Annotated in this window: 42 protein-coding genes and 1 CRISPR repeat array (1 of these 43 cut by a window edge); of the genes, 17 read left to right on the plus strand and 25 right to left on the minus strand. The window is 56.1% G+C overall.

The genetic code is table 11. The features are described 5' to 3' along the window. Nucleotides 1-2,068 carry the 3' portion of a patatin-like phospholipase family protein gene (locus JJL52_RS04860; RefSeq protein ID WP_202051269.1) on the plus strand. 134 nt of this gene lie to the left of the window's left edge, so 2,068 of the gene's 2,202 nt are visible here — the last part of the coding sequence; the start codon falls outside the window, past its left edge; it ends in the stop codon at nucleotides 2,066-2,068. Between the two features lie 64 nt (nucleotides 2,069-2,132). On the opposite strand, the gene JJL52_RS04865 is transcribed toward JJL52_RS04860, so the two are convergent. From JJL52_RS04865 to ndhC, 17 genes are all read right to left on the minus strand, one after another. Then, the gene (locus tag JJL52_RS04865) at nucleotides 2,133-3,422 is read right to left on the minus strand and encodes a PepSY-associated TM helix domain-containing protein (protein WP_202051270.1); all 1,290 of its coding nucleotides are present in this window, start codon (nucleotides 3,420-3,422) and stop codon (nucleotides 2,133-2,135) included. A 69-nt stretch (nucleotides 3,423-3,491) separates the two neighbouring features. Continuing rightward, a complete protein-coding gene (gene fae / locus JJL52_RS04870; RefSeq protein WP_272901705.1) occupies nucleotides 3,492-4,025 on the minus strand; it encodes a formaldehyde-activating enzyme in 534 nt (177 codons plus the stop codon). Nucleotides 4,026-4,039: 14 nt separating this feature from the next. After that, nucleotides 4,040-4,387 carry a rhodanese-like domain-containing protein gene (locus tag JJL52_RS04875; protein ID WP_202051271.1) on the minus strand — a complete coding sequence of 116 codons (348 nt, stop codon included), beginning with the start codon at nucleotides 4,385-4,387 and terminating at the stop codon, nucleotides 4,040-4,042. 529 nt (nucleotides 4,388-4,916) lie between these two features. Next, complete coding sequence (locus JJL52_RS04880) at nucleotides 4,917-5,396, minus strand: nuclear transport factor 2 family protein (RefSeq protein WP_202051272.1); 480 nt, start codon at nucleotides 5,394-5,396, stop codon at nucleotides 4,917-4,919. 402 nt (nucleotides 5,397-5,798) lie between these two features. Continuing rightward, a complete protein-coding gene (locus JJL52_RS04885; RefSeq protein ID WP_202051273.1) occupies nucleotides 5,799-7,253 on the minus strand; it encodes an NADH-quinone oxidoreductase subunit N in 1,455 nt (484 codons plus the stop codon). Beyond that, the gene (locus JJL52_RS04890) at nucleotides 7,253-8,749 is read right to left on the minus strand and encodes a complex I subunit 4 family protein (RefSeq protein WP_202051274.1); all 1,497 of its coding nucleotides are present in this window, start codon (nucleotides 8,747-8,749) and stop codon (nucleotides 7,253-7,255) included. Before JJL52_RS04890 ends, JJL52_RS04885 begins: the two co-directional genes overlap by 1 nt. Then, complete coding sequence (gene nuoL / locus JJL52_RS04895; protein WP_202051275.1) at nucleotides 8,746-10,566, minus strand: NADH-quinone oxidoreductase subunit L; 1,821 nt, start codon at nucleotides 10,564-10,566, stop codon at nucleotides 8,746-8,748. Before nuoL ends, JJL52_RS04890 begins: the two co-directional genes overlap by 4 nt. A gap of 229 nt (nucleotides 10,567-10,795) precedes the next feature. Beyond that, nucleotides 10,796-11,104 carry an NADH-quinone oxidoreductase subunit NuoK gene (gene nuoK, locus JJL52_RS04900; RefSeq protein ID WP_202051276.1) on the minus strand — a complete coding sequence of 103 codons (309 nt, stop codon included), beginning with the start codon at nucleotides 11,102-11,104 and terminating at the stop codon, nucleotides 10,796-10,798. Next, nucleotides 11,101-11,619: an NADH-quinone oxidoreductase subunit J gene (nuoJ, locus tag JJL52_RS04905; RefSeq protein ID WP_202051277.1), complete on the minus strand. Its 519-nt coding sequence runs from the start codon at nucleotides 11,617-11,619 to the stop codon at nucleotides 11,101-11,103. The genes nuoK and nuoJ overlap by 4 nt, the downstream gene beginning before the upstream one ends. A gap of 10 nt (nucleotides 11,620-11,629) precedes the next feature. Continuing rightward, entirely contained in the window at nucleotides 11,630-12,145 is a 516-nt protein-coding gene (gene nuoI, locus JJL52_RS04910) for an NADH-quinone oxidoreductase subunit NuoI (protein WP_202051278.1), read from the minus strand. A 22-nt stretch (nucleotides 12,146-12,167) separates the two neighbouring features. Next, nucleotides 12,168-13,121: an NADH-quinone oxidoreductase subunit NuoH gene (gene nuoH, locus JJL52_RS04915; RefSeq protein WP_202051279.1), complete on the minus strand. Its 954-nt coding sequence runs from the start codon at nucleotides 13,119-13,121 to the stop codon at nucleotides 12,168-12,170. Beyond that, complete coding sequence (nuoG, locus tag JJL52_RS04920; protein ID WP_202051280.1) at nucleotides 13,118-15,814, minus strand: NADH-quinone oxidoreductase subunit NuoG; 2,697 nt, start codon at nucleotides 15,812-15,814, stop codon at nucleotides 13,118-13,120. Before nuoG ends, nuoH begins: the two co-directional genes overlap by 4 nt. Continuing rightward, nucleotides 15,814-17,094, minus strand: coding sequence for an NADH-quinone oxidoreductase subunit NuoF (gene nuoF / locus JJL52_RS04925; RefSeq protein WP_236994048.1), 1,281 nt, complete (start codon nucleotides 17,092-17,094; stop codon nucleotides 15,814-15,816). The genes nuoG and nuoF overlap by 1 nt, the downstream gene beginning before the upstream one ends. Before the next feature lie 15 nt (nucleotides 17,095-17,109). Beyond that, entirely contained in the window at nucleotides 17,110-17,592 is a 483-nt protein-coding gene (gene nuoE, locus JJL52_RS04930; RefSeq protein WP_202051282.1) for an NADH-quinone oxidoreductase subunit NuoE, read from the minus strand. Continuing rightward, the gene (gene nuoC / locus JJL52_RS04935; RefSeq protein WP_202051283.1) at nucleotides 17,592-19,370 is read right to left on the minus strand and encodes an NADH-quinone oxidoreductase subunit C/D; all 1,779 of its coding nucleotides are present in this window, start codon (nucleotides 19,368-19,370) and stop codon (nucleotides 17,592-17,594) included. Before nuoC ends, nuoE begins: the two co-directional genes overlap by 1 nt. Before the next feature lie 38 nt (nucleotides 19,371-19,408). After that, on the minus strand, nucleotides 19,409-20,050 hold the full coding sequence (locus JJL52_RS04940) for an NADH-quinone oxidoreductase subunit B (protein WP_202051284.1): 642 nt from the start codon (nucleotides 20,048-20,050) through the stop codon (nucleotides 19,409-19,411). Further along, nucleotides 20,035-20,472 carry an NADH-quinone oxidoreductase subunit A gene (ndhC, locus tag JJL52_RS04945; protein ID WP_202051285.1) on the minus strand — a complete coding sequence of 146 codons (438 nt, stop codon included), beginning with the start codon at nucleotides 20,470-20,472 and terminating at the stop codon, nucleotides 20,035-20,037. Before ndhC ends, JJL52_RS04940 begins: the two co-directional genes overlap by 16 nt. A 943-nt stretch (nucleotides 20,473-21,415) precedes the next feature. Here ndhC and cas1f point away from each other — a divergent pair. From cas1f to cas6f, 5 genes are read left to right on the plus strand one after another with little or no spacing between them, the layout of a single operon-like run. After that, entirely contained in the window at nucleotides 21,416-22,363 is a 948-nt protein-coding gene (gene cas1f / locus JJL52_RS04950) for a type I-F CRISPR-associated endonuclease Cas1f (RefSeq protein ID WP_202051286.1), read from the plus strand. Beyond that, the gene (locus tag JJL52_RS04955; protein WP_202051287.1) at nucleotides 22,360-25,287 is read left to right on the plus strand and encodes a CRISPR-associated endonuclease Cas3''; all 2,928 of its coding nucleotides are present in this window, start codon (nucleotides 22,360-22,362) and stop codon (nucleotides 25,285-25,287) included. The genes cas1f and JJL52_RS04955 overlap by 4 nt, the downstream gene beginning before the upstream one ends. Nucleotides 25,288-25,289: 2 nt before the next feature. Beyond that, on the plus strand, nucleotides 25,290-26,264 hold the full coding sequence (gene cas7fv / locus JJL52_RS04960; protein WP_202051288.1) for a type I-Fv CRISPR-associated protein Cas7fv: 975 nt from the start codon (nucleotides 25,290-25,292) through the stop codon (nucleotides 26,262-26,264). Nucleotides 26,265-26,273: 9 nt separating this feature from the next. Further along, nucleotides 26,274-27,302 (plus strand): type I-Fv CRISPR-associated protein Cas5fv, encoded by a 1,029-nt coding sequence (cas5fv, locus tag JJL52_RS04965; RefSeq protein WP_202051289.1) that lies wholly within the window; start codon nucleotides 26,274-26,276, stop codon nucleotides 27,300-27,302. A gap of 12 nt (nucleotides 27,303-27,314) precedes the next feature. Continuing rightward, nucleotides 27,315-27,953 (plus strand): type I-F CRISPR-associated endoribonuclease Cas6/Csy4, encoded by a 639-nt coding sequence (cas6f, locus tag JJL52_RS04970; RefSeq protein ID WP_202051290.1) that lies wholly within the window; start codon nucleotides 27,315-27,317, stop codon nucleotides 27,951-27,953. 131 nt (nucleotides 27,954-28,084) lie between these two features. Further along, nucleotides 28,085-32,073: direct repeats of the CRISPR family, unit length 28 nt; unit sequence GTCCGCTGCCGCACAGGCAGCTTAGAAA. 18 nt (nucleotides 32,074-32,091) lie between these two features. Here cas6f and JJL52_RS04975 read toward each other — a convergent pair. The 3 genes from JJL52_RS04975 to JJL52_RS04985 all read right to left on the minus strand — a co-directional run bounded on the left by JJL52_RS04975 (nucleotide 32,092) and on the right by JJL52_RS04985 (nucleotide 35,445). Further along, on the minus strand, nucleotides 32,092-32,841 hold the full coding sequence (locus JJL52_RS04975; RefSeq protein WP_202051321.1) for an IS5 family transposase: 750 nt from the start codon (nucleotides 32,839-32,841) through the stop codon (nucleotides 32,092-32,094). A 464-nt stretch (nucleotides 32,842-33,305) separates the two neighbouring features. After that, nucleotides 33,306-33,617, minus strand: a complete 312-nt coding sequence (locus JJL52_RS04980; protein ID WP_202051291.1) for a hypothetical protein — start codon at nucleotides 33,615-33,617, stop codon at nucleotides 33,306-33,308. Between the two features lie 772 nt (nucleotides 33,618-34,389). Continuing rightward, nucleotides 34,390-35,445: an ecdysteroid 22-kinase family protein gene (locus JJL52_RS04985; protein WP_236994063.1), complete on the minus strand. Its 1,056-nt coding sequence runs from the start codon at nucleotides 35,443-35,445 to the stop codon at nucleotides 34,390-34,392. Between the two features lie 496 nt (nucleotides 35,446-35,941). On the opposite strand from JJL52_RS04985, the gene lepA reads away from it, so the two are divergent. Genes lepA through JJL52_RS05025 form a run of 8 tightly spaced genes read left to right on the plus strand, consistent with a single transcriptional unit; the run spans nucleotide 35,942 to nucleotide 42,744 of the window. Then, the gene (gene lepA, locus JJL52_RS04990; protein ID WP_336885042.1) at nucleotides 35,942-37,741 is read left to right on the plus strand and encodes a translation elongation factor 4; all 1,800 of its coding nucleotides are present in this window, start codon (nucleotides 35,942-35,944) and stop codon (nucleotides 37,739-37,741) included. Between the two features lie 40 nt (nucleotides 37,742-37,781). Next, nucleotides 37,782-38,558, plus strand: coding sequence for a signal peptidase I (gene lepB, locus JJL52_RS04995; protein ID WP_202051293.1), 777 nt, complete (start codon nucleotides 37,782-37,784; stop codon nucleotides 38,556-38,558). A 42-nt stretch (nucleotides 38,559-38,600) separates the two neighbouring features. Next, nucleotides 38,601-38,987, plus strand: coding sequence for a DUF4845 domain-containing protein (locus JJL52_RS05000; RefSeq protein WP_202051294.1), 387 nt, complete (start codon nucleotides 38,601-38,603; stop codon nucleotides 38,985-38,987). Beyond that, a complete protein-coding gene (gene rnc / locus JJL52_RS05005; RefSeq protein ID WP_202051295.1) occupies nucleotides 38,984-39,667 on the plus strand; it encodes a ribonuclease III in 684 nt (227 codons plus the stop codon). The genes JJL52_RS05000 and rnc overlap by 4 nt, the downstream gene beginning before the upstream one ends. After that, on the plus strand, nucleotides 39,664-40,545 hold the full coding sequence (gene era, locus JJL52_RS05010; protein WP_202051296.1) for a GTPase Era: 882 nt from the start codon (nucleotides 39,664-39,666) through the stop codon (nucleotides 40,543-40,545). The genes rnc and era overlap by 4 nt, the downstream gene beginning before the upstream one ends. Next, nucleotides 40,538-41,245, plus strand: a complete 708-nt coding sequence (recO, locus tag JJL52_RS05015; RefSeq protein ID WP_202051297.1) for a DNA repair protein RecO — start codon at nucleotides 40,538-40,540, stop codon at nucleotides 41,243-41,245. Before era ends, recO begins: the two co-directional genes overlap by 8 nt. Before the next feature lie 3 nt (nucleotides 41,246-41,248). After that, nucleotides 41,249-41,995 carry a pyridoxine 5'-phosphate synthase gene (gene pdxJ / locus JJL52_RS05020; protein WP_202051298.1) on the plus strand — a complete coding sequence of 249 codons (747 nt, stop codon included), beginning with the start codon at nucleotides 41,249-41,251 and terminating at the stop codon, nucleotides 41,993-41,995. Nucleotides 41,996-42,003: 8 nt separating this feature from the next. Continuing rightward, nucleotides 42,004-42,744, plus strand: a complete 741-nt coding sequence (locus tag JJL52_RS05025) for a PP2C family protein-serine/threonine phosphatase (RefSeq protein ID WP_202051299.1) — start codon at nucleotides 42,004-42,006, stop codon at nucleotides 42,742-42,744. A gap of 327 nt (nucleotides 42,745-43,071) precedes the next feature. Here the strand turns inward: JJL52_RS05025 and JJL52_RS05030 are convergent, their stop codons facing one another. The 4 genes from JJL52_RS05030 to JJL52_RS21520 form a co-directional block, all read right to left on the minus strand. Next, nucleotides 43,072-44,034 carry a sigma-54 interaction domain-containing protein gene (locus JJL52_RS05030; protein ID WP_202051300.1) on the minus strand — a complete coding sequence of 321 codons (963 nt, stop codon included), beginning with the start codon at nucleotides 44,032-44,034 and terminating at the stop codon, nucleotides 43,072-43,074. A 14-nt stretch (nucleotides 44,035-44,048) separates the two neighbouring features. Beyond that, nucleotides 44,049-44,777, minus strand: a complete 729-nt coding sequence (locus JJL52_RS05035) for a sulfite exporter TauE/SafE family protein (RefSeq protein WP_202051323.1) — start codon at nucleotides 44,775-44,777, stop codon at nucleotides 44,049-44,051. Between the two features lie 59 nt (nucleotides 44,778-44,836). Beyond that, entirely contained in the window at nucleotides 44,837-45,562 is a 726-nt protein-coding gene (gene pyrF / locus JJL52_RS05040; RefSeq protein WP_202051301.1) for an orotidine-5'-phosphate decarboxylase, read from the minus strand. A gap of 412 nt (nucleotides 45,563-45,974) precedes the next feature. Continuing rightward, entirely contained in the window at nucleotides 45,975-46,553 is a 579-nt protein-coding gene (locus JJL52_RS21520) for a hypothetical protein (RefSeq protein WP_202051302.1), read from the minus strand. A gap of 492 nt (nucleotides 46,554-47,045) precedes the next feature. Here JJL52_RS21520 and trkA point away from each other — a divergent pair, with 492 nt between their 5' ends. Then, nucleotides 47,046-48,422: a Trk system potassium transporter TrkA gene (gene trkA / locus JJL52_RS05050; protein ID WP_202051303.1), complete on the plus strand. Its 1,377-nt coding sequence runs from the start codon at nucleotides 47,046-47,048 to the stop codon at nucleotides 48,420-48,422. A 135-nt stretch (nucleotides 48,423-48,557) separates the two neighbouring features. Beyond that, nucleotides 48,558-50,009 carry a TrkH family potassium uptake protein gene (locus tag JJL52_RS05055; RefSeq protein ID WP_202051304.1) on the plus strand — a complete coding sequence of 484 codons (1,452 nt, stop codon included), beginning with the start codon at nucleotides 48,558-48,560 and terminating at the stop codon, nucleotides 50,007-50,009. Between the two features lie 14 nt (nucleotides 50,010-50,023). Here JJL52_RS05055 and xseA read toward each other — a convergent pair whose 3' ends face one another. Beyond that, nucleotides 50,024-51,376, minus strand: coding sequence for an exodeoxyribonuclease VII large subunit (gene xseA / locus JJL52_RS05060; RefSeq protein ID WP_202051324.1), 1,353 nt, complete (start codon nucleotides 51,374-51,376; stop codon nucleotides 50,024-50,026). Between the two features lie 92 nt (nucleotides 51,377-51,468). Here xseA and JJL52_RS05065 point away from each other — a divergent pair, with 92 nt between their 5' ends. Further along, nucleotides 51,469-51,858, plus strand: a complete 390-nt coding sequence (locus JJL52_RS05065) for a hypothetical protein (RefSeq protein ID WP_202051305.1) — start codon at nucleotides 51,469-51,471, stop codon at nucleotides 51,856-51,858. The last annotated feature ends 154 nt before the right edge of the window (nucleotides 51,859-52,012 follow it).

Below are 52,012 nucleotides of genomic sequence, written 5' to 3' on the forward strand. Positions count from 1 at the left end.
CAGCGGCGGCGGTATCCGTTCCGCTTCGTTCGCGTTGGGTGTTTTGCAGGGTTTGAACAAATACAATATCTTGCGTCGGGTGGATTATTTATCGACCGTTTCGGGCGGCGGCTATATCGGCTCCTCGCTGACCTGGTTCAATTACCAGAATAAAAAGAAAGGCGCGTCCTGGACTTTTCCGTTTGCTTCCGATGCGCTCCATTCGCCGCTGAATTTCCTGAGGCAGAACGGCAATTATCTGCTGCCGAGCGGCCTCTCGGCCTTGTCGCTGCTGGGCGTCCTGCTGCGTAATATCACGCTGGCGTCTTCGGTTTATCTCGCGGTGATCGTCAGCCTCTTTTATCTTTTCGTCAACCTCCGTCTGTTCGTGCCGCAACCCTGGATGCTGCCGTTTACAAACGGCTGGCAGCCGGCCTCCTTTTTCACCCAAGCCGCGCTGGCCATGGTGCTGGTCTTCGGGATCACCAGTTTTTTGTATGCCTGGATGACTTGGCGGAAGTTAGGGACGGAGCAGCGCGGGTATCGCGGGCGTTTCTGGTTTCAGCGCGTGCAGGGCAAGATCATTTTGCTGGCGCTTGCATTCTGGGTATTGGCGTTGCTGCCGGAAATCAACCAATTCGTCAGCGATAAACTGCGCGGAATGGAATATATGACCACTTCCTTTCCGGCGCTGCTCGGCATGATCGGATCGGTTTACGAATTTTTCCAGCAGCAAAAGGGCAATCAGGCCGGCAAAGGCGCAATGACGGAGATTCGTATTCTGCTGACCTCGGCATTGTTGATCTTCGGCATTATGGCGGTCGGTTATAAATTCGCGCTGGATTGGGATCAATCGGACATGCAGTGGCTTTACGGATTGGTGATCGCCGGCGTCGTCCTGACCGGATGGTTTGTCAACCTGAATCTGTTCGGCATCGGACGGATGGATCGCGACCGCCTGATGGAAGCCTTTCTGCCGAATCCGCAAGCGGTGAACAATACGCGTTGGGAACTGGCGACCGAAGCCGATGTGGCTTTTTTTACCCAAGTTTCCGGACCCGATCAATGGGGGCCTTACCACATCATCAATACCAATGCCGTTCTGGTCGATTCTCCCAATGCCAAATACCGGGGCCGCGCCGGGGACAATTTCATCATGTCCCATCTGTATTGCGGCGGCGACGCGGTCGGTTTTTATCCGATGGAAGCGCTGTCCGACGGCGAAATGACCCTCGCGACGGCAGTGTCGATTTCGGGCGCCGCGTTGAATCCGAACGCCGCCAACTCCGGACAGGGCACCACCCGCAACCGCCTGGTTTCGTTTCTGCTGACGTTTTTCAATATCCGGCTGGGCTTCTGGATACAGAATCCGGCGGTGACCGGTTGGCGGAAAATCCTGTCGGATATGAACAGGCGCCCCAACTTTTTCTATCCGGGCTTTTTTCAGGGCTTATTGGGACAGGACCTCAGGGAAAACGTGGGCTATCTGGAGCTGACCGACGGCGGCCATTTCGACAATACCGGGCTGTATGAATTGATCAGAAGGCGCGTCGACACCCTCTATTTTTCTTCGGCCGGCGCGGACCCGAATTTCACTCTGGACGATATCGGCAGTTTGCTGGTGCGGATCCAGGTCGACTTCGACGTCACGGTTACTTTCAATGACGAGCTGGAAAGCCTGATGCCGGGGTCGGACGGGGAAAGCGTGTACGCGAAGCGCTTCGGCTTTTCGAGAATGGGCTTCGACCGGGGAACGATCCATTACCCGGCCAGCGCCACGGAGCCCGCCAAAAAGGGCACCCTGTATATCGTCAGGGCGACGCTGGCCAAGGATTTGCCGGCGGAAATCTACAGTTACCGCGCCCAGCATGAGGAGTTTCCGAATCAGTCCACGAACGACCAGTTCTTTGACGAGGTTCAGGTCGAGGCTTATCGGGAGTTGGGGCTCCGGCTGACCGCGCAGATGTGCAGCGCGCTGTCGCTTTCCAGCGAAGAAATTACGCAGGTTTCGGAGATCTTCGCGGAAACGGCGCAAGAAGAAACCGTCGAAGGGGTACAGGAAGACGTCGAAGGCGTGCCGGAAGTGTAACGCATCTGCGTTGCGCTTTCATGCCGTAATGTCTTCCGAGAGCCGATTTCCCGGCCGCCGACGGTTACCGGCTCAGTTTTTGCCACCACGCAACGGCTTGCGGCAGGGCTTTTCGCCCGGATTCAGCGGTCAGCCGCCCGAGCGCAAGGCCCAAGCGCCAAGCCAGGGCGAGGATCCGGTAACCGGCTTTTTTCAGAGGCGTAAAATCGACCGCGCGATCCCGAAGCACGCCGCGCCGGCACAGCCATCGGAACAGACCGCTCAGGTACAGAAAAAACAGTGCCTGTCCGGCCAAAAACCAGAGCAACCGTCCCGAGGCGCCCACGGCCTCGCCCGAATGCAGCGGCCATAGCCAAGCCGCCGCGATTTGTCCGGCCGTAAATCGGGCCGGATCGCGCACCTCCAGAATGTGGCCGCTCCAGCGGTCTACCCACACGGTGGTGAAAGGATGGCGCTGATTGATTTCGCCGTCCTGGCGAAAATGGATTTCAAACACCCCGCTGTCGCCGATCGGCGTGCTGATCTGCCGCAATTCGGCATTCGGGAACGGCGCACGGGCAATGAACTCGGCGCCTTCCAGGCCGAGTGGATGATCGTTCGGCACGGCGGTGCTGACGATCGCGCCGTTCGTTTCGCCGTGCCCCATTCCGGCCTCGCCGGTCAGCGTCTCCACCAGCTTTGGGTAAGAGAGCAAAAAGCCGGTGCCGGCCAGCATGATGATTGCTACGGCGCTCAGAAAACCGGTGATCCGGTGTAAATCGGTCGCGAAACGCAGCAGGCCAGCTTGCCTCCGTATCGTCAGCGCTTTGCGTAGCCCCTTTAGGCCGGGCCACCACAAATACAGCCCGCTGCATGCCGAAAGCATCAACAGCAGCCCCAAACTTCCCACCGTTTTCCGCCCGGTCAGGCCGAGCAGCAGATGACTGTGCAAATCCAGGAACCAAGTCGTAAAGGTCGAGCCCCAGAAGCGGCTCGCGACGACCTCAGCGGTGTAGGGATTGACCGACACCATCAAGGGAGCGTACCACTCGAAATACGTTTCGCGCGGTTTTTCGAACCAGGCGGTAATCATCCCGTGCGGGGATCTCGGCATTTCGAGCGTCCAAGCGCCGTGACGGTCCGGATGCACTGCGCGCACCGCCGCCAAGATCTTGTCCAGCGATTGGTAACCGCCTTCGGGACGGTCGACCACCAGGCGTGGATTCAGCAGTTCGTCGATATCTTCCCGGTAAATGTTGAAACTGCCGGTCAGGCCCAGCAGGGCAAACAAAAAACCGGCGCCGAGCGCCAGCAGCAGATGCAGTTTGAGCCAGGCGGCCCGCCCGCGCCGGGCCTTGATGATCGCATGGGTCATTCGAGAACGGAAGATTCGAAAAAACTCGAATTATCCCACGGATCGGCATTTCCTGTCAGGCACGCCGCATCAATTGTGTGCAGCCAGCGGGTGGGGCTGGGCATGCTCTTGGGAGATCACTTCTTCAGGCGACGGCCGACCTTCGAGGGCGCGCTTTATAGCCAGTTTGACGGCTTCGTAATTCCAGTCCTGAATTTTGGTGTTATCGGTAGCGTCCCAGTGAATGAAAACGCCTACGCAGATAAATACATGCGTCGCCTCGGCCAACGGAATGATCCCTTCTTTGACGCAGTCGGCGACCGCCATTGCGACCCCTCTTTGCGCCGGACCGAACATCTGCTCCGCCTGCCGCCCGTTGGTGATTTCCACCTTGTTGAACATGACTGTCGGGGGCTTGGTCATCAAGTTGGGCGCTATTAGCGCCAGCAGTGCGTTGTCGCCACGCTTCTGGTTGGTCAGTGCGTTGCAAAAAGCAAATTCCGCAGCGCTACCGCGTGGCCCCATGATCAGATCGATATGTGCCACTTCGTTGCCTTCTCCAACCAGCGCTTCACCGACCAGTACATGATCTATTTTGGGTTTGGGGATATTCATATTCGGCATGATATTTCTCCCGATTAGGTGTAACTATGGGATTCAATGGGATAGCCGGCATTCGCCCAGTCTTCCATGCCGCCTTCGAACGCGGAGACTTGCGAATAACCGGCCGCGGTCAGCCGATTGGCCGCCTCTTTCGAGGCATTGCAATGGAAGCCGGCGCAATAGGTGACGATCGGGCGATCCTTGCCTTGCGGTCCGGCCAGCGTGGCCACTTTTTGTAGAAACTCGCTTCCGGATACCGGCGCATTTTGCGAGTCCGGAATATGGGCTTTCCGGAAAGCATCTTCCGAGAGAACGTTCAGCAGCAGAAAATCTTCCCGATTATCCTGCATATTTTTCAATTCGTTTCGTGTCAGGATGTTCATGTTATTCACCTCCTAACGGATTAAACTCAATAGGTAATAATTTGCCGCCTGATACTGCGAGGCAAATCTGGCGGCGACTTTTGCCGGATTTTTTCCAGCTCTATTCGATTAGAGGCCATGTGCCGGAAATATATCCCGGCGGCGTGCTGGACCGGTCCACAGGCTGGTGAGGGAAATACGGGGGGCAATGCCTAAGTTAAGGTATTACGTAGGCCGGATAAGCGCAGTGCACTTGTGCCCTCTGGGAAATACGGCGATTGCGTGGTGGATGCGCTGCGCTTATCCACCCTACTGCCCATTCACTTAACGGCATTGAGGTGGCAGGGTGGACAACGCCAAGCTGTTCACCCTTTTGATTTACCGGAGGAGGCTAATGATGACGGAATCGGATGAGATGGTTTTTTCGGCAAGCGAATATCCCAAACCGAACCGCCTGCAAGTTTATCTATAGTCCGGTTTTTTAAGTTCTTAGGAGGGAATCTTTGAAAGCCGGCGGAGTTCAGAATGCCTTCTCTTTCAGGGCCTATCTTTAAAGCCCGAGTTCGCTGAGCCCCGGATGATCGTCCGGGCGGCGGCCCTGCGGCCAATGGAACTTGCGTTCCGATGCCTGTATCGGCAAGTCGTTGATGCTGGCATAACGGCGGCGCATCAGGCCGTTCTCGTCGAATTCCCAGTTCTCGTTGCCGTAGGAACGGAACCATTCGTTCTGCCGGTTATGCCACTCGTAGGCAAAACGGACCGCGATCCGGTTGCCTTCGAAAGCCCATAATTCCTTGATCAGCCGGTACTCCAGTTCGGTCTGCCATTTACGGGTCAGGAACTCGATGATCTGCTCGCGGCCGACCGGGAATTCGGCGCGGTTGCGCCAGCGGCTGTCGGCGGTGTAGGCCAACGCGACCCGTTCGGGATCGCGGTTGTTCCAGGCGTCTTCCGCCATCCGGACTTTCTGCGTGGCGGTTTCACGGGTAAACGGGGGAAAGGGCGGTCGCGGTTCGTGAATAATGGTCATGGAAAAAAACTCCTGAATGAGGGATTAAGGCTGAAGACCTGCCAGGTTTTAAAAATCCGGCAGGTCTATGATATTGGAAAAGTCCGTAGATGGGTACGACTACAAAGGCGCAGGCGTTACGACACCCATGGATGGGGGAGGTAGATCGCGTCGGGAACAAGCGATCGAGGGCAACGCAGGGAGCAGTTGCCGGGAGGCGCCAGCCGAAACCCATCGCAACAGAATTGTAGGATGCGCTTCAAGGTATCGTTCGCGATCGATGCGCCTCCTTACGTCGGCACATCCTACACGTTTCGACGAAAAACGTGAATGGCTGAAATGAGCTGATTTCCCTCCGGATAATTTCGAATCGATTCCAGAGATTCGGGTATTTTCAATATCTTCGTCAAACCGGTATTCAGGCTATTTGCCGAACGAACCCGCTAGGGCGTGAATGTATGGGATCAAGTCGCCGGGGAAAACCCCGAACCATACCAGCAGCAGGCTCAGCACGACAAGCGTTACGGCGGACTGCAGACCGACGAATTTTTCTTCGGATTCGGGTTCGATTTTCTCGACCTCCATCGCCATCGCCAGAATGATCCTCAGATAATAAAAAATCCCCAGTCCGCTGCCGACGATTATTGCAGTCAGCAGCCCCCAAAAACCGCCGTCCGCACCGCTGGTAAAAACATAGAATTTACCGATGAAACCGGCGGTCAGCGGAATGCCGGCCAGCGACAGCAGCATCAGTGTGAACGTACCGGCCAGATAAGGGCGGCGCCAGAACAAACCGCGAAACAGGGCCATATCGGCGGCCTCCAACTGCGCCGAAGAAAGCATCGACACGACGCCGAAAGCGCCGAGAGTCGTAATGAAATAGGCGGCCAGATAAAAAGTCACCGATTCCGCGACCAGCGGTTTCGCAATCGCGGCGCCGGCGATAAACGCGACCAGGAGATAGCCCATGTGGGCGATCGAAGAATAGGCCAGTAGCCGTTTGACATTCGTTTGCAGCAGCGCCAAAAGATTGCCTGCCAGGATCGAAAGAACCGCGATCAGGCTTAACACCGGCCGGAGCGGCGCGAAACCGTAACCGCCGGTTTCGACGAACAGGCGCAGCAGCAGCGCGAAGACGGCGCCCTTCGAAACGGTCGCGATAAAGGCGGTGACCGGCGCCGGCGCACCTTCGTAAACGTCGGGCGTCCATAAATGAAAAGGCGCCAGCGACAGTTTGAAGCCGAGCCCGGCCACGATCAGCACGACCCCGCTGACCATGACGGCATTCATCGCGGGTTCAGACGCGATAAATCGGCCTAGGCCACCGAAGCTCAGTTCCCCGCTCTCGGCATAGAGAAAGGCGATTCCCATCAGCATAAAGGCGGAGGATGTGCCGGACAATATCAGATATTTGACCGCCGCTTCGAGCGAGCGCCTTTGCTCGACCGGATAGCCGATCAGCGTGAACAGGGAAATGCTGAGCGTTTCCAGCCCCAGGAAAAGAGAGGCGAAATGGCTGCTGGCGGCCAGCACCGAGCCGCCGAGCAGTGCGGTGCCGAGCAGAATCGGAAGTTCTTCGTTCTGGCCTTCGCGTTCCTTGAAATAGTCATGGCACAAGCCCAGCACCGCGAGACCCGCCAACAGCAGCAGTGCAATAAAGAACAGCGCATAATCGTCCATGCGCAGTAATTCTGTCACTTGAACCGGCGCCCGATGACTGGCAGGAGCAAGCGACAGCAGCGATAGGACGATGCCGCCGCCGACGAGTCCGTTGACCAGTGCAAAATTCCGCCGAATCGCGATCGCGAGCATCGCGGCGACGGCCGTGGCGGTCATCATCAGGAAAGGCAGCAGGGCGATCAGCGCGTCGGAATGCATTAGGTTTCTCTTGCGTTGAGGGTGTGCCGGACCGACTGCAGCGCCGGTTTCGATACGTCCAGGACGGTTTGGGGGCGAAGGCCGAGCCAAACTAGAGCTGCCGCCAATAAGCCCAGCGCGGCCAGTTCGCGGAAACTGCCATCGCTCAACACCGGCCGGTTTTGCAAGGGCCCGTGGTAAGCTTTCTGGATGACGATCAGCGCATAGACCGGCGACAGAATCAGCACGAGCGCGGCGATGGCCGTGGCGATCGGACTCGCCTCAAACAGTCCCGCGAGCACCAGAAACTCGCCGACAAAATTTCCAAGTCCCGGAAGCCCCAGCGTCGCCATCACAAAAAACAGCGTCAACGCGGACAATTGCGGCATGGCCGTCCACAAACCGCCCATCTCTCCGAATTCCCGGCTATGCAGGCGGTTTTGCAGAAAGCCCGCGATCATGAACAGCGCGCCGGCGCTCAGGCCGTGCGCGATCATCGTGACGACGGCGCCCTGCATCGCGAGCAGGTTTCCGGAGAATGCCCCCGGCAGAATGAAGCCCATATGGCTGATACTGGTATAAGCGACCAGCCGTTTGAAATCGGACTGCGCGAAGGCCGTCGCCGCCGTATAGAGCATGCTCGCCGCGCCCAGCGCGATCGCGATCGGCGCAAACCGGTGCGCGGCTTCGGGAAATAAAGGGATCACGAACCGAAGCAATCCATAGGCGCCGGTTTTCAGCAGGATGCCGGCCAGGATCACACTGCCGCCAGTCGGCGCCTGCGTATGGGCGTCCGGCAGCCAGGTGTGGAAAGGCACGGCCGGCAGCTTGACCGCAAAGGCGATGAAAAAGCCCAGCATCAGCCAGTAGCCCAGATTGGAATCGAGCTTGGTATGCAGTAAAGCGACATAATCGAACGTCAAGGCGCCGCCCGAACGGTAATGGGCGAGCGCCAGCACGATGATCGCAACCAGCATCACAAGGCTGCTGACCTGGGTGAAAACCGCGAATTTGATGGCCGCATAGGTCCGGTTTTCATGCCCCCAGATCGCGATCAGAAAATACATCGGGACGATCATCGCTTCCCAGCACAGGAAGAACAGGAACAAGTCGGCTGACAGGAACACGCCGACCGTGCCGGCCAGGCAGGTGAGCAGATTGAAATAAAAGAATCCGGTTCGCTTGTCGATTTCGGTCCAGGAACTCGCGACCGCCATCAGGCCCAACAGGACAGTCAGCGCGATCAACAGCAGGCTGAGACCATCCGCCGCCAGATGGAAACCGATCCCGAAGCGCGAAATCCAAAGTAGATTCACTTCGGCGAGCCAACTGGAGGCCGTGGCCGGGACGGCCATTTCCGCGGCAGGGATTCCGGCAAACAGCCAGCCGGCCAGCAGCGCTTCCAGAGCGAGCGTTGCCAGGGCAAACCAGCGCGGAGCGTTCGGGTTCCGTTGCTCCGACATCCAGGCGGCGATGCCGCCGAAAAACAGTACGGCGATCAAGGCGGATAACATCATGACAGCAGCCCTATCGCAATCACGACGACTGCGCCCCAGGCCATCGACGCCGCGTACCAGCGGATCCGCCCGGTCTGGGCTGCACGGGTCAAATCGTGCAGTTTTCGGCTCAGCCAGGCCGTCCTGAGATACGGGCTGTCCAGCACGTCTTTTTTGTTCCATCGAGTCAGCGCGACAAAGGGATGGATGAACAGTGTCCGGTAAAGCGCATCGAAGCCCCAGCCTGATAATAACAGCCGTTTGATCGGCTCGTTCGTGAAAGCGGTCGAAGACAACGTGCCGGTCAGATAGAAAAGCGCCGCGATCAGCAAGCCGAGGATCGGCATCATCAGCGTAACGATCGAAACCCACGGGGACGGAGAAGGCAGAGTTGTCTCGATTGAGGCAGGAAAGACCGTGTCCAGCGGGATTTGCAGCAGGCCGCCGAACAGCGCCAGAACGCTGAGCAGAACGAGCGGGATGCGCATCCGGTTGCCGATCGCCGCTTCGACCTCTCGCGTTTGATGGCCGAAAAAGACCACGAACAGCAGGCGGAAACTGTAGATGCCGGTGATCAAAGCACCGAGACAGCCCATGCCCCAAAGTATCGGCGAGGTTTCGAAAGCCGCCAGCAGGATTTCGTGCTTGCTGTAATAGCCGGAGGTAAAGGGCAGCGCGGCCAAGGCCGCGCTGCCGATCAGAAAGCTCCAGAAAGCGAGCGGCATTGCCTTGCGCAGGCCGCCCATTTTGAAAATGTCGTGTTCGTGGTGGAAGCAGAAGATTACCGCGCCGGCGGCCAGGAACAGCAGGGCCTTGAAGAAGGCGTGCGTCAGCAGGTGGAAAATCGCCGCCGACCAGGCGCCGACGCCGAGCGCCAGAAACATGTAGCCGATCTGGCTGATCGTCGAATAGGCCAGGATCCGCTTGATGTCGGTCTGTACGAGCCCCGAAAAGCCCGCGATCAGCAAGGTGACGCCGCCGACGACGGCAACCGCGGTTTGTGCCGATGGCGCGAGCATGAACAGCACATGGGTGCGGGCGATCAGGTAAACCCCGGCGGTGACCATCGTGGCCGCATGGATCAGCGCGCTGACCGGCGTCGGGCCGGCCATCGCGTCCGGCAGCCAGGTTTGCAGCGGCAATTGCGCGGATTTGCCGGCCGCGCCGCCGAGCAGGAGTGCAGCCGCCGTGACAGGCAGAACCGCTCCGACTTTCCATTCGCTCTGGGCCCGCTCCATCACCGTTTGAATATCGAGCGAATGCAGTTCGGTAAACAGCAAAAACAGACTCAGCGCCAGCGCCATATCGCCGACGCGGGTCATCACGAACGCCTTGCGCGCCGCGTAGCCGTTATCCGGATTCACGTACCAGAAGCCGATCAACAGATAGCTGCCTAGCCCCACGCCTTCCCAGCCGAGATAAAGCAGCAGCAGATTATCCGCCAGCACCAGCGTCAGCATTGCCGCGACGAACAGATTCATATAGGCGAAAAATCGCGCGTAACCGGCATCGGCTTCCATGAATTCGGCCGCGTACAGATGGATCAGCAGCCCGACGCCGGTCACCACGAACAGCATCGTCATCGATAACGAATCGAGATAAAAACCGAACGGAATCGTAAGATCGCCGGTAGTGATCCAGGAGCCCAGCGCCAGCCGGTAGGGCGCCATCGAACCGCGCAGGAGTTCGAATCCGACCAGGAAGGCCAGCAAGGCCGAAATGCCCACGCTGCCGACGCCGATCAGGGCGACCATCGGCTTGGACAGACTCCGGCCGAAAAACACCAGGGCCAGGAAGCCGAGCAACGGAAAGAACGGTATCCAGCCTAACAATTCCACGGTCGAATCCTCCTGTACGGCTGAGTCCAAAGAACGATTCCTTCTCCCTTGGGGAGAGGGAGGATGAGGGCAAAATAAAGTTTTTATTTAACAACCATGAGGCTACTATCCACATCCCGGCAGATGAAAAATGCGTAGGATGTGCTGAACGAAGTGAAGCGCATCGAGTGCCCTTCAGGGTGTCGCTCGCGAACGATGCGCCTCCTTACATCGGCACATCCTACTTGTATTAACCTTGCATCTCGCTGACCGCATCGGCGTCCAGCGTTTTGAAACGGTGAAAAATCTGCAGCGCCAGTCCCAGTCCGACCCCAACTTCCGCGGCCGCCAGCGTCAGCACCAGCAGGAACATGATCTGTCCGTCGGCCTGTCCCCAGCGCGAGCCCGCCACGATAAACGCCAGCCCGGCGGCATTCAGCATCACCTCCAGGGACATCAGGATCATGATCAGATTGCGGCGCGCCACTACGCCGATCAAGCCGAGCACGAACAGCGCCGCCGACAGCATCAGCCCGAATTCCGAAGGAATCGTGTTCATGGCCTGCTCTCCGGCGGTAATGTTTTCGGTATCGGCCTGCCGAGGTGGTAAGCGCCGACCAGTCCGGCCAGCAGCAGGATCGAGGCCAGTTCGACCGCGATCAGATAGGGGCCGAATAAGGCGATGCCGACCTGTTTCGCGCTTACGACCTGGCCGGTTTCGATATGACCGCCGTGAGCGATAATCACGACCAGTTCGACGAGCAGGATCAGGGCCAGGAACGACGGGCCGAGCCAGATGCCGGGCTCAAGCCAAACGCGTTCCTGGGCGGTTGTCGTTTGACCCTGGTTGAGCATCATGATCACGAATACGAACAGCACCATGATCGCGCCCGCGTAGATGATCACTTCCAGCACCGCAGCGAAATAGGCGCCCATCAGGAAGAAGATCACGCCGACCGCCAGCAGCGACAAGATCAGGTACAGTAGCCCATGGACCGCATTCAGCCGGGTCAGCATCATCACCGTCGCGAACACCGCAACCGCAGAGGTCAGGTAAAACAGGATCAGCGCCATGGGTTCACCTTTAGGGCAACAAGGTTTTCAAATCGACCGGCGGAGCTTCGTTTTCGGCCTGTCCCTTCGCTTTTCCGCCGATCGCCATCCCGGCAACCCGGTAAAAGTTGTAATCGTGATATTTGCCGGTGCCGTCGATCAACAGATGCTCCTTTTCATAGACCATGTTCTGCCGGTCGTATTCGCACATCTCGAAGTCGGGCGTCAGCTGGATCGCGCAGGTCGGGCAGGCTTCCTCGCAAAATCCGCACATGATGCAGCGCGAAAAATTGATCCGGAAAAACTCGGGATACCAGCGGCCGTTTTCGTCCTCGGTTTTCTGCAACGCGATGCAATCGACCGGGCACACCACCGCGCAAAGATTGCAGGCCACGCAGCGCTCTTCGCCGTCCGGATCGCGGGTTAGCACAATGCGTCCCCGGTAGCGGGGCGAGAGCGCCGGTTTCTGTTCCGGGTATTCGACCGTGTCCGCTTTGACGAACGTGTGCTTCAACACTTCCCATAACGATCGCAGTTGGCTCAGCATCGCAAGCTCCTCGTCTCGATTGTCAGCCCGGCGGGAGCGCCAGCGCGCCGGTAATCACCAGATTCAACAGACCCGCAGGCAGCAGAATCTTCCAGCCGAAGGCCATCAACTGATCATAGCGCGGGCGCGGCAAGGCGCCGCGGATCAGGATGAAAAACAGCACCCCGATGCCCGTTTTCAGGCAAAACCAGGCCAGGGGCGGCAGCCAAGGGCCGAGCCAGCCGCCGAAAAACAGCGTCACGATGATCGCCGAGCTCAAGATAATCGCGACGTATTCCCCAACGAAAAACATCCCGAATTTCATCCCGGAATACTCGGTATGGAAACCGGCTACCAATTCCTGTTCGGCTTCGGGCAGGTCGAGAGGGCCGCGGCGGCTTTCCGCGACGATCGCGATCAGAAAGATCACGAAGCCTACAAACTGCGGCACGATGAACCAGCCGCCGCGCTGGGCCTCGACGATTTCCCTTAAATCGAACGTACCGGCCAGCATCACGACGCCCATGATCGAAATTCCCATGAAGACCTCGTAGCTGACCGTCTGCGCGGCTGCGCGTAGGCCGCCGAGCAGCGAATATTTGTTGTTGGACGCATAGCCGGCCAGCACGATGCTGTAGACCGACAGCGAGGACAGCGCCAGAAAATAAAGCAGCCCGAAATTGAAATCGATGATCCCGACGCCCGGGGCGAAAGGGATCACCGCGAAGGCGGCGAGCGCGGTGATGAAGACGATCGTCGGCGCGATCACAAAGATCGGTTTGTCGGCAAAAGGCGGTATCCAGTCCTCCTTGAAAAACATTTTGATCATGTCCGCGACCACCTGCATCAGCCCGAGAGGGCCGACACGATTCGGTCCGAGCCGGTCTTGCCAGAAAGCCAAAAGGCGCCGCTCGACCCAGATCAGCAGCGCGGCGACGGCGATCACCGCGATCAGGATGCCGGCAATGTCGGGGGCTTCGCCGAGTTCGTCGTTCATTGGTTTTCTCCCGTCTTTGCCGGCGCTTCGGGTCCGGCTTTTATCAGGGCGACCCGTGCGCCGTTCGGCAGATGGCGAAACGGCGGCAGGCCGGCCGTAATGCCGAGCAAACCGGCCGGCATTGTGCTGTCGATGCGGACCGGAATCCGGAGCGAAGAGAGCTCCAGTTCATAACGGATTTCGACCGAATCGCCGTTTGAAACGGCCAGCGTTTCGGCATCTTCGGGATTGACGAATACACAGGCGTCGGGGAACCGTTCGGCGACCGGCGCCGAATGCGCGCTGAGTTCCTCGCCGGCGAAAATATTCGGCAGCCTGACGATCCGCCAGAAACCCCGTTCCGGTACGAAAGCCGGCGGAATTCGATCGAACCAGGGCAGCATGCCCGAAGCTTGGATCAGGCGGATGCCGGGGTTGCCGCTGCGCAGGGGGCCGGCGACTTCGTCTTGGAATTTATTGATTGCTTGGTTGGAGTTCCATCCCGGCGCCCACACGACCGGCAATAAAGCCGGCGGTACATGCACGGTATCGCCTTCCATCGAGAATGCGAACGGGGTTTCGCAGTCCTGCGGCGGCGGAGGTTCGATTACCGAGACGTCGGCATGCATTGCGGTGCGGCCGCTGTAACGGTGCGGCTGGCGCGGGATTTTGGGAAGATGCTCTTCTGCCGGGAAGCGCTCGATTCCGGCAAGCGCCGGAATTGCCGCCGCGCAGGCCGATGTCAGATCCCTGAAATGGTGCCATCGTGGATTATCCATCACACGGATCAGCCACTCCCAACCGGCCAGGATGGGTTCCTGCGCCGGATAAACCGGAAAATAGCACTGGGCACGGCCTTCGTTATTGACCAGGGTCCCTTCGGATTCGGCGAACGTCGCGGCCGGCAGCAGCAGGCCGGCTTTCGCTGTGGTCGGGTTTTCCAGGTGGTCGATCACGGCGACATGCCGAGCGGCATCGAGAAAAGCGTCGATTTGCGGAGCCGGCGCGCGCCGGTAGAGGTCGTTTTCGAGAATCACCATGGTATCGGCCGAACCGTCCTGAACGCGGGCGAAAGCGTCCTTCAGGCGCCTGCCGCCGATCATCGTCAAGCCCAGGCTGTTCGCTTCGGGGAGAGCATACAGCAAGCCTTTGTTCTGAGCCGGCAGCGCTCTTGCGATATTGTAGGCTGCCTGAACGACTGCCAGGCTCGCGCAGCTCGTGCCCGAGACGATCAGCGGACGTTTCGCCTCCCGCAAGCGGCCGGCGATCAGGGCTGCCAGAGCCTCCTCCGCCTCATCCAGACCCGAGGGCAGGGGCGATTCCGGATTCAGCGAGTGCGCGATCGCGAAACCAAGGCGGGCGATCGCTTCCGGGCTGCCGTGAAACGTTTCGGCCGCGCTATCGTGGAGGCGCGTGGCATGAACAGAGGCAATGAACAGCGGGCTTTGCACCTGGCCTTCAAGCTGTCGGACTGCGGCATCCAGCCAGCGCGGGATTTTCAGTTGCCGGGCCAGATCGAATGTCGCGTTGCGTACTGACTGCCGCAGCGACAGGGCCAGGCGCGGCGCACTGTGGGTGACATCCTCGCCCAGAATCAAGACCGCGTCGGCCTGTTCGGTTTCGCGAAGCGTCGGTGTATGGATGCCGCCGTTCGCCAGGATGCCGAGGATGGATTCGAGCAAGTCGTGTTCGGTCTCATCGAGCCCGAGAAAGAAATTGGTCTCACCCACGAGTTCGCGCAACGTGAAATTCGCTTCCAGCGAGGCGCGCGGCGAGCCGATGCCAATGATGCCTTTCGCGCTCCGAATCTGCGTTCTGAAATGCTCGATCGCGGTTCCGGCCACGGCAACAGGTTGTCTTTCGATCCGCGGAAAGCGGCCCCGAAGATCGCTGTTTACGAAGCCGTAGCCGAAGCGGCCCCGGTCGCACAGGAAATAGCCGTTCACGTCGCCGTGGTACCGGTTCACGATCCGGCGCAATTCGCCGTAGCGTTCGCCCGGCGTGGTGTTGCAGCCGAGGCTGCAATGCACGCAGACCGATGGCGCGGTCTGCAAGTCCCATTTCCGGGTATAACGGTCGCTGAAAGGCTTGTCGGTAAAGACGCCGGTAGGGCAGACTTCGACCAGATTACCGCTGAATTCGCTCTCCAGCGTGCCGTCCTCATGGCGGCCGAAATACACGTTGTTGTGGATGCCTAGTACTTCGAGGTCAGCGCCCCCCGCGTAGTCGTTGTAGAAACGGACGCAGCGGTAGCAGGCGATGCAGCGGTTCATTTCATGATTCACGAAAGGGCCGAGATATTGATTCCGGTGGGTCCGCTTGCGGCCGCGGTAGCGGCGCGAGGTGTGGCCGGTCATCAGCGTCATGTCCTGCAGATGGCATTCTCCGCCTTCTTCGCAAACCGGACAGTCATGCGGATGATTGATCATCAACAGCTCGATGTTGTCTGCGCGGAATTGCCGGGCCACGTCGGCATTTAGCGAAATGCGCAGGTTATCCGCGACCGGCGTGATGCAGGCCATCACCAGGCGGCCGCGAGTGTCTTCCGCATCCTTGTACTGGATCACTGCGCATTGACGGCAGGCGCCGACCGATCCCATCGCCGGATGCCAGCAAAAATAGGGCAGGTCCAACCCCAACGACAAACACTCGGCGAGAAGGTTGCTGCCGTCCTGCACTTCGTAAGTACGGCCGTCGACTTCGATGGTCGCCATCAGACGGCCTCCTTGAGCGTGCGGTTTTGAAAAATGTAGCGCTCGAAGTCTTCGCGAAAATATTTCAGCGCGCTCTGCAGCGGTTCCATCGCGCCCGGTGCGAGTGCGCAGAACGTATTGCCGGGGCCGAGCATTCGGGTCAATCGGGATAAGGTATCGAGATCTTCGGGGCGGCCCCTGCCTTCGACGATGTCCTGCAACAGCGTCACTGTCCACGGCAGGCCGTCCCGGCACGGGGTGCACCAGCCGCACGATTCCTGGGCGAAAAATCGCTCCAGGTTCAGCACCATTTGCACCGGACAGGTCTTGTCGTCGAGCACGATGATGGTGCCGGTGCCCATCCGGCTGCCGGCCTTGGCGACCGTATCGAACTCCATCGGCACGTCCAGATGCTCGGGCAGCAGAAAATCGGTCGAGGCGCCGCCGGGCAGGAAGCCGCGCAGTCTGTAGCCGTCTTTCATCCCGTCGGCATGGTCTTCCAGGATTTCGCGAATCGGCGTGCCCATCGGCAGTTCCCACAGGCCTGGCTTTTTGACCCGGCCGCTGGCGCCGAACAGCTTCGTGCCCGCATCGGCGCCGCGCCCAAGCCCTTTGTACCAGTCTGCGCCGTGGCGCAGAATATGGGGCACGTTGCATAGCGTCTCGACATTGTTCACGACCGTCGGCCGGCCCCACAGGCCGCTGACTACCGCAAAAGGGGGTTTCGGGCGGGGCGTGGCCCGTTTGCCTTCCAAAGCATTCAATAAGGCCGACTCTTCGCCGCAGATATAGCGGCCGGCGCTGGTATGGAGATGAATCTCGAGCGAGAAATCCGAATCGAGGATATGTGCGCCAATATAATGCGCCGCGCGGGCTTCCTGCATGGCCCGCGTCAAGCGCTCTGCAGCCAGGCGGTACTCCGCGCGCAAAAAGATGTAAGCGGTTTGCGCCTGGATGGCGTAAGCTGCAATGACGATGCCTTCGAGTAACTGATGCGGATCTTTTTCGAGCAGCAGCCGGTCCTTGAAGGTACCGGGCTCCATCTCGTCCGCGTTAATCACCAGATAGCGGGGTTGGGCCGGAGCCTGGTCGATCGGCACCAGGCTCCATTTGAGCCCGGTACTGAAGCCTGCGCCGCCCCGGCCTCTAAGTCCCGCATCCTTGACCCATTGCTGGACGTCTTTCGGTTTGAGGTCGGCGAGCGTCTTCTTCAGCCCTTCATAACCGCCGGTTTTACGGTAATCCTCCAGGGTCGCGAAAGCGCGGCCCGTGCGGATGTTCTGGGTTAACGGTCTGTCCATCGTCGCCATCTCGCATTATTCTCCGAGGAGTTCCTTTACGATATTGTCGGTCAGGTCCGGCCTGAGCTCGCCGTTCACCATCGCGACCGGGGCACGGTCGCAGGCGCCCAGGCAAACGATCGGCAAAACGGTGTATTCGCCATCCTGTGACATTTCGCCGGGCTTCACGTTCAAATGCCGGCACAACTTCTCGCTCAACCGGTCGCTGCCGAGCATCCAGCAACTGACGCTGTCACAGACGTGAATCACGTTTTTGCCGACCGGCCGGCGGTAAATCAGATTGTAAAAGGTTGCGACCCCTTCCAGCTGAGCGGGCGATATTTTCAGGTATTCGGCAATCGCGACCAAGCTGTCGTCGGAAATCCAGCCGCGGTGTTTCTGGACGATCTTCAATGCTTCGATCGAGACGGCCGACTTGTCTTCATAGTGCGGCAGTTCGGCATTGATCTCGTCGATTTCGGCGGCGCTCAAAGAGCGTGTATTCGTTTCTGCCTTCATTAGCGGTCCACGTCAGCCATTACAAAATCGATGCTGGCAAGAATTGCGATCAGGTCGGCGACCATCATGCCCCGGCACATCATCGGTATCATTTGCAAATGCGGAAAAGAGGGGGTGCGGATGCGGGTGCGGTAGGACATGCCGCTGCCGTCGCTGGTCAGATAGTACGCGTTCAGACCTTTCGTGGCCTCGACGGTGAAGGAGGCTTCGCCGGCCGGAATCACCGGCCCCCAACTCACGTTCAGGAAATGCTGGATCAGCGTTTCGATATCGTGCAGCGTTCGGGCCCGCGGCGGCGGTGTGGTCAACGGGTGTTCGGCTTTATGGGGCCCCTCGGGCATGTTGTCCAGGCATTGCCCGATGATCCGGACGCTTTGGCGCATTTCCTCGACCCGCACCGCGCAGCGGTCGTAGCAGTCGCCGTTCTGCGCGATCGGGATCTCGAATTCGAAGTTCTGATAACCGGAGTAGGGCCGTGCCTTCCGGTAGTCCCAGCCGAAGCCGGTCGCCCGAAGCCCCGGCCCGGTCGCGCCCCAGTCGATCGCTTCCCGGGTGTTGTAAGCGCCTACCCCCTGGGTACGGCGTTTGATCGTGCCGTTCTGCATCACCAGTTTGTCGTAGTCGTCGAGCCGTCCCGGAAAATGGTCGAGAAATTCCCGAATCCGCTTGTCCCAGCCCTTCGGCAGGTCCATCGCCACGCCGCCGATCCTGAAATAGCTCGAATGCATCCGGGCGCCGCTGATCGACTCGACAATATCGAAGACCTGTTCGCGGTCGATGAACATGTAAAAAATCGGCGACAACTGGCCGATGTCCTGGGCATAGGTGCCGTAGAACAACAGATGGCTGGCGATCCGGTAGAGTTCGGCGACCATCACCCGGATCACTTCCGCGCGCGGCGGGACCTTGATCCCGGCCAGTTTCTCGACGGCCAGCACGTAGGGGAGGTTGTTCATCGAGCCGCCCAGGTAATCGACCCGATCCGTGTAGGGAATATAGGTATGCCAGGATTGCCGCTCGCCCATTTTTTCCGCGCCGCGGTGGTGGTAGCCGATGTCGGGCAGCGCGTTGACGATCTCTTCGCCGTCCAATTGCAGGGCGACCCGGAACACGCCGTGAACGCTCGGATGGTTCGGCCCCATGTTCAGAAACATGAAATCGCTCTCTTCGCTGCGCCGGCTCATGCCCCAGTCTTCCGGCACGAAACGCAGCGCATTTTGTTCGATGTCCTGCCGTTCGTCGGGGAGGGTAAAGGGCTCCTTTTCGGTGGCGCGGGCATAGTGATCCTTGCGCAGCGGATGGCCCTGCCAGGTCGGCGGCATCAGAATTCGGCGAAGATGCGGATGGCCCTCGAAGACGATCCCGAACATGTCCCAGGCCTCGCGTTCGTACCAGTTTGCCGACGGCCAAAGGTCCGAAACCGTCGGAAGCGTCAAGGCGTTCTCATGCAAGGCCACTTTCAGCCGGATATCGGCGTTTCGGCCAAAGGAAAGCAGATGATAGACGACCGTGAAATCACTTTCCGGCTGCCCCTGGCGGTGAATGCGCCGGCGCTCGTCGATCGCGGTCAAGTCGAACAGCATCACATGGGGGGGAAGGAGTTCGCGTTTTAAACAACCCAGGATCGCGTGCAGCTTTTCGCGGGGAACCCACAAGGTGGTGATCCCGTCGGCGGTGGGTTGGGAGATAAGGCCGGCAATCCCGAGCCGCTCGGCAAGCGCCTCGGCGATTTCGGAAGCGGCGGGGGAATAAACGGTGTTGCCTGCCTCAGCGTTCATCGATGTTTATCCTCCCAAGCTTTCATGTCGCCTCCGGGTTAGAGTTCGTCCGGGCTTCTCAACTCGCGAGTGCGCATCCTCGCATCGTTGAGCAGATCGCGGTAGCTGGGTTTTTCGGCCGGCTTGACGACCGTTTGCTCGCCGACGGTCCAGCTTAAAGGCCGCCTTTCCCGGCCGATCGCCTGCTGCAGCAGCATCAGCCCCTGCAGCAGCGCTTCGGGCCGGGGAGGGCAGCCCGGCACATACACGTCGACCGGCAAAAACTTGTCCACGCCCTGCACCACGCTGTAAATGTCGTACATGCCGCCGGAGTTGGCGCAGGAGCCCATCGAGATCACCCAGCGCGGCTCCAACATCTGGTCGTAGAGCCGCTTGATCACCGGCGCCATTTTGCGGAACACCGTGCCCGAAATCACGATCAGATCGGCCTGGCGGGGCGACGCCCGGATCACTTCGGAGCCGAAGCGGGCCATGTCGTGCCGGCTGGTGAAGGCGGTCGCCATTTCCACATAGCAGCAGGAAAGCCCGAAATTGAAAGGCCAGACCGAATTGGCCTGTCCCCAGGCGACCATGTCTTCGAGCCTGGCAAGCAAAAAGCTTCGGCGCAGGACGTCTTCGTTGGGATGGGCTCCCGGTTGCGGGGCGGGATCATCCTCGGCGCGGGTCAGGGTCCAGTGCATGCATCACTCCCATGTTGGCGACGGTCAGCTTCACGGCGCTGCCGCCGGGTCCGCCAGTCGAGCGCGCCGATCGCCTCGAGATAGATCAGCGTCGCAATCAGAATGCCGATAAAAATCAACGCTTCGATAAAGCCCGTCCAGCCGGCCTCCCTCACGGCGATCGCCCAGGCGAACAGAAACACGGTTTCCATATCGAAAATCACGAAAAAGATGGCGATCAGATAGAAATGCACGGAAAAGCGGAGATGCACGTCGCCGGTCGGAACGATGCCGGATTCGAAGGGCTCTTCGGCGCGCGGGGTGCGGTGCCGTTGCCCCAGAAAATAAGCACCGCCGAGCATCACGGCGGTAAGGGCGAAGATAGCGCCGAAAAAAACGAGCAGCGGCAAGATATGCGAAACAGGAGAGGCTTCGGCTATCATCGATAAATCCTCCGCTTACCGTGAATGACAAGTGGAATGGTCCGGCTGACGGTTCCGCAATCCATTGAATGGATTGGGAGAAGATTAAGGCGCTAATCTTTTTTCGTTAGCAAGGCGTTACGGCGATAAAGATCGATACAGCCGATTTCCACAATAATTTAGGTATATGCAAAAATTGGGACAATGCTGCCGAATCAGAGTTCGAAAATTCCAGGTATTTTTCGACAAAGGTACATTGCCTTAACCGAGCCCTATCGAGTCTTCAGATCCGCCCCTCGCTAATCGGTTCAGATTGCGGTGCGAATCTCCAAAGATTTGAAAGCGGCCCCCCACAGGGCAATCGCGCTATGAATAAAAAGCCGTCATTCCGGCAGGGATTGCCGGAATCCAGTTTACAGGGATGTAAAACCCGCGAAAAAAATATCATGCAGGTTTTTCCGAAACCTCCTAAATCCCTACGGTACGCCATCCATGGCCTCTCGGTAACTGCTCCTGCGGTACTCTCGATCGCGTGTTCCCGACGCGCTCTCCCTTCCCCCTCCCTGGGGGCGTCGATCGCGTGTTCCCGACGCGATCTATCTCGCCCCTCCGTGGGGTCGTCGATCGCGTGTTCCGACGCGATCTATCTCGCCCTTCCTTGGGCTTGTACCTCCTGCATCCTTGCAGTCGTGGATTCCGGCAATCCCTGCCGGAATGACGAGCATTAAGCACATAGCGCAATTGCCCTGAAAGCGGCCCGCCGCTCATTGCCGATAGGTAGTTGGTTTGTTAGACTGCCGGCGCCGGTTAAAAAGGCCGAGCGATTAAATATCCCGATGATTTATCTGTCATCGAAGGAGAGGCCGACTTCGGCGGAGACTCCGTAAGGTACCCGTTACAGCGGCGAAGGCTGTTTTGTGGACATCGGGGGGACAAACTCAAATTGTGAAACAAGTGCAAAGCCATGGATCAACTCACCGATTTAAAAGCCATCCTGCATTCCAAACGCGCCAACATCTATTACCTGGAAAAATGCCGCGTCATGCAGAAAGACGGGCGGGTGCTTTACCTGACCGAGAACAAAGACGAAAACCTGTACTGGAACATCCCGATTGCCAATACCACCGTGATGCTGCTCGGCACCGGTACGTCAATTACCCAAGCGGCGATGCGGATGCTGGCCAGCGCTGGCGTACTGGTCGGGTTTTGCGGAGGCGGGGGAACGCCTTTGTTCAGCGGCTGCGAAATCGAATGGCTGAATCCGCAAAGCGAATACCGGCCCACCGAGTATATCCAGGGCTGGCTGAAATTCTGGTTCGACGACACTCAGCGCCTGGCCGTCGCCAAGGTGTTCCAAAAAGCCCGCGTCGATTACCTGCGCCGGGTTTGGGACAAGGACCGGGACCTCAAGGCCGAAAACTTTTATCCCGACGACAGCGGGCTCGCCGCCGCCCTGGACAACTACGCGGCGCAAATCGACAGCGCCGAAAAAACCGGCGATCTTCTGCAACGCGAAGCGCTGTTGACCAAACAGCTCTATCGCTACGCGGCCAGAGCCACTCAACAAAGCGACTTCACCCGCGACCATCAGGCGACGGACCTGGCCAACGGTTTTTTGAACCACGGCAATTATCTGGCCTATGGCCTGGCCGCGACCACGCTGTGGGTGCTGGGCATTCCGCACGGCTTTGCGGTACTGCACGGCAAGACCCGGCGCGGCGCGCTGGTGTTCGACGTGGCCGATCTGGTCAAGGACGCGATTGTGTTGCCCTGGGCATTCGTGAGCGCCAAGGAAAAGATGAGCGAACAGGAATTCCGTCAGCAAATCCTGCAAAAGTTTACCGAACACAAGGCGCTGGACTTCATGTTCGACCACGTCAAGCAACAAGCCTTGCGGGAAATTCAGCCATGATGGTCACTTTCGTCAGCCAATGCCGGAAAAAAGCCCTGAACCGCACCCGCCGCGTGCTCGACGCCTTCGCCAACCGCATCGGCGACAATACCTGGCAAACGGTGATCACCGAAGAAGGCCTGATCGCCGTCAAAACCCTGTTGCGCAAGACCGCCACTAAAAACACCGCCGTGGCCTGCCATTGGATCAGGTCGCGAAGCCGGAGCGAGTTGGTTTGGATAGTCGGTAACCGTGACCAATTCAACGCACAAGGTATTGTGCCAGTTAATTCCACCAGCAAGGAACTCATCATGGATATTCCAAGCATTGCCCCCAACCCAAATTTCTTGTACGCGAATACCCACCTGCAATCATTGGCAGAACATTTATTTGCCGTGGGTTTTATTGCCGAGCAACTGCTTAAACGCCTAATACCCGATTCGACCATAAGCGCAGAAGCAATATTTGTCGCAGGATGTCTGCACGATTTGGGCAAAATTGACCCTGCATTTCAGGAATGGGTCAGAAACCCCAAGAAAAAAGACTATCAGGCCGAAGATGGACAACATATTGATGACAACAAATTCAGCTTCGACAAACACCCGCGCCATAACGAAATTTCAGTATTGCTGTACCAATTGCTTGATCCTCTCTCATTTAAAGGCATCAGCACAGGCCATAAGATAGCGATAAAACATGTGATTTACTGGCATCACGCCAAGCCGTATCGCAAAGAAAAAGACCCTGAATTCTCAAACTTCGGCGGGATTTACAAGAAATTCAACGGCAGTTTAACGTCCGCAACTTTCGAAGAAATTATCGAAAAAGCTCAACGATTGTTGAAGCAGGTCAGCGAAATAGATTGCCAGTACCGTTCAATTGATGTCTCGCTAATTACCAAGATTTATAGCGAAACTGTTGATTTGGATATATTGGACACCATTAAAATCACGCCTCTACCCAGTTATAAGTCTTACGAACCCGAAGAACGCATAGATAAATACTGTCAGCATGTTACTGATAACGCGTTGAATAATGTAATGCGTGCATGTGTGATTTCCGCCGACCGCCTGATTTCAGCGTTGCCCGCCGAAGATTTGCATGACCATGTCAAGCACAACAGTCTGCATATTTTGGTTGATGAAACCTTGCTGGTGGAAAGCAACCTTTGTTCGCATATTACAACCTGCTTGGGCCAATTCCCATCCAGCGAACGCAGCCACAAGCAAGGGGAAATTGCCCAACGACTCAATAAAGCGTCGGATGTAGCGGTGCTGGCCGGACCTGCCGGATGCGGTAAAACTAAAATCGCGCTGGAGTGGTCACTACTGAAAAATGCCAAGCAAATTATTTGGATTTGCCCCAGGGTGCAGGTCTGCCAAGGCTTGTTTCTTGAGTTGATTTCAGAACGGTATTTGCCTGATACAAAAATCGAAATCAATACCGGCGAATTCAAATACACCAAAGAGTGGGGACGTGTCACGGCGGAAGACGAGTATTTTTCCGGCGATATAGTCATCACCACCATCGATCAGGTATTCAGCGCCATCATCACCCACACCAAAGTCAACACGCTGATTAATGTATTGAACGCCCATGTCGTATTCGATGAGTTCCACGAATATATCCCCATGCCTGCGTTTAACTTGCTGTTTGCCGAATTGACAGCCTGTAAAAAAGCCCAGGGCAGCCTTGCCAATACCTTATTAGTATCAGCCACGCCGCATTACTTTTACCTTAAGTCTGTGCTGGAAATTCAACCGGAAGACATCATCGAGATGCCGAGCTTCAACCCCAGCGGCTACCGTGTCGAATTCAAGATATTCGATGAAACTCAACAAGACGATAGCAATCCGCTATACCGAAGCCAAAACGGCAATTCCATCGTTATCAGCAATACCGCGCAAACCGCACAAAAAAGCTTCATCTGCAATCAATACCAAGAAAACGCCGTACTGCTGCATTCGAAGTTTAAAAAAAGCGATAAGCAGATATGGTTCAACGAAGTTTACGATTCTTTCAAAAAAGACGGGACACGAAAATTCGACGTATTGCGGGCCGGACCGATTGTGCAGGCTTCGTTAAACATCACTTGCGATAGCATGGTTTCGGAAATCACCACTGCCGAAAATTTTCTACAGCGCTTAGGAAGGCTTGACCGTTTCGGCACCAACTCGAACATCAATATCTATAACGTCGCCGTACCTGAATCTATCCATCAAGGCAAAGGCACCGGCGCGGCGGCACGTTTTTTAGCTCGCCAATTTTGCTTTGCGGCAACCAAAGCTTGGTATCAATTTTTACAAGCCCAGCAGCTTGAGGGCAAAACCTTGCAGTTGCCGGAACTCTACAGGCTTTACCGGACTTTTCACAACTCGGAATTGGCACAGCAAAGCATGGGCTCGGACTTGTTGGCCTGTTTTAAACAGGGTGTGCAATTGATCGGGCAAAAAATTGTTGACCCTATCACCATTCCCGCAAAAAAGATCACCGACAAAGGTCGCGGCAAAATCAGCAAATATTCATTGCGCGGCGAAAACCGATTTGTACAAATGGCGGTGTGCGACGTCAGCAATCCGGCTCAAATTGTCTTTTGCGAAAAATACGCTTATGAAATACCCGTAAATGAACGGGACGATTTCGACAACTTGACCGCTTCACTGGATGAAATTCAAGGTTATGGCGACAGCGACAAAAACTTGTTGGCGTATATGAAAAACAAGCATCACAACGTCATCGGCGGCCAGAAAGCTTATAAAGACTTCATTTTGCTCAACGAGGCAAGAGACCCGGAGTTTCCCATTTATCTGAGTTACACGCCAGCTGGACTGGATCGGGTCGGCGGAGACAGCGCGCGGCATAGTCATGCTATTTACTACGCCGTGTGCGACAGACAGCCTATCGGCGCTATTTCAATCAAGCAGTTAACATCAAACGAGGAATAAATATGCAAAAAATTACCGGCATCAAAAGCGTGGATTTTAAAGTGGTGGCTTATGGCTATGGCGTAGTGAATTGGAACGGGCCGACTACCTTGCAAAGCGATGGACGAATTATCGACAACCATTCCATGCCTAAATTACGCGGCTATACCAATCTGACGGGCAAGGAAAGCGAAAAAGGCTACAAACTTAAAAAAGACCCGTCTGAAATCGACTTTAAAGCAACACCGATGTACATCAGCCAGAATTGCGTACGCCATCACTTGTTTAGGGATCAGGCGTATGACCTGCATTACGCCAAAGACAAAAATCTGCTGACTGTGCTTACGTCGATTACTGGATTAATACGCGGCTATGTGGTTCCCGCCAGCCAATGTAAACGCACCAGCCCATTGTTGCTCGAAGATTTTATAGACCAACTGGGCAACGGTAATTTCGAACAAATGGGGCGTTCCGGCTCCAAGCAAAAAGATAAAGACGATCAAGGCGAAGACATCGCCAGCAATTCCTTTTTCTCGAAAACCACGTTTGGCGAAACCCAATATCTGGCTTACGGTTCAATCAGTATTGAGCAACTGCAATTCATCTCGCTGGACAAGAAATTTGACCGCGCCGCAATGGTAATCAAAGATGGCGAAGGGGAAAAAATTGCCGAGGCCGTGCAAGCTTTCATTAAAAGCCTAGACCCGACCCGGACCCCCAAGGCGGTTTTCCATCCCAACTACGTGCGTGGCGGTACGATTTTCGAGGAAGGCGAAGTGGGAATTTTATTGAACAATGAAGCTGTCGATATTCTGATCAAGGAAACTCTGCGCATGATTAATGAACTCAGCATCCGACAAGCTAAAGGCTACATGTATGTGGATAGTGTGCTCGCCGATTACAACGACAGCCATAAAATGATGCGTATTAAACGCAACGAAAGCGAAATAGCCGAAGAGCCTAAATCTCCGTATGCGGTTTATTTTTACGCTAAATAAGGAAACGCCATGCGCATTACCATTAAATATGAAGCGTCTTGGCGGAACTCGTTTTTAGACGGTTCCAACAATGAGCCATTGCCTAGAAATGGTCGGGAATTTATCGGCTCCATGACCACTTTGGGCAAGCGAGATAGCGAAGGCCGTTATCCGAACTTTATCAAGCGCGGTATTACGCATGATACGGTAATGGGAATTCTGAACCGGCTCATCGGCGATCAACGTAAACTCTACCAATCGAGACACTGCCCTAATTACTTCTTCGCCGACCTGGAGCCGCATATTACCTTTAAAGACCAACAAGAGTATGGCGCACCCACCAGCGAAGTAGTTTATATACGCAACATGACCGGCAACACGGATCAAAATTCGTTCACCGGTATGATAAGCGCCAATGATCCGGTATTTAACTCGGATTACTCAAGCGCCTTTTGGGGGGTGTTGGTATTACATATTGAGAGTTTGTGTGACTTTATCGTTGACACCGGTTACAAAATTCAATGCTCTGAACAATTCGATCCTTTCGGCGTTTTGCAAAAATTGGGCAAATTGAATAAGTTAAAAGCTATTGATTTGGAATCAGTGCAGAAAGCCGTAGAAACCTTACAGAAACAGTTTCCCGATGTGGCTTACAGAATAACCGACGGAAAAATCAAACCGATCGAACTGTACTGTTCAGCATTATATTTGCAGATATTCCGGTTAAAAGAAGAAGGTCATGATATATCTAAGGCATTAACCAATAAAAGCGGTATCGCGGGCATCTCGAAACGCGGGTTTACGCCAAAAGATTTTATGGACCGGTACACCACGGGCAGCAAAAAACCCATCTGGGGCAATCCCTTCCAATTGAAGGAAAAGCGTAAAGGCGAAGGCGAAGTGGTTTCCCAGCTGACCAAAGCCAATGGCACGCTGGACATCAACCTCGACATTTCAGATGAAAAAGCCCAACAACTGAAAAACATGATAGATACCGCCGGCGTTTCCAGTTTTTATCTGGGTAAAAAAGGCTTGGCCTATGTCGACGTTATCCGGTAACAAGGAGAAGCCATGAATTATTACGTTGAAATCACCTTATTGCCGAATTTTGACATTAATCTGTTTAGCCTCTGGTCCAAAGCTTTCCAGCAAATCCATCTCGGTCTGGTCGAAATGCAGGACGAGCAAAAGCGGGTGCCGATCGGCATATCGTTTCCGGAATACAAAATAGGTGAAAAATTCGGCGTATTGGGTAGCAAGTGCCGGATGTTCGCCGATGACGAAGCGACGTTGACACGCTTCAATGCACCGAACAGCCTGAAGCTGCTCAGCGACTACGTGCATTGCACGGGAATCCGTCCTGTGCCGGTAAAACTGTTGGGTCAGGCGGTTTACCGCCGCCGGCAACCCAAAACGAACCCCGAGCGCTTGGCGCGGCGTTATGCCAAGCGTCATGACCTGGATTTTGAAACCGCCCTGAACACAACCGTTCAGGTGCGGCCGGAAGGCGGGGATGCCTGCTACCCAACGGCGTTTCGTTATTGCGAAATGCCGCGGCAATCCGTGGCTTTGCCGTTCATCCGCTTGAAGAGCTTGAGCACTGAGCAGCCTTTCTGTCTGTGGATCGAAAAAAGCTCGGTCGCGGAACCGGTTGCCGGTGGTTTTAGTTGTTATGGCCTCAGCGCCAGAAGCACCGTACCCGAATTTTGACCCAAATTTCTACGTTCTTTAAAAATATAATCAAAATCAGCTAGTTGTAGACTTTGGGTTTGCGGATGGTAAAAATGGAGTTAACCCTGCTCAGCCCTTGCTGCAGCTGGCTTGGAAGTTTTTTATAATCAGTCCGCTGCCGCACAGGCAGCTTAGAAATTAGGGTAATCTTTGGCCTCGTTCGTGTTGTCTGTCCGCTGCCGCACAGGCAGCTTAGAAAAAATTTCTCGACATGCCGGAAAGCATTCCGCTGTCCGCTGCCGCACAGGCAGCTTAGAAATTCCGCAGCGCGAAAGACCGTAAACAGGATCAGTCCGCTGCCGCACAGGCAGCTTAGAAATTATCAAGCATTTGCGTGGCTTTCTTGACAGCGTCCGCTGCCGCACAGGCAGCTTAGAAATTTACAGAAAACTTAACCCTGATGGATTTAGAGTCCGCTGCCGCACAGGCAGCTTAGAAAGTGGAATATTTTACGCCAGCAGCACCAGTGCTTGTCCGCTGCCGCACAGGCAGCTTAGAAATGTTCTTCGCTCATTGGCATAACTTTATCGTCGTCCGCTGCCGCACAGGCAGCTTAGAAAGGTAAATCGATCACATCCCAATTTTCGTGAGCGTCCGCTGCCGCACAGGCAGCTTAGAAAGATCAGGCTTATCTTTCTTTGTCGCGTCCAGGGTCCGCTGCCGCACAGGCAGCTTAGAAAAGAGATTCACGTCTCCGTCGTCAAAGGCGTAAGTCCGCTGCCGCACAGGCAGCTTAGAAAGTCGCCGCATTGCAGCGACTCGATCTTGATTGTCCGCTGCCGCACAGGCAGCTTAGAAAGGTATTGCTGCTCGGCTCTGGCCGCGCCGGAAGTCCGCTGCCGCACAGGCAGCTTAGAAATTCACTCTGTCTAAGAAAACCGATAACGTAGAGTCCGCTGCCGCACAGGCAGCTTAGAAAGCAAATTCCTTGGCCTTGCAGTTTCTCGGCGTGTCCGCTGCCGCACAGGCAGCTTAGAAAAATTACCTACGGGATATCAGGATGGAATGCGCGTCCGCTGCCGCACAGGCAGCTTAGAAATGTTCCTGTTCTTTTTGGTACAGGCCATGGTCGTCCGCTGCCGCACAGGCAGCTTAGAAACTCGACAATTACCGCCGCTCTTACCGCCATGTGTCCGCTGCCGCACAGGCAGCTTAGAAAGATTGAGACTGCGCCGAAGAATAAACCTGTTCGTCCGCTGCCGCACAGGCAGCTTAGAAATTTTCAACGCCATTGATCTTGACTTTGTACGTGTCCGCTGCCGCACAGGCAGCTTAGAAATTTAAGGTCGAGTCGACTTGCGAGGCGTGGCGGTCCGCTGCCGCACAGGCAGCTTAGAAATTCATGATCGCAAGCTAGATATAGCTCATTTAGTCCGCTGCCGCACAGGCAGCTTAGAAATTACGACTGATAAAACTATTGTCAGCATTGGAGTCCGCTGCCGCACAGGCAGCTTAGAAATGCTACTCCTAATTTCATGTTTTCTCCCCGGTGTCCGCTGCCGCACAGGCAGCTTAGAAAAGACTCTGAGCGACATCGCACGGCTGCTGAATGTCCGCTGCCGCACAGGCAGCTTAGAAAAGTCTGCTAAAAACGCGCGGGATTTGGGAATTGTCCGCTGCCGCACAGGCAGCTTAGAAAATTCATGAATCGGAAGCAGCGCACCGTTCGCGGTCCGCTGCCGCACAGGCAGCTTAGAAATGTGGCGTGGATGAAACAAAATGAGCAATTTGGTCCGCTGCCGCACAGGCAGCTTAGAAATGGACATTCCAGCCCTGATTGGTTGCTTCGAGGTCCGCTGCCGCACAGGCAGCTTAGAAATGAATGCCATCAAAAAATACGATGTCGCTATTGTCCGCTGCCGCACAGGCAGCTTAGAAATGATGCGGCCGGGGAAGTCAGAGGCGCCACGTGTCCGCTGCCGCACAGGCAGCTTAGAAATGTTTCTCGACCGACCAGAGCGGCGCCTTATGGTCCGCTGCCGCACAGGCAGCTTAGAAAATTCAGCGGTTTCATGCCGCCACCTCCAGCTCGTCCGCTGCCGCACAGGCAGCTTAGAAAACAAGAGAAGAACTGGACGCCATCGTATTCGAGTCCGCTGCCGCACAGGCAGCTTAGAAATTTATCGATGATGTCTCCGCATATGCCGCGGAGTCCGCTGCCGCACAGGCAGCTTAGAAATATGGGCGCTATGCGATCAGGACGCGCCGAAAGTCCGCTGCCGCACAGGCAGCTTAGAAATAAAACCTCGCCTAGCTTGTCCAGAGCGCCGGGTCCGCTGCCGCACAGGCAGCTTAGAAATTCAATCGAATACGGGAGCAGCTCGCTTCCAAGTCCGCTGCCGCACAGGCAGCTTAGAAAAGTACATCGAAAACATACGCAGCTAAAATCATGTCCGCTGCCGCACAGGCAGCTTAGAAAAGTCGCTTGTAGGCGTCGTAGTCGGCTGCGGCGTCCGCTGCCGCACAGGCAGCTTAGAAAAATAGTGCGCTGCGCTTTTGACACGTCTTCTGGTCCGCTGCCGCACAGGCAGCTTAGAAAGACATCGAAGCGGCCCGCCAGCGCGCGATCGAGTCCGCTGCCGCACAGGCAGCTTAGAAAAGCTTGCGCGGACCCGTGGGTGCCTCGCCGGCGTCCGCTGCCGCACAGGCAGCTTAGAAATTCTCAGCCTCACGCAGACGGCAGATGAGTTCGTCCGCTGCCGCACAGGCAGCTTAGAAAAAGTGCCTGTGTTTCGCTCGCCGCCCATCGTCGTCCGCTGCCGCACAGGCAGCTTAGAAAAACACTGACAATACCAACATTAACAATGCCTTGTCCGCTGCCGCACAGGCAGCTTAGAAAATCACGCCGCCTAATTGCGACTCCCGCCAATCGTCCGCTGCCGCACAGGCAGCTTAGAAAATCAGGAATCTATCACCGCCGATTCTCAGTGCGTCCGCTGCCGCACAGGCAGCTTAGAAATGGTAGGTTTTGGCCTCCTGCTGCTTCGAGGTGTCCGCTGCCGCACAGGCAGCTTAGAAATGAAACTCACCGACCTGCGTAGCCGTCAACGGGTCCGCTGCCGCACAGGCAGCTTAGAAAGCAGTTTTACGACGAATGGTTCCCCAAGTACCGTCCGCTGCCGCACAGGCAGCTTAGAAAAGTTTGTGCTCAAGCGTTCGAAGTCCCGGCCTGTCCGCTGCCGCACAGGCAGCTTAGAAAGGGTACGTGAACATGACTGCGTGAAGTGCGGTGTCCGCTGCCGCACAGGCAGCTTAGAAAGTTGCCAGGAGAAGCAACGGCCGCGCCAATGGGTCCGCTGCCGCACAGGCAGCTTAGAAATTGTTCAAGGCTATACGGGGGCTATGGGCATGGTCCGCTGCCGCACAGGCAGCTTAGAAATTGATTCTTGACTACCGTGACTTTATAGCCAGGTCCGCTGCCGCACAGGCAGCTTAGAAATTATCTTACGTTTCATTATGAATGAATAATAAGTCCGCTGCCGCACAGGCAGCTTAGAAATGAAGAAGCCGCAGCCGCGCACCGAATACGACGTCCGCTGCCGCACAGGCAGCTTAGAAAATCAAGCGCCTGATGGTCGTCCGGAGCGACAAGTCCGCTGCCGCACAGGCAGCTTAGAAAGTATCAGATTGGCGTGTTGCTGTCCTCGTCAAGTCCGCTGCCGCACAGGCAGCTTAGAAAATAAAGCTAAGAATGTAGTCGACATCGGACTCGTCCGCTGCCGCACAGGCAGCTTAGAAAAGTATAGAAATCGTCCACGGCCGATGCGCCGGGTCCGCTGCCGCACAGGCAGCTTAGAAATGGATAAGACGCACATGCTATTACCCGATATCGTCCGCTGCCGCACAGGCAGCTTAGAAATTTTCCTTCTGGTGCTTCGCGGCCATTTGCTGGTCCGCTGCCGCACAGGCAGCTTAGAAAATAGAATAAACGTTATTAGGTCGTTTAAAACGTCCGCTGCCGCACAGGCAGCTTAGAAAATAGAATAAACGTTATTAGGTCGATTTAAAACGTCCGCTGCCGCACAGGCAGCTTAGAAAATGATAGACGTAGACATCGACGACCGCGAGATGTCCGCTGCCGCACAGGCAGCTTAGAAGCTGTTTGGAAATTCCCGCTTCAAGCCAAGCGATTCAACATCAGACGCGTCATGGCGATATAAATCCAGGTTTCGTCCGTGCAAGTGAGACGCTCATAGTTTTTGCTGAGGCGGCGTGAGTGGTTCAACCAGCCGAAGGTGCGCTCAACCACCCAACGGCGAGGCAGCAGTACGAACTTCTTCGTTTGTTTGGGACGCAACACCACCGCCAGACAGAACTTGAAGCGTTCTGCCACCCAGCCCAGCAGCTGACCGCTATAGCCGCCATCAACCCAAACCTTGCGCAACTTTTTACAGCCACCGGGCAGCTGGCTTAACAGCCGGCGTGCTCCGTCCCGGTCTTGTACACTGGCGGCCGTCACGACGATGGCCATAAGCCAGCCCAAGGTATCCACCAGAAGATGGCGTTTGCGGCCATTAATCCCTTTCCCGGCATCGAAACCGCGCACTCCGGATACCGCGGTACACTTGACGCTCTGGCTGTCCAGACAACCGGCTGTGGGGTGTTTATGACGTCCCAATTGCTGCCGCAGTCTGGCGTGTAGCCGATGATGCAACCGTGCCCAGGTGCCGTCGGAGGACCAGCGTCTGAAATAATAATACACCGCCGTCCATGCCGGAAACTCGCGGGGCAACTGCCGCCATTGGCAACCGGTCTTCAGGCTGTACAAGATGGCATTGATGACTTGGCGCAGGCTCACTTCGCGTGGCCTGCCCACAGCCGATACCGGCAGATGGGGCTTCAGATAGCGCCATGGGCCATCGCTCAGGTTGCTTGGGTAGCGCTTCTTTCGCTTTTTTGAGGCATTATCGGGTCACTGAAAATAAAAATCCCTATAGAGTCAATTCGAAAATCAGAGTTTCCAAACAGCCTCTTAGAAAAATCAATTCGCAGGAGCGGACAATATCAGCAAGTCCGCTGCCGCACAGGCAGCTTAGAAATAAGTTAATCAAGCGCGAAATCCATCGTTTGCGTCCGCTGCCGCACAGGCAGCTTAGAAATGATGAGCGGATTCAGGCGGCGCTGTGGTCGAGTCCGCTGCCGCACAGGCAGCTTAGAAAGGTGGTGGTGCTGTCGCAGCTGAACCGGAATTGTCCGCTGCCGCACAGGCAGCTTAATTGAGATCGCCTTTGGATTTCGTTTGCAGTCAGGCGTTTCAATCGTTGCGAACAAGAATCGCCGGTGTACGGTCGTGGATCGGCCGCACATGGCCTTGACTTTAAAAGAGAGATTCTACTCGCTGTTGCCGCCAGGCTTGTCTTCGTCGTCGGTTTGATTGTCCAGCGAGCCCATCTTGGTAAAAAATACCAAACTTAAGATAACCGCCAGCGCCATCACAATTTCAAAAACCATTCTCAACATTGTTGCCACCTTTGAGTCAGGAACATTTCGGATTCTGATCCGGAATGCAGGGGATTGCAAGATATCTTGGAGAGCAAGATAAACGCTGTCAGTCAAGTCAAGCCCTATGAGAGAGGGATCGAACGATTTTGCCGACTTCAGGACGCCGGGAGCGGCATGTATGTAAGAGGGAATGAAAATCAATGGATTATTGTCCTAAACCTTTCTCGGAGGGAGAGTGGAATTATTCAGAACTTCCTGAAGTAGCAGGGGAGTTGCAAAGCAAGCTTTGCAACTCCATTAAGCGATGTAATTCCGGCTTATCTTAGGATCTGGTAGGAAATAACTTCCCCGAATGTTGATTGTTTCGAAAAGGAGAGGCTTCACTCCCCTCTTTGAAAAAGACGACTGAGATTTGCTCCTCGGCAATATAGCTCCTGGATTGCCTACCTCTGCCTCTCTACAGTCGTCGACAACCGCTCCCTGCGTTGTCCTACCTCCTGCCTCCCTGCAGTCGTGCAATCGCTGCATGCACGTCCTCCCTGGCGTTCATGCAGGCGGTACGCGCCTAAGGAAGGGCGAGGTAGATCGCGTCGGGATCCAGCGATCGACGCCCCCAGGGAGGGGGAAAGGAGATCGCGTTGGGAACACGCGATCGAGAGTAACGCAGGGAGCAGTTATCGAAGGACGGGGGGATTTTTTAATAAATCCCCCTCGATCCCCCTTTTTCAAAGGGGGAGGTGTTTTTTGACGAAATCCCCTCTTTGAAAAAAGGGGAAGTTGTTTTTGACGAAACTCTTAACGACATTGCCATCAAGGGAGAGAATGGCTTGTCCTGTCTACTGCCATATAGTTACCGTGAAACTCCTGGATGAAGCGCGTAGGGGAAAGAGGCCTACGCGCGATTGAGGACTCAAATTTTCACGCGGCACCTTTCCGTGGCTGAATTTCATGATGACCGGCAGCGTGTCAAGACCTAGGCCTCCGCCAGTGCCTCGAAGCCGTCCAGGTCGCTGATGGCGCATGCGGCGCGCCGGATCATTTCGAGGTTGGCATTTTCTTCCATCATGCCGCCGATCGCCAGGGTGACGACCATCGCCTCGAAAGGGTAGGAAAGATGTGCACGGTAGCGCTGCCAAAGCAGGTCCGGCGCAGTTTCGGCGACCCCGTGCGCAGCCAGCGTCTGCCGGTATAGATCCAGCAGCGGGCGTTCGTGCACTTGCCGCAGTTCGGGCTCCAGCGCCGTCGCTAGAAAATAGGCAATGTCGGCGACGCCTTCGCCGATCCGGACCAGTTGCCAGTCGAGGAATCCCGGTTGCGAATCGCTCCAGAAAAAGTTGCCGGGATGACAGTCGCGATGGATCAGCGTTTGGGTGCCGCCGTTCAGGAACTGCATGATCCGCCGGCGGCGGCGCGCATAATGGAGCGCGGCCCGATGCAGATGGGCGGGTACGGCCTCTGCGGCTTTTTCCAGACCCAACTGCATCAAAGGCACTGCCATCAAGGTGCCTAGCGAATCTTCCAGGCGGCGGATCGGGCCGCCCAGCCAGCGGTAGTTCCGATCGTGGTGAATGCCCCAAAAGGCCGCGTGAAAGCGGGCTAACTGCTCGACGACGGCGGCGGCCTGAGGCAGCGTCAAGGCTTCGCCGGCCCGGCCGGGCATGGCTCCGCTTTCGGCGATGTCGGACAACACCAGCGTGGCCCCTTTGCCGAACCGGCTCTGCGCGGCCAAGAGCGCGGGTCTGGCCAGCGGAACCGCATGGGCGATGTCGCGGTAAAACCGGGTTTCGACGTGTAAAAGCCGGGGCAGGGCGGTGATCAACCGGGCTCGCCAGGCCAGCGAGGGAATTTTGACAAACCAGCGGCGGGGCAGCGATTCCGGACCGTCGTGGTCGACTGCCAGGCGCACGCGGGTCGTCGTGCCGATATCGGCGGAAATGAGTTCGATGTTTTCGACGCGGGTTTCAAGGCAGTGGCGTTTAACAATCCGTTGCGCCCAGGGAACCGTAAAGTCGTGAAGGTGGTTCACCATAATGTCTGAGTGATTATCGGCAATGGCGTATTGCATGAGTTCTTGGAGCTTTATGGGTTTCGGATGCGTTGTTTTTCAGGGAAAGGCCTAAATCCTGTACCGCCGGATCGTTCCGCGGGAAGGACGTCGGCTGGTTTCTACAATATTGTAGGTAGGAATTAAGCAAAAGCAAAGCGGCGGCCGCGCCACGGCTACCGCGTTTTCCGGTTGGTGCTGAAGTCTGTTTTATTTTAATATCAATGTTTTGGGTGGATTTTGGCGGGCTGGCTCCTTGACCGTTTTCCGGAATACCTTTGTGGAACGATGAGGCCCGTACCTCTCCAAAATGTTTCGCCCGATGACTGGCCGCGCTGTGAAAGTCGGGTCATACACGGCTTGATTCTGTTATAATGCAGGATTTATTCGGGCGCGGTTCGGCACGCTCCAAAGTCATTGGACGATCATTCCTAATTTATCCCGCCTTCCGTTCAGTTTCATTGACAGACTAGAAAACGTAGTGGATTTAAAACATATCAGAAATTTCTCGATCATCGCGCACATCGATCACGGCAAGTCGACGCTGGCGGACCGTTTCATTCAGATCTGCGGCGGACTTAGCGACCGGGAAATGTCCGCACAGGTGCTCGACTCGATGGACATCGAAAGGGAGCGGGGGATCACGATCAAGGCACAGAGCGTCACGTTGGACTATACGGCGAAGGATGGCGAAACTTACCAGCTGAATTTCATCGATACGCCGGGCCATGTCGATTTTTCCTACGAGGTCTCGCGCTCGCTGGCCGCCTGCGAGGGTGCGCTGCTGGTCGTGGACGCGGCGCAGGGCGTCGAAGCGCAGAGCGTGGCGAACTGTTATACCGCGATCGAGCAGGGCCTGGAAGTGATGCCGGTCCTAAACAAGATCGATCTGCCTTCGGCCGAGCCGGAGCGGGTCATCGCCGAGATCGAGGATGTGATCGGGATTCCGGCCGACGATGCTTTGAAAATCAGCGCAAAGACCGGGCTTGGCGTGCAGGATGTTCTGGAGCAGCTGGTTACTAAAATCCCGTCGCCTACCGGTATTGCCGAAGGGCCGCTGCAGGCCTTGATCATCGATTCATGGTTCGACAGCTACCTCGGCGTGGTGTCGCTGGTCCGAATCGTGCACGGCAGCATCCGCCGTAAACAGAAGATTACGATCATGTCGACCGGCAAGTCGTTTCTGGTCGAAAAGGTGGGCGTGTTTACGCCGAAGCGGCTGGAAAAGGACATGCTCAATACCGGCGAGGTCGGCTTTGTGGTAGCCGGCATCAAGGACATTTTCGGCGCCCCCGTCGGCGATACGATCACCTGGACCGACAACCCGGCCGCCGAGCAACTGACCGGTTTCCAGAAGGTGCAGCCGCGCGTGTTCGCAGGTCTCTATCCGGTCAGCTCGGACGATTACGAGGAACTGCGCGAGGCATTGAAAAAATTGAATCTGAACGATGCCGCGCTGCAGTTCGAGCCGGAAACGTCGCAGGCTTTGGGTTTCGGTTTTCGCTGCGGTTTCTTGGGCATGCTGCACATGGAGATCGTGCAGGAGCGGCTCGAACGCGAATACGATGTCGATCTGATCACGACCGCGCCGACCGTCGTCTATGAAGTCGTGACCCACGGCGGCGAGGTCGTGATGGTCGACAATCCGGCCAAATTGCCCGAAGTAGGCTCGATCGAAGAAATCCGCGAACCGATTATCCGTGCGAATATTTTCGTACCGCAGGATTACCTTGGCAGCGTGATCAATCTGTGCATCGAAAAACGCGGCGTGCAGAAAGACATGCAGTTCGTGGGCCGGCAGGTGTCGATCCATTACGAGATGCCGCTCAGCGAAGTCGTGCTCGATTTCTTCGATCGCTTGAAGTCGGTCAGCCGCGGCTTCGCATCGTTCGATTACGAATTTCTGCGCTTCCAGGAAGCGCCCCTGGTCAAGCTCGACGTGCTGATCAACGGCGACAAGGTCGATGCGCTGTCGGTGATCGTGCACCGCGACCAGAGCCAGAGCCGCGGCCGCGACCTGGTCGAAAAAATGAAAGACCTGATTCCGAAGCAGATGTACGAAGTTGCGATTCAGGCCGCGATCGGCGCGAAGATCATCGCCCGCTCGACGGTCAAGGCGATGCGCAAGAACGTGACCGCGAAATGTTACGGCGGCGACATCACCCGAAAGAAAAAACTGCTCGAAAAGCAAAAGGCCGGCAAGAAACGGATGAAGCAGGTCGGCAATATCGAAATACCCCAGGAGGCTTTCCTGGCGGTCCTGCAGCTGAACAAGGAATGAGCGGCTCCACCATTTTTAATCATTATTCGACGGGATAGCGATGGACTACGATTTTTCGTTTTTTCTGCTCGTGGCGACGGTGGTCACGGGCGTCATCTGGGGCGGCTACGTCGCCTATTTAAAGAGCAAAGGCAAACCTTACGACGCGGAAAACGAACCCTGGCTGGTCGAATATGCGCATTCCTTTTTCCCGGTCGTGCTGATCGTGTTCCTGCTGCGTTCCTTCATCGCCGAACCGTTCCGGATTCCGTCCGCTTCGATGATGCCGACCTTGTTGATTGGCGATTTCATTCTGGTGAACAAGTTCGCTTACGGGATTCGTCTGCCGGTGATCAATAAAAAAGTGATCGATTTAAACGAACCCCGGCGCGGCGATATCGTGGTGTTCCGCTTTCCGAAAGATCCGACGGTTGATTACATCAAGCGCGTGATCGGTTTGCCGGGAGACAGGATCGGTTATTTCAACAAAACGGTTTTCGTGAACGATATGCCGGTGGCCCAGAAGCCTGTCGGTATCTATGAAGGTTTTGGGCAGGGCCAGGATATGAGTGGCGCGGTCGAGCTGAACGAGGATTTGACCGGCGTCGAGCATAAAATTCTGGTCCGCCAGGAAGCTCCCTCAGTGGAAGGGGTGTTCGTGGTGCCGCCGGGCCATTATTTCGTGATGGGAGACAACCGCGACAACAGCAACGACAGCCGTTACTGGGGCATGGTGCCGGAACAGAATTTGGTCGGTAAGGCGTTTTTCATCTGGATGAGCTGGGATTGGCAGCATAAAGGCGTCGGTTTCGACCGCATTGGCACCGCGTTAAAATAAACTAGACTTAGTGGATTCATTCATTATCCATCCGGAGTCGTTATGCAAACATTGCCGAAACATCAGCGGGGGCTTACGTTTATTTCGTTGTGCGTTCTGCTCTTTATTTTCGGGTTTTTCGTATTTTTGATTTTGAAGATCGGGCCGATTTATCTGGATCACAACAAGGTCGCCAGCGCCTTGTCCGCGTTGAAGGGGGATCCCGAATTTCCGGAGATGAGCGAATCAGAAATCCGGAGCAGTCTCAGTAAGCGTTTCAATATCGGTTATGTCGATTTCATTGAACCGGAGGATATTAAAATCAGTAAAAGCAGCAACTATGTGAAGGTCGAGATCGAATATGAGGTTGTCGAGTCGATGGCCTACAATCTCAGCGTATTGGTCGAATTTCACGACATGATAGAAGCCGGCGGGGACAGTGACGTGTGATCAGGGATCCGAAGATTTTATCCCGTAATCTGGGATTGGCATTCAATAATCCCGAGCTCTTTTCGACCGCGCTGACGCATCGCAGCGCCGGCGCGAAAAATAACGAACGCCTGGAATTTTTGGGCGATTCGATTCTGGGGTTCGTCATTGCGGAGATTTTGTACGATAAATTTTCCGAGGCGCCCGAAGGCGTGCTGAGCCGGCTCCGGGCCAATCTGGTCAATCAGGCTTCGCTGGCCGAGCTGGCGCGCGCGCACCGGTTCGGCGATTATCTGCTGCTGGGATCCGGCGAGTTGAAAAGCGGCGGCTTCCGGCGCGAGTCGATTCTGTCCGATGCGCTGGAGGCGGTGATCGGCGCCTTGTTTCTCGACCAGGGCATCGAAGCCTGCAAGCAATGGATCAGTCAGTTGTTTCAGGAAAAACTGCAGGCTCTGACACTGGACAATTGGCAGAAAGATCCGAAGACGCAACTGCAGGAACTGATGCAGTCCAAACGAGTGGAACTGCCCGAATATACGCTGCTGACCATGTCCGGTTTGCCGCATGAGCAAACTTTTAAAGTCAAATGCACGATTCCGCTGCTCAAGGATGCCAGTATCGGTACCGGGGTGTCGAGAAAACGGGCTGAACAGGCGGCAGCCGAAAAAATGCTGCAATTGCTGGAGAAAACAGGTCAATGAAATGCGGTTTCGCAGCCCTGATCGGGCGCCCGAATGTCGGCAAGTCGACATTGATGAATCATCTGCTGAAACAAAAGATCAGCATCACCTCGCGTAAGCCGCAAACGACCCGGCACCGGATCGTCGGGATCAATACGACCGAGGCCGGACAGGTCGTTTATCTCGATACGCCCGGTATGCACCAAAGCGACAAGCGTGCCTTGAACCGCTATCTGAACCGGGCCGCCGATACCGCGCTGCTCGGCGTCGACGTGGTGGTCTGGCTGATCGACGGCCTGTCTTTTCATGAGTATGACGAGATAATTTTCAAAAAACTTGAGCAGGCAGGTTTGCCGGTTATTTTGGCGGTCAATAAGGTCGACCGGATCAAGGACAAGGAACAGATCCTGGCGTTTTTTGCCGAGGCGCAGCATCGTTTTCCGTTCAAGCATCTGGTGCCGATTTCGGCGCTCAAAAACACCCATCTCGAAGAGCTCGAAAAAGCGATCTTCGAACTGCTGCCCGAAGGCGGGCTGATCTATCCCGAAGACCAGATTACCGACCGTCCCGAGCGCTTTTTGTGCGCCGAAATCATCCGCGAAAAACTGACGCGCCGACTCGGCGACGAATTGCCGTATGCGTTGACCGTCGAAATCGAGCTGTTTCAGGAACAGCCCGGTATCACCAAGATTTATGCGGTGATCTGGGTCGAGCGGCAGGCGCAGAAAACGATCGTGATCGGCAAGGACGGCGAGATGCTGAAAAAAGTCGGCACCGATGCACGGCTGGATATCGAAAAGTTGCTCGATCGGAAGGTCTATATGCAATTGTGGGTGAAGGTCAAAAAGGGCTGGTCCGACAACGAGCGTACCTTGCAGAGCCTCGGCTTTAATGACTGAAAATCGGGTTTTCCTGCAGCCTGCCTATATCCTCCAGCAGCGGGACTACCGCGAATCCAGCCTTATCGTCGAAGCGTTTACCCGGGATTTCGGACGCCTTTCGCTGCTGGCGAAAGGCGTCCGGAAGGCCAAATCGAAATCGCAGGGTCTCTTGCAGCCCTTTATCCCGTTGCGGCTGAGCTATCTCGGCAAAGCGGAATTAAAGACCCTGACCGATGTCGAACTGGCGGAGCCGTTTCAGCCGCTGACCGGGTTGGCGTTGTACTGCGGTTTCTACCTGAACGAATTGATCGAAGCTTTTTTGCACAAGGACGATCCGCACCCCGAACTGTTTGCCGATTATTGCCAATGTCTGGCCGATTTGCGGCAGGGCGGCCCGCTCGAAGCGGTGCTGCGAAACTTCGAACTCAATCTGATCGAGAAATCCGGCTACGGATTGCAGCTTGCGTATGATATGCAGCACGGTAAGCCGGTCGATCCGTCGAAAAAATACCACCTCGGCGCCGAACTGAGTCCGGTCGAAGCTACCGAGGGAATTTATACCGGAAAAAGCTTGCTGGCGATTCAGGCCCGGAATTTCGGCGATCCGGATGTGCTGGCGGAGGCGAAATCCTTGCTGAGGCATGTATTGGATCAGTTGCTGCACGGGAAACCGCTGAACAGCCGCAAGGTTCTCAACGAAATCATCAAACGTTTGTAATTCATGGACAGCAGAGAAATTTTATTAGGCGTCAATATCGATCATGTGGCTACCGTCCGGCAGGCGCGCGGCACAGTGTATCCGGAGCCCGTTCAGGCGGCCCTGGCGGCCGAGCAGGCCGGTGCGGACAGCATCACCGCGCATCTGCGCGAAGATCGCCGGCACATTCAGGATCGCGACCTGTTTTTACTGAAGGAAATGATCCAGACCCGGCTGAACATGGAGATGGCGGTGACCGAAGAGATGGTCGGCATCGCGGAAAAGCTCAAGCCGGCCGCCTGCTGTCTGGTGCCGGAAAAACGTGAGGAATTGACGACCGAAGGCGGATTGGACGTGGCGGGCAATCTGCTTCACGTCGCCTCGGCCTGCGCTAGGCTGGTGGCCGTTGGGGTGGAAGTGTCCCTGTTCATCGATCCGGAAGCGGCGCAGGTCGAAGCCGCGGTCAAGGCTGGTGCGCCGGTCGTCGAACTGCACACCGGCCGTTATGCGGAAGCGCCGACTCCAGCCGCTCGCGCCCGGGAGCTGGAACGCATCCGGACAGCCGCGCGGCTGGCAGATCGTGCCGGCTTGCAGGTCAACGCAGGACATGGGCTGAATTACCATAATGTCCAGGCTATCTGCCGGATTCCCGAAATCGTCGAATTGAATATCGGTCACTCGATCGTTGCCCGAGCATTGTTCAGCGGCTTTGCGCAGGCGGTGGGGGATTTGAAACGGTTGATGATTCAAAGCCGATTATCCGGCCGTTAAAGCAGCGCATGAAGCTGGTCCATCACCAATTGACTTCCCCGGGAGACCGGGAGATCAACCAGGACTGTATGGCTTACCGGATCGGCCGCGACTTTGCCGTGTTTGTCGTCGCCGATGGTCTGGGCGGACATTATGCCGGGGAAAAAGCTTCGCGTTTCTTTTGCCACGGACTGATCAAGAACACGCAGTTCTTTGCGGATTTGATGCGCGAGAAACCGGCGGTCACCATGTCGCTGTGGGCGGATGCGGCGGTCGAAGAAATGCGGCAGCTGTCGGCGCATGATTCGGAGGCTCTTCAGGCGCACACCACCTGTGCGATTCTTTATCTCGACAAAGCGTACGTATTAACCGCGCATTGCGGCGATTCGAGGGTGTACAGGCTGAATTCGCAGGGGATCGTCTGGCGAACGCGGGATCATTCGGTTCTGCAGGGGCTCTTGGAAGAAGGCAAAATCACCGAAGCCGAAATGGGCGGCCATCCGGAGCAGAATTGCCTGTTGCGCAGCATCAACGTCGCGAAGGGGCATGAAGTCGAGATCAATGTCTATCCGGCTCCGCAAGCGGGAGAAACCTTTGTTCTCTGCAGTGACGGATTTTGGGAAAATGTGAAAACTCAGGAACTGGTTCAGCTGGCACAGCCCCAAGCCGAACTGGATGACTTGGGAAAAATAGCCAAACTCTCGCTCTTGCGCGCAAGCGGCAAGAGCGACAATATTACTGTGCAGTGGGTTCGCTGTCTGGCGACGTGAAGGACGCGAAGGCGATTGCAGGCTACGTTTGCAGGATTTGGTCGATCATTACTTCCCCGCCGAGTGCTCGCTCATCGTAAGCCCGTCCTCCTGCCTAGCTTGAGTTGTCAGCCGCTGCGGTAGGGTACGCTGTGCGTACCATTGAAGTGAAAAGGTACGCACAGCGTACCCTACATGCAAACTAAGGGGAGGGGGAAGAGCGTATTTGCCCCATTGTCGCCGTCCGAGATAGCACAACATGGAGGGACGATCGGACGCCCTTGTCTTAGCCGGTTTGCGGATGGTTTATTTTAATAATGGGATTGGAGAGCTTTCCCGGGCGCATTTCTACTGCGCGGCGAAGCCGTGTTTGCGCATCCGGTAAAGCAGCGTATCCCGGGAAAGACCCAGCAATCGCGCCGACTGGCTGCGGTTGCCATGAGTCCGATTCAAGGCCTGATAGATCAGGTCGGCTTCCAGTGTGTCCAATTGCACGCCGCCTTCAGGAAGTTTGAAGCCGGTTTCGAGCTTGCGTTCTTCCTCCGCGCCGCGGGTAAATTCGAACGGCAGGTTCTCGGGTTCGATGGTTCTGCCCGCCAGTAAAATGCACAGCCGTTCGCACAAATTGCGCAATTCCCGGATGTTGCCCGGCCACGGATAAGTCTTCAGGATTTTGAGCGAATGCCGGCTGAATTTGGGGGCGTCGATTGAATGCGTTTTCGAGAATACGTCCAGGAAGTGGTTGATCAGCAGTCCGATGTCTTCGGAACGCTGGGCGAGGGACGGCAGTTCCAGCGGTACCACATTCAGGCGGAAATACAAATCCTGCCGGAATTCGCCGGCGGCGATTTGCTGGACGAGGTCGCTGTTGGTCGCGGCGATCACGCGCACGTTGACTTTATAGGGCTTCGTGTCGCCGACTGCGAGGCATTCGCCCGAATCCAGAAAGCGCAGCAACTTTGCCTGGATCGAAACCGGCAACGAGTTGATTTCGTCCAGAAACAGGGTACCGCCGTCGGCGGCCTGGAACAGGCCCTGCTGGTTCGCAATCGCGCCGGTGAAAGCGCCTTTTTTGTGGCCGAACAATTCGGATTCGATCAGGGTCTCGGGCAGTGCGGCGCAGTTCAGCGTAATGAACGGCTTGTGCGCGCGCGGACTGGCTTTTTGCAGGGCACTCGCCAATACTTCCTTGCCGGTGCCGGTTTCGCCCTTAATCAAGATCGTGACATCGGTCATGGCGGCGATGCCGGCGCTGCGCAACAACGATTCCAATGCGGGGGATTGACCAATGATCGAGCTAAAAGGGTTCATAAGTGGATCCTCTCTCAATGAATTGCGGAATGCGCCGTGTAAGCCATCGGATTCAGCCACGGCAGGGCGGCGAACAAAGCGAGCGCAACCATGATCAGGCCTGCAACCTGCTTGAAATAGCGCCATCTGGATAACCGCACCAATGATCCTGTCATTATACCGATACCCATTACAGCCGGTAAAGTGCCGAGTCCGAAAAAAAACATCGTCAGCATGCTGTGCGGGATACTGCCGGCGGTTGCGGCCAAGGCCAGCGCCGCATAGACTAGGCCGCACGGCAACCAGCCCCAGACTATCCCGAACAGGAAGGCGTGCCAGCGGTTTTTGACCGGGATCAGTTTGCGCCCGTAAGGTTCGATCAGCTTCCACAACCGCAGGCCGGCTTTTTCGATATAGGCGAAACGCGGAAACCAGCCGGCAATATAAAGGCCGGAGCCGGTCATGATCACCGCGGAAACGATTTGCAGCAGCCGGTACCCCTGTATGCGTCCGACCGAATGCAAAATCAACAGATCGATCATGCCGGCCAGGGCGCCGGCCAGTGCATAGCTTAGGATGCGCCCGGCATTGTAGTTGAAGACGTAAGGAATCAGCGAGGATTTTTTGGCGCGGATTTCGGAGCTCAAGCTGAGCGTCAGCGTACCGATAATCGATCCGCACATCCCGATGCAATGGACGCTGCTGAATAGCCCCATCAAAAACGCGACCGGATAGGATGTCGAAAAAGCGGGGTCAAACACCATCATTTCCCCGCATTAACGCGCGGTCGGGCAAAGGATTTAAGAGCAACAGAAACACCGGCTCAACGGAATTGATCGCGAATCTGTCCCTGAATTTTTTCGGCCATCGCTTTCGGGTCGGCGGCGTCGCGTATCGGCCGGCCCACCACGATATAATCGGCGCCATTCCGGAAGGCGGTTTCGACGGTCGCCACCCGTTTTTGATCGTCTTCTTCGCGGTTCTCGACCGGCCGTATCCCCGGCGTGACGACCAAAAGGCGCTGGCCCAGCTCCTCGCGCAGCATCGGCGCTTCGAGTCCCGACGAAACGACGCCGTCGCAGCCGTGCTGCAAGGCGCGCCGAGCGCGCGAGAGCACCAGCTCGCGCACGTCGCACTGGAAACCGAGGTCGTTCAGGTCGCCGCGGTCCAGGCTGGTTAGCGCGGTGACCGCCAAAACTTTCAAGGGGCCCTTATCCTTGGCGGCCGCTTCCATGATCGCATCGTTACCGTGAATCGTTGCGAAATCGACGCCTTTGCTGCTCAGCGCCTTGATCGCACGTCCCACCGTCGCAGGCACGTCGAAAAATTTCAGATCGACGAAGACTTTTTTATTGCGCTGTTTCAGCCATTCGATGAAGCCGAAATAATCGCCCGACATAAACAATTCCATCCCCACCTTGTAAAACACGACACTGTCGCCGAGCATTTCGACCAAAGTGCGTGCTTGTTCGAAGCCGGGCACATCCAGGGCCATGATCAGGCGTTCTTCATTCGGGATGGGCTTTATGGACAGAAAGGAATCGTTCATCGGGCAGGGCAATCGGGTTGAATAGGATAAAAAACTAAAAAATTCGCCATATCATACCATGCCCTCGGAATAGAGTGAGATGTACGGAATGACTCACCGCCGGCAAAAGCGCAAACGGTACAGTGAAGCGGGTGTTTCGGCCCTTAGGATTTGGCTCCGAATAATTTCCCGAGATCGGTAGACTACGGATAGGCTGAAATAAACGCTCAAGTCCCCCTTTGAAAAAGGGGGATCGAGGGGGATTTATATTTTGATAAATCTCCCCTAACCCCTCGGTAACTGCTTCCTGCGTTACTCTACCTCCTGCATCCATGCAGTCGTCTTTTTCAAAGAGGGGGACTGAACATATACGCGCTGAAAAGCTACGCAATGCGAACAGATGAAAACCGGGAAGTTATACCCGTTCAAATCGTTACTTGACCAGATTCCATTTTCCGGTTTTCGGGTCGAGGCAAGCCGTGCGCTTTTCGCGGATCTTTTTCCCGTCCGGCAGCGTAACGGTTTCTTCCAGATTCTGGCATTTTTGTTGGGTTTGCGGATTCAGGCTGAGCTGGCCGATCGGGTTGATCGCAACTTGACTTCCGGTTTGCGGGTTCAGCCATTGCTGCGACTGGTTGATATTGCCCGTTTGCAATAATCCGCCCAATTGTTGGAGGCGGAAGTTCTGGTCGACAGGAGCAAGCTGCGAGCCGATTTGTCCGTTGAAAACGCTGCCGGCCATGCCCTGGATAATGGCTGCAATAACCGCCCCCGAAAGCGAGCCGAGCCCAGACTGTGCGCCGGTATTCGGATAGCCGCCGTAAGGATTTCCTCCATACGGGTTGCCTCCGTACGGATATCCCTGATTGGGGTATCCGGGAGCCGGGTAGCCCTGCGCAGGATAGCCGCCGGGATAGCCGGCATTGTTGCCGAGGCCGCCCCCCATGCATCCCGTGATCAAAGCGGCAGAGGCGAGTGAGGCAATTTGTCCGAATCGATAAAGTTTATTCATAGTTACTCAATGAAATTGTTGTGAAAAAATTGGCTGGGGATGATATTCAAAAAGCCTTTCCCGGTCCACTACAGACGACTCATATCATCGCAGTTTATTTTCAGGGATGAAAGCCGGTTCCAATTGTCTGAACGGTGCATATCGAGCTGGCGTTATTATCTGGCTTCAAACTTAATGCTTCCTGAACCATGGGATTGAACCTGCCGTACGGGTGCCGTTAACGAGAATGGCTCCCCATAAGCCGGCCAGTAGCTGGCTGCCCTATGGAATCCGCATGGGCTACTGAAGTTAACGGCTTTAATGATGTGCTTTATCGCGGCGTGCATTCAGCCCTATTTTAACAGGCGATTGATTCGTATCGGTAAATCTTCCGGCTCCCGCGGCGGCGCTTGGCTTGCCGTTGAGGTAGGTGCATAATTTTAATGAAATATTCAGCACGATATTTATAATATCGCGCCAATTTAATTCGATTGGTTCATTAATAATTCGATTATGAAAATCCTCATTCTCGGAGCGGGCGTAACCGGCTCGTCGGTCGCCGAGGCTTTGGCAAGCGAAGAAAACGATATCATGGTGATCGACTTCAAGCCCGAGCTCCTGGATTCCTTGAAGCAGCGCTTCGATATTGCGACGGTGAGCGGCAATGCGGCGCATCCGAGCGTACTCGAACAGGCCGGCGTGCATAATACCGACATGGTGATCGCGGTAACGGATAGCGACGAAACCAACATGCTGGCCTGCCTGATCATCAACGCGCTGTACAGCCGCCCGAAAACGATCGCCCGGGTGCGCGCGATCGATTACATGAAAAACCCGAATTTATTCAGCCCGGCCGGCATTCCGATCGACATCGTGATCAGCCCCGAGCAGATCGTGATGGAGTCGATCCGCAATTTGATCGAGTTTCCCGGCGTGCTGCACATTTCCGATTTCGCGGGAGGGTTGGTGCGGCTGTTTTCGGTCAAAGTGGTGCCGAACGGCTTTTTGACCGGTAAAAAGATCCGCGCGTTCAAGGAGCATTTATCCGATGCCAAAATCCGCATCGTCGCCATCTTCCGGGACGGCAAGCCTCTGGTCGTGAACGGCGACGCGACGATCGAAACCGGCGACGAGATTTTTCTGGTCGCGCCGCGCGAGCAGGTCCGGCACGTCCTGAAGTCGCTGCATAAACTGGAAGCGCCGCTGAAGCGGATCATCATCGCCGGCGGCGGGCATGTCGGCAAGCGGCTGGCGCTGGCGCTGCAGAACGACCATCAGGTCAAGATCATCGAACTCAACCCGAAACGGGCGAATAAGATCGCCAACGAGCTCGAAAAAACGGTAGTGTTGCATGGCGATTGCGCCGACGAAACCTTGCTGATCGACGAATCGATCGGCAGTACCGACCTGTTTTGCGCAATCACCGAAAATGACGGAGTCAACATCATTTCCGCCTCGCTGGCGAAAAGCCTGGGCGTACGCAAGGCGATTTGCCTGCTCAACCATAAATCCTACACCAAGCTGCTGGCCGATACCGATATCGATGTCGCGGTGCTGCCGAATCAGGAAACGCTGGGCAGTATTCTAAAGCATGTGCGCCGCGGCGATGTGGTGCAGGTGCGTTCATTATGCGGCGGCAGCGCCGAAGCGATCGAGGCGATCGCGCATTACAGCGGCGACAGCGATCCGAACTCGGTAGTCGGACGGCGCGTGGACAGCATCCATTTTCCGGCCGGCATCGTGATGGGCGCCCTGATACGGAACGGCGAAGTCATTCCGATCCATCACGACGTGATCTTCGAGGAAGGCGACCATGTGGTCATGTTCGCAATGGACAAAAAGCTGGTCAGCAATATCGAAAAAATCTTTCAGCCATTGCATAAGGTCTGATAAAGCGGGAACCATGGACGATTTTCGCGGCCTTTGCCCGCTCTTATCCCATTCGAAATTTTCTCTCCCGAGCCTTTTCGGTATTTCTTCAACCGGTTTGGAGGGATGGCTTAGCCATTCCGCACGGTCAACGCTATGATTTTGACGATTTTCCATATCTTCGGCTTGGTCACGATGGGTTTCAGCGGCCTGATGGCGACCTGTCTGATGACATCGTATTTCGCCGACGACGGCGCGACATCGGCTTTTTTTCGAGGGACAATCATTACTTTGTTGGCTGGCGCCTTGCTGTTTTTCCCGACGCTTCGGATTCCCAAGAAAGTCTCGCGGCAGACCGGTTTTTTGCTGGTCGCGATCACCTGGTCGCTTACACCGATCTTCTGCACGCTGCCGCTCTTATATTATTTCCCAGGCATGGGCTTTATCGATGCGTATTTCGAAGTGGCTTCGGGCCTTACGACCACCGGCGCGACCCTGTTGTCGGGCCTGGACCAACTGCCGATGTCGATCAATCTGTGGCGGCATGAGCTGAACTGGATCGCCGGGATGGGCATCATCATTTTCGCGGTGGCGATCTTGCCGATTTTGGGCATCGGCGGCATGCAGCTCTATATCGCCGAAACGCCGGGTTCGGTCAAGGAATCGGATTTGCCGCCGCGGATCGCACAGGCCGCGAAAGCGCTGTGGATGGTCTATGCGGGCATTTCGGTCGCGTGCATATTGGCTTTGAAGCTGGCCGGAATGGATTGGTTCGACGCGATCTGCCATGCGTTCGCGGCGATGAGTCTCGGCGGTTTTTCGACGCACGATCAGAACGTCGGTTTTTTTAACTCGTTGCCGATCGAGATTGTGCTGACCATCTTTCAATTGATTGCCGCGATCAACTTTGCGACCCACTTTATCGCGATACGTAAACTTTCGTTCAAGCCTTATGCGGTCGATATGGAGGCGCGCGCCTTTTTGACGCTGGTGCTCGGGAGTTGTGCGGTATCGGCGGCGGTACTGTGGCAGGCAGGGACTTATAGCGATTATTGGACGGCGTTGCGCCATGCGACCTTCAATTTGGTTACGATCGCCACCGATTGCGGCTTTGCGACTCAGGATTTCAACCAATGGCCGATTTTCGTGCCGATGTGGATGCTGTTCCTCAGTTGCCTCTCGGCCTCGTCCGGGTCCACCGGCGGCGGTATCCGGATGATCCGCACGATTATCCTGTTGAAACAGGCGCGCCTGGAGCTGTTCAAATTCATCCACCCACAGGCGATCCGGCCATTGAAAATCGGCGACCAAGTGATCAACAATGCGATCGTGACCTCGGTGACCGGTTTCATTTTCATGTACTTCATGTGCGTTGTGATCCTGGTGTTCACGCTGCTCCTGAGCGGAATGGATTTTATCAGTGCGCTGTCCGCGGTGATCGCCTGCTTCAACAACGCGGGCCCCGGCTTGAACCAAGTGGGCCCTGCGACCAATTATGCCAGCCTGACCGATTTCCAGACCGCCGTGTGCAGCTTTGCAATGCTGCTCGGGCGCGTACAGATCTTCTCGATCATCATCCTGTTTTTGCCCGAATTCTGGAAAAAATAAGAGCGGCCTGATTTTTAGCCGTTCAATATGTCCACGACTTCGCTGACGAATCGGCCGTCGGCAAGCCGCGTTTGAATCCTGTCGCCTGCAGCAAGCTGCCGGGTGGAGCGGACGAGACGGCCGCTTTTCGTCTCGGTTACCAGCGCATAGCCCCGGCTCAGGGTCGCGAGCGGGCTGACTGCATGCAAAGTCTGGCTGGTGTTCGCCAGTTTGAGCCGGTTCTGTTCCAGCTTGTTTTGCATCGCGCGCTGCAGGCGCTGGCCCAGATACTGTTGCCGCTGCTGTTGGCTGCGCAGCCGGGCGGCCGGATTAAACTGCCATAATTTGGCGTTCGCGGCGGCAAGCTGATGAAGGTGTTGCTGCTGCTTGCGCAGCATTCCCTGCGTCAGGCGCAACGCCAGTTCGTCCAACCGCTGCGCGTTGCGCCTGAGTTTTTGTCCGGGATGCTGCTGCTTTAAGCGTTTGCCGAGCCATTCCAGGCGTTGATGCGTGCCTGTCAGTTTGCGCTGCAGGAATTGTTCGAGGCGTTTGTCCAATTGCATGAAAGCGTTCAGCCACTGCTGCCGGTCCGGCGTGGCATGTTCGGCGGCTGCGCTCGGGGTTGCGGCGCGCAGGTCGGCCGCGAAGTCGGCGATCGTCACATCCGTTTCGTGGCCGATTCCGGAAATGACCGGAATCGAGCTCGCGGCAATCGCGCGCGCGACGATTTCTTCATTGAAGGCCTGCAAGTCTTCGAGCGATCCGCCGCCGCGCGCGACGATCAGCACATCGCAGTCCGCGTGCCGGTTGGCGATATCGATCGCCGCGGCCACTTCGAGTTTGGCATTGGCGCCTTGGACCGAGGCCGGATAGATGATTACCGGAATGGCCGGAAAGCGGCGTTTCAGTACGCTGAGAATGTCGCGAAGCGCGGCGCCGGTGGGCGAGGTGACGATGCCGATTGCCCGCGGCAGGCGCGGGAGGCTTTTTTTGCGGGACGGATCGAACAGCCCTTCTTCGGACAGTTTCCAGCACAAGGCTTCGAAAGCCCGCCGCAGGGCGCCGTCGCCCGCCGCCTCCAGGCGTTCGACGATTAATTGGTAATCGCCGCGCGGTTCGTACAGGCTGACCTCGGCCCTGACGATCACCTTCATTCCGTTGACGGGCTTGCAGCGCAGCCCGCGCTGCTGATTTTTGAATAGCGCGCACCGCACCTGCGCGCCCGCATCTTTCAACGAGAAATACAGGTGGCCGGACGATGGAGCGCTGAGATTGGAGATTTCGCCTTCGACCCAGACCATCAAAAAATGTTCGCCAAGCGCAAGCGCGGCTGCGCGGTTCAGTTCCGAGACGGTATAAATTCGGGGTTGTAAGGGGATCGCGTTCATTGCACGGCATTCTATCATTTTTAAAATCGTTCAGTTCGGGTTCAACTTGCCGGGATTAATCTGTTGCCGTCATCGACAAATAGAGACAGATCATGAAAATTATCAAAATTTTGGCGTTGCTGGGCGGCTTATTCCTGATCGGCAACGCCGAGGCGCATTACGATTCGCATTACCGTGATTACCGCGACGGCTCGGGATTTCACGGCCATCGGGGAGGCGCTAGAATCAACACAGAACAGTGGCGGCAGCGTCAGCGTATCGAAGGCGGACTGACAAGAGGACAGTTAACGCCTTACGAATATGCCCAGCTGGCACGTCAGCAGCGGCATATCGAGCGGGTCGAACGCCGCTTCAAGCAGGATGGCCGTCTGGACTGGCGGGAGCGGCAGATACTGAAGGAAAAGCTCACGCGGGCTTCGGAAGATATCCGCTATTTCAAGCATAACGACCGCTATTACGGGGGCAATCGTTTTTACCGCTAAGGGTTTCGCCAAAAACAACTTTCCCCCTTTGAAAAAGGGAAACTTCGTCAAAAACACCTCCCCCTTTGAAAAAGGGGGATCGAGGGGGATTTATTTAAAAAAATCTCCCCTAACCCCTCGGCAATCGCTCCTGCATTGCCCTACCTCCTGCATC

The sequence above is a fragment of the Candidatus Methylomicrobium oryzae genome, assembly GCF_016745425.1.
Taxonomy (GTDB): domain Bacteria; phylum Pseudomonadota; class Gammaproteobacteria; order Methylococcales; family Methylomonadaceae; genus Methylomicrobium; species Methylomicrobium oryzae.

Bases quoted from the DNA above. Each gene is read 5' to 3' on its own strand.
- fae (WP_272901705.1), bottom strand. From the start codon at position 4,025: ATGCCGAATATGAATATCCCCAAACCCAAAATAGATCATGTACTGGTC.
- ndhC (WP_202051285.1), bottom strand. From the start codon at position 20,472: ATGATAGCCGAAGCCTCTCCTGTTTCGCATATCTTGCCGCTGCTCGTT.
- lepB (WP_202051293.1), top strand. From the start codon at position 37,782: ATGGACTACGATTTTTCGTTTTTTCTGCTCGTGGCGACGGTGGTCACG.
- nuoG (WP_202051280.1), bottom strand. From the start codon at position 15,814: ATGGCGACCATCGAAGTCGACGGCCGTACTTACGAAGTGCAGGACGGC.
- nuoI (WP_202051278.1), bottom strand. From the start codon at position 12,145: ATGCTGAGCCAACTGCGATCGTTATGGGAAGTGTTGAAGCACACGTTC.
- JJL52_RS05055 (WP_202051304.1), top strand. From the start codon at position 48,558: ATGATTTTGACGATTTTCCATATCTTCGGCTTGGTCACGATGGGTTTC.
- JJL52_RS04880 (WP_202051272.1), bottom strand. From the start codon at position 5,396: ATGACCATTATTCACGAACCGCGACCGCCCTTTCCCCCGTTTACCCGT.
- cas7fv (WP_202051288.1), top strand. From the start codon at position 25,290: ATGCAAAAAATTACCGGCATCAAAAGCGTGGATTTTAAAGTGGTGGCT.
- JJL52_RS04940 (WP_202051284.1), bottom strand. From the start codon at position 20,050: ATGCACTGGACCCTGACCCGCGCCGAGGATGATCCCGCCCCGCAACCG.
- nuoE (WP_202051282.1), bottom strand. From the start codon at position 17,592: ATGAAGGCAGAAACGAATACACGCTCTTTGAGCGCCGCCGAAATCGAC.
- JJL52_RS04875 (WP_202051271.1), bottom strand. From the start codon at position 4,387: ATGAACATCCTGACACGAAACGAATTGAAAAATATGCAGGATAATCGG.
- JJL52_RS21520 (WP_202051302.1), bottom strand. From the start codon at position 46,553: ATGAATAAACTTTATCGATTCGGACAAATTGCCTCACTCGCCTCTGCC.
- trkA (WP_202051303.1), top strand. From the start codon at position 47,046: ATGAAAATCCTCATTCTCGGAGCGGGCGTAACCGGCTCGTCGGTCGCC.
- era (WP_202051296.1), top strand. From the start codon at position 39,664: ATGAAATGCGGTTTCGCAGCCCTGATCGGGCGCCCGAATGTCGGCAAG.
- JJL52_RS05030 (WP_202051300.1), bottom strand. From the start codon at position 44,034: ATGAACCCTTTTAGCTCGATCATTGGTCAATCCCCCGCATTGGAATCG.
- JJL52_RS05035 (WP_202051323.1), bottom strand. From the start codon at position 44,777: ATGGTGTTTGACCCCGCTTTTTCGACATCCTATCCGGTCGCGTTTTTG.
- nuoK (WP_202051276.1), bottom strand. From the start codon at position 11,104: ATGAACACGATTCCTTCGGAATTCGGGCTGATGCTGTCGGCGGCGCTG.
- JJL52_RS04890 (WP_202051274.1), bottom strand. From the start codon at position 8,749: ATGATGTTATCCGCCTTGATCGCCGTACTGTTTTTCGGCGGCATCGCC.
- JJL52_RS04955 (WP_202051287.1), top strand. From the start codon at position 22,360: ATGATGGTCACTTTCGTCAGCCAATGCCGGAAAAAAGCCCTGAACCGC.
- recO (WP_202051297.1), top strand. From the start codon at position 40,538: ATGACTGAAAATCGGGTTTTCCTGCAGCCTGCCTATATCCTCCAGCAG.
- nuoJ (WP_202051277.1), bottom strand. From the start codon at position 11,619: ATGGCGCTGATCCTGTTTTACCTGACCTCTGCGGTTGCGGTGTTCGCG.
- pyrF (WP_202051301.1), bottom strand. From the start codon at position 45,562: ATGAACGATTCCTTTCTGTCCATAAAGCCCATCCCGAATGAAGAACGC.
- JJL52_RS05025 (WP_202051299.1), top strand. From the start codon at position 42,004: ATGAAGCTGGTCCATCACCAATTGACTTCCCCGGGAGACCGGGAGATC.
- nuoC (WP_202051283.1), bottom strand. From the start codon at position 19,370: ATGAACGCTGAGGCAGGCAACACCGTTTATTCCCCCGCCGCTTCCGAA.
- pdxJ (WP_202051298.1), top strand. From the start codon at position 41,249: ATGGACAGCAGAGAAATTTTATTAGGCGTCAATATCGATCATGTGGCT.
- cas5fv (WP_202051289.1), top strand. From the start codon at position 26,274: ATGCGCATTACCATTAAATATGAAGCGTCTTGGCGGAACTCGTTTTTA.
- JJL52_RS04985 (WP_236994063.1), bottom strand. From the start codon at position 35,445: ATGGTGAACCACCTTCACGACTTTACGGTTCCCTGGGCGCAACGGATT.
- cas1f (WP_202051286.1), top strand. From the start codon at position 21,416: ATGGATCAACTCACCGATTTAAAAGCCATCCTGCATTCCAAACGCGCC.
- JJL52_RS04885 (WP_202051273.1), bottom strand. From the start codon at position 7,253: ATGCATTCCGACGCGCTGATCGCCCTGCTGCCTTTCCTGATGATGACC.
- cas6f (WP_202051290.1), top strand. From the start codon at position 27,315: ATGAATTATTACGTTGAAATCACCTTATTGCCGAATTTTGACATTAAT.
- xseA (WP_202051324.1), bottom strand. From the start codon at position 51,376: ATGAACGCGATCCCCTTACAACCCCGAATTTATACCGTCTCGGAACTG.
- JJL52_RS05000 (WP_202051294.1), top strand. From the start codon at position 38,601: ATGCAAACATTGCCGAAACATCAGCGGGGGCTTACGTTTATTTCGTTG.
- JJL52_RS04865 (WP_202051270.1), bottom strand. From the start codon at position 3,422: ATGACCCATGCGATCATCAAGGCCCGGCGCGGGCGGGCCGCCTGGCTC.
- nuoH (WP_202051279.1), bottom strand. From the start codon at position 13,121: ATGAACGACGAACTCGGCGAAGCCCCCGACATTGCCGGCATCCTGATC.
- JJL52_RS05065 (WP_202051305.1), top strand. From the start codon at position 51,469: ATGAAAATTATCAAAATTTTGGCGTTGCTGGGCGGCTTATTCCTGATC.
- nuoF (WP_236994048.1), bottom strand. From the start codon at position 17,094: ATGGACAGACCGTTAACCCAGAACATCCGCACGGGCCGCGCTTTCGCG.